Annotated in this window: 53 protein-coding genes and 1 pseudogene (1 of these 54 cut by a window edge); 29 read left to right on the forward strand and 25 right to left on the reverse strand. The window is 65.8% G+C overall.

The features are described from left to right. From O5M90_RS22290 to htpG, 5 genes are all read left to right on the forward strand, one after another. Positions 1-837, forward strand: the 3' portion of a protein-coding gene (locus O5M90_RS22290) for a TAXI family TRAP transporter solute-binding subunit (protein WP_269838372.1). Its footprint begins 531 nt before the window's first position; only the last 837 of its 1,368 coding nucleotides appear in the window; its start codon lies off the left edge, out of view; it ends in the stop codon at positions 835-837. Between the two features lie 40 nt (positions 838-877). Further along, a complete protein-coding gene (gene tldD, locus O5M90_RS22295) occupies positions 878-2,341 on the forward strand; it encodes a metalloprotease TldD (protein ID WP_269838018.1) in 1,464 nt (487 codons plus the stop codon). A gap of 194 nt (positions 2,342-2,535) precedes the next feature. Beyond that, on the forward strand, positions 2,536-3,660 hold the full coding sequence (locus O5M90_RS22300) for a 3-deoxy-7-phosphoheptulonate synthase (protein ID WP_262971332.1): 1,125 nt from the start codon (positions 2,536-2,538) through the stop codon (positions 3,658-3,660). Between the two features lie 45 nt (positions 3,661-3,705). After that, positions 3,706-4,017: a hypothetical protein gene (locus tag O5M90_RS22305; protein WP_137941458.1), complete on the forward strand. Its 312-nt coding sequence runs from the start codon at positions 3,706-3,708 to the stop codon at positions 4,015-4,017. Between the two features lie 89 nt (positions 4,018-4,106). After that, on the forward strand, positions 4,107-5,987 hold the full coding sequence (htpG, locus tag O5M90_RS22310) for a molecular chaperone HtpG (protein ID WP_269838371.1): 1,881 nt from the start codon (positions 4,107-4,109) through the stop codon (positions 5,985-5,987). A 7-nt stretch (positions 5,988-5,994) separates the two neighbouring features. Here the strand turns inward: htpG and O5M90_RS22315 are convergent, their stop codons facing one another. The 3 genes from O5M90_RS22315 to O5M90_RS22325 all read right to left on the reverse strand — a co-directional run bounded on the left by O5M90_RS22315 (position 5,995) and on the right by O5M90_RS22325 (position 8,754). Continuing rightward, complete coding sequence (locus tag O5M90_RS22315) at positions 5,995-7,035, reverse strand: serine/threonine protein kinase (RefSeq protein WP_269838017.1); 1,041 nt, start codon at positions 7,033-7,035, stop codon at positions 5,995-5,997. A gap of 62 nt (positions 7,036-7,097) precedes the next feature. Further along, positions 7,098-7,895 carry a DUF2726 domain-containing protein gene (locus O5M90_RS22320; protein WP_171018134.1) on the reverse strand — a complete coding sequence of 266 codons (798 nt, stop codon included), beginning with the start codon at positions 7,893-7,895 and terminating at the stop codon, positions 7,098-7,100. A gap of 142 nt (positions 7,896-8,037) precedes the next feature. Then, the gene (locus O5M90_RS22325) at positions 8,038-8,754 is read right to left on the reverse strand and encodes a GNAT family N-acetyltransferase (RefSeq protein WP_262971329.1); all 717 of its coding nucleotides are present in this window, start codon (positions 8,752-8,754) and stop codon (positions 8,038-8,040) included. Positions 8,755-9,030: 276 nt separating this feature from the next. Between O5M90_RS22325 and rplM the strand changes: the two genes are divergently transcribed. The 3 genes from rplM (at position 9,031) to erpA (ending at position 10,396) form a co-directional block, all read left to right on the forward strand. Further along, complete coding sequence (rplM, locus tag O5M90_RS22330) at positions 9,031-9,459, forward strand: 50S ribosomal protein L13 (RefSeq protein ID WP_137941462.1); 429 nt, start codon at positions 9,031-9,033, stop codon at positions 9,457-9,459. Positions 9,460-9,469: 10 nt separating this feature from the next. Beyond that, positions 9,470-9,862 (forward strand): 30S ribosomal protein S9, encoded by a 393-nt coding sequence (gene rpsI, locus O5M90_RS22335; RefSeq protein ID WP_137941463.1) that lies wholly within the window; start codon positions 9,470-9,472, stop codon positions 9,860-9,862. Between the two features lie 159 nt (positions 9,863-10,021). Then, a complete protein-coding gene (gene erpA, locus O5M90_RS22340) occupies positions 10,022-10,396 on the forward strand; it encodes an iron-sulfur cluster insertion protein ErpA (RefSeq protein WP_137941464.1) in 375 nt (124 codons plus the stop codon). A gap of 64 nt (positions 10,397-10,460) precedes the next feature. Here the strand turns inward: erpA and O5M90_RS22345 are convergent, their stop codons facing one another. Together O5M90_RS22345 and O5M90_RS22350 are read right to left on the reverse strand one after the other, a co-directional pair. Continuing rightward, entirely contained in the window at positions 10,461-11,570 is a 1,110-nt protein-coding gene (locus O5M90_RS22345; RefSeq protein WP_269838016.1) for an anhydro-N-acetylmuramic acid kinase, read from the reverse strand. A gap of 16 nt (positions 11,571-11,586) precedes the next feature. Continuing rightward, the gene (locus O5M90_RS22350) at positions 11,587-12,969 is read right to left on the reverse strand and encodes a M23 family metallopeptidase (RefSeq protein WP_269838370.1); all 1,383 of its coding nucleotides are present in this window, start codon (positions 12,967-12,969) and stop codon (positions 11,587-11,589) included. Between the two features lie 220 nt (positions 12,970-13,189). Between O5M90_RS22350 and tyrS the strand changes: the two genes are divergently transcribed. Beyond that, positions 13,190-14,464, forward strand: a complete 1,275-nt coding sequence (tyrS, locus tag O5M90_RS22355; protein ID WP_440402345.1) for a tyrosine--tRNA ligase — start codon at positions 13,190-13,192, stop codon at positions 14,462-14,464. Here tyrS and gnd read toward each other — a convergent pair whose 3' ends face one another. From gnd to O5M90_RS22375, 4 genes are all read right to left on the reverse strand, one after another. Further along, positions 14,465-15,940 (reverse strand): decarboxylating NADP(+)-dependent phosphogluconate dehydrogenase, encoded by a 1,476-nt coding sequence (gnd, locus tag O5M90_RS22360; RefSeq protein WP_262971324.1) that lies wholly within the window; start codon positions 15,938-15,940, stop codon positions 14,465-14,467. A 73-nt stretch (positions 15,941-16,013) separates the two neighbouring features. Continuing rightward, entirely contained in the window at positions 16,014-16,910 is an 897-nt protein-coding gene (locus tag O5M90_RS22365) for a 5'-nucleotidase (protein ID WP_269838015.1), read from the reverse strand. 38 nt (positions 16,911-16,948) lie between these two features. Next, the gene (locus O5M90_RS22370) at positions 16,949-17,938 is read right to left on the reverse strand and encodes an AAA family ATPase (RefSeq protein ID WP_262971322.1); all 990 of its coding nucleotides are present in this window, start codon (positions 17,936-17,938) and stop codon (positions 16,949-16,951) included. Between the two features lie 235 nt (positions 17,939-18,173). After that, positions 18,174-18,914: a hypothetical protein gene (locus tag O5M90_RS22375; protein ID WP_269838014.1), complete on the reverse strand. Its 741-nt coding sequence runs from the start codon at positions 18,912-18,914 to the stop codon at positions 18,174-18,176. A 138-nt stretch (positions 18,915-19,052) separates the two neighbouring features. On the opposite strand from O5M90_RS22375, the pseudogene O5M90_RS22380 reads away from it, so the two are divergent. Then, positions 19,053-19,234 (forward strand): annotated as a pseudogene (locus tag O5M90_RS22380) (transposase); the annotation flags it as partial. A 309-nt stretch (positions 19,235-19,543) separates the two neighbouring features. Here O5M90_RS22380 and gspF read toward each other — a convergent pair. From gspF to gspG, 11 genes are all read right to left on the reverse strand, one after another. Beyond that, positions 19,544-20,758: a type II secretion system inner membrane protein GspF gene (gene gspF, locus O5M90_RS22385; protein WP_269838013.1), complete on the reverse strand. Its 1,215-nt coding sequence runs from the start codon at positions 20,756-20,758 to the stop codon at positions 19,544-19,546. Positions 20,759-20,768: 10 nt separating this feature from the next. Beyond that, on the reverse strand, positions 20,769-22,184 hold the full coding sequence (gene gspE / locus O5M90_RS22390) for a type II secretion system ATPase GspE (RefSeq protein ID WP_137941648.1): 1,416 nt from the start codon (positions 22,182-22,184) through the stop codon (positions 20,769-20,771). Between the two features lie 10 nt (positions 22,185-22,194). Continuing rightward, on the reverse strand, positions 22,195-24,360 hold the full coding sequence (gene gspD / locus O5M90_RS22395; protein WP_269838012.1) for a type II secretion system secretin GspD: 2,166 nt from the start codon (positions 24,358-24,360) through the stop codon (positions 22,195-22,197). 5 nt (positions 24,361-24,365) lie between these two features. Continuing rightward, a complete protein-coding gene (gene gspN / locus O5M90_RS22400; RefSeq protein WP_269838011.1) occupies positions 24,366-25,166 on the reverse strand; it encodes a type II secretion system protein N in 801 nt (266 codons plus the stop codon). Then, complete coding sequence (gspM, locus tag O5M90_RS22405) at positions 25,163-25,690, reverse strand: type II secretion system protein GspM (RefSeq protein ID WP_269838010.1); 528 nt, start codon at positions 25,688-25,690, stop codon at positions 25,163-25,165. Before gspM ends, gspN begins: the two co-directional genes overlap by 4 nt. Then, on the reverse strand, positions 25,687-26,946 hold the full coding sequence (gene gspL, locus O5M90_RS22410; protein ID WP_269838009.1) for a type II secretion system protein GspL: 1,260 nt from the start codon (positions 26,944-26,946) through the stop codon (positions 25,687-25,689). The genes gspM and gspL overlap by 4 nt, the downstream gene beginning before the upstream one ends. Before the next feature lie 47 nt (positions 26,947-26,993). Next, positions 26,994-28,037 carry a type II secretion system minor pseudopilin GspK gene (gspK, locus tag O5M90_RS22415; RefSeq protein WP_137941478.1) on the reverse strand — a complete coding sequence of 348 codons (1,044 nt, stop codon included), beginning with the start codon at positions 28,035-28,037 and terminating at the stop codon, positions 26,994-26,996. Beyond that, positions 28,034-28,669, reverse strand: a complete 636-nt coding sequence (locus O5M90_RS22420) for a prepilin-type N-terminal cleavage/methylation domain-containing protein (protein WP_269838008.1) — start codon at positions 28,667-28,669, stop codon at positions 28,034-28,036. The genes gspK and O5M90_RS22420 overlap by 4 nt, the downstream gene beginning before the upstream one ends. 2 nt (positions 28,670-28,671) lie before the next feature. Then, a complete protein-coding gene (gene gspI / locus O5M90_RS22425; protein WP_137941480.1) occupies positions 28,672-29,034 on the reverse strand; it encodes a type II secretion system minor pseudopilin GspI in 363 nt (120 codons plus the stop codon). Then, the gene (locus tag O5M90_RS22430) at positions 29,031-29,531 is read right to left on the reverse strand and encodes a pilus assembly FimT family protein (RefSeq protein WP_440402347.1); all 501 of its coding nucleotides are present in this window, start codon (positions 29,529-29,531) and stop codon (positions 29,031-29,033) included. Before O5M90_RS22430 ends, gspI begins: the two co-directional genes overlap by 4 nt. A gap of 64 nt (positions 29,532-29,595) precedes the next feature. Further along, the gene (gspG, locus tag O5M90_RS22435; protein WP_440402524.1) at positions 29,596-30,057 is read right to left on the reverse strand and encodes a type II secretion system major pseudopilin GspG; all 462 of its coding nucleotides are present in this window, start codon (positions 30,055-30,057) and stop codon (positions 29,596-29,598) included. Positions 30,058-30,079: 22 nt separating this feature from the next. Between gspG and O5M90_RS22440 the strand changes: the two genes are divergently transcribed. Continuing rightward, positions 30,080-30,676, forward strand: a complete 597-nt coding sequence (locus O5M90_RS22440) for a hypothetical protein (protein ID WP_269838005.1) — start codon at positions 30,080-30,082, stop codon at positions 30,674-30,676. 3 nt (positions 30,677-30,679) lie between these two features. Here the strand turns inward: O5M90_RS22440 and O5M90_RS22445 are convergent, their stop codons facing one another. Next, complete coding sequence (locus O5M90_RS22445) at positions 30,680-31,798, reverse strand: nicotinate-nucleotide--dimethylbenzimidazole phosphoribosyltransferase (protein WP_269838004.1); 1,119 nt, start codon at positions 31,796-31,798, stop codon at positions 30,680-30,682. A 59-nt stretch (positions 31,799-31,857) separates the two neighbouring features. Beyond that, positions 31,858-33,438: a threonine ammonia-lyase, biosynthetic gene (gene ilvA, locus O5M90_RS22450; RefSeq protein ID WP_440402348.1), complete on the reverse strand. Its 1,581-nt coding sequence runs from the start codon at positions 33,436-33,438 to the stop codon at positions 31,858-31,860. A 290-nt stretch (positions 33,439-33,728) separates the two neighbouring features. Here ilvA and O5M90_RS22455 point away from each other — a divergent pair, with 290 nt between their 5' ends. Beyond that, positions 33,729-34,151, forward strand: a complete 423-nt coding sequence (locus O5M90_RS22455) for an OsmC family protein (protein WP_269838003.1) — start codon at positions 33,729-33,731, stop codon at positions 34,149-34,151. Here the strand turns inward: O5M90_RS22455 and coq7 are convergent, their stop codons facing one another. After that, a complete protein-coding gene (gene coq7, locus O5M90_RS22460; RefSeq protein ID WP_269838002.1) occupies positions 34,152-34,796 on the reverse strand; it encodes a 2-polyprenyl-3-methyl-6-methoxy-1,4-benzoquinone monooxygenase in 645 nt (214 codons plus the stop codon). Between the two features lie 292 nt (positions 34,797-35,088). Here coq7 and O5M90_RS22465 point away from each other — a divergent pair, with 292 nt between their 5' ends. The 8 genes from O5M90_RS22465 (at position 35,089) to O5M90_RS22500 (ending at position 43,929) form a co-directional block, all read left to right on the forward strand. After that, entirely contained in the window at positions 35,089-36,087 is a 999-nt protein-coding gene (locus O5M90_RS22465; RefSeq protein WP_269838001.1) for a porin, read from the forward strand. A gap of 205 nt (positions 36,088-36,292) precedes the next feature. Next, positions 36,293-37,693, forward strand: a complete 1,401-nt coding sequence (locus O5M90_RS22470; protein WP_262971307.1) for a porin — start codon at positions 36,293-36,295, stop codon at positions 37,691-37,693. 181 nt (positions 37,694-37,874) lie between these two features. Beyond that, entirely contained in the window at positions 37,875-38,564 is a 690-nt protein-coding gene (locus O5M90_RS22475) for a DUF3047 domain-containing protein (RefSeq protein ID WP_269838000.1), read from the forward strand. A 241-nt stretch (positions 38,565-38,805) separates the two neighbouring features. After that, positions 38,806-39,789 (forward strand): ABC transporter permease, encoded by a 984-nt coding sequence (locus tag O5M90_RS22480; protein WP_137941488.1) that lies wholly within the window; start codon positions 38,806-38,808, stop codon positions 39,787-39,789. Then, the gene (locus O5M90_RS22485; protein ID WP_269837999.1) at positions 39,789-41,006 is read left to right on the forward strand and encodes a M20 aminoacylase family protein; all 1,218 of its coding nucleotides are present in this window, start codon (positions 39,789-39,791) and stop codon (positions 41,004-41,006) included. The genes O5M90_RS22480 and O5M90_RS22485 overlap by 1 nt, the downstream gene beginning before the upstream one ends. Next, on the forward strand, positions 41,003-41,944 hold the full coding sequence (locus O5M90_RS22490) for an ABC transporter permease (protein WP_269837998.1): 942 nt from the start codon (positions 41,003-41,005) through the stop codon (positions 41,942-41,944). The genes O5M90_RS22485 and O5M90_RS22490 overlap by 4 nt, the downstream gene beginning before the upstream one ends. A gap of 9 nt (positions 41,945-41,953) precedes the next feature. Further along, positions 41,954-42,937, forward strand: coding sequence for an ABC transporter ATP-binding protein (locus tag O5M90_RS22495; protein WP_269837997.1), 984 nt, complete (start codon positions 41,954-41,956; stop codon positions 42,935-42,937). Continuing rightward, positions 42,934-43,929 (forward strand): ABC transporter ATP-binding protein, encoded by a 996-nt coding sequence (locus O5M90_RS22500; RefSeq protein ID WP_137941492.1) that lies wholly within the window; start codon positions 42,934-42,936, stop codon positions 43,927-43,929. The genes O5M90_RS22495 and O5M90_RS22500 overlap by 4 nt, the downstream gene beginning before the upstream one ends. Positions 43,930-43,983: 54 nt before the next feature. On the opposite strand, the gene lptM is transcribed toward O5M90_RS22500, so the two are convergent. Next, complete coding sequence (lptM, locus tag O5M90_RS22505; RefSeq protein WP_137941493.1) at positions 43,984-44,109, reverse strand: LPS translocon maturation chaperone LptM; 126 nt, start codon at positions 44,107-44,109, stop codon at positions 43,984-43,986. Positions 44,110-44,127: 18 nt separating this feature from the next. Between lptM and cyaY the strand changes: the two genes are divergently transcribed. Continuing rightward, complete coding sequence (cyaY, locus tag O5M90_RS22510; protein WP_137941494.1) at positions 44,128-44,478, forward strand: iron donor protein CyaY; 351 nt, start codon at positions 44,128-44,130, stop codon at positions 44,476-44,478. On the opposite strand, the gene O5M90_RS22515 is transcribed toward cyaY, so the two are convergent. Continuing rightward, on the reverse strand, positions 44,468-46,870 hold the full coding sequence (locus O5M90_RS22515) for a penicillin-binding protein 1A (RefSeq protein WP_269837996.1): 2,403 nt from the start codon (positions 46,868-46,870) through the stop codon (positions 44,468-44,470). The genes cyaY and O5M90_RS22515 overlap by 11 nt on opposite strands. A gap of 274 nt (positions 46,871-47,144) precedes the next feature. On the opposite strand from O5M90_RS22515, the gene O5M90_RS22520 reads away from it, so the two are divergent. The 8 genes from O5M90_RS22520 to aroB all read left to right on the forward strand — a co-directional run bounded on the left by O5M90_RS22520 (position 47,145) and on the right by aroB (position 56,111). Next, positions 47,145-48,224: a pilus assembly protein PilM gene (locus tag O5M90_RS22520; RefSeq protein WP_137941496.1), complete on the forward strand. Its 1,080-nt coding sequence runs from the start codon at positions 47,145-47,147 to the stop codon at positions 48,222-48,224. Continuing rightward, complete coding sequence (locus O5M90_RS22525; protein ID WP_269837995.1) at positions 48,221-48,832, forward strand: PilN domain-containing protein; 612 nt, start codon at positions 48,221-48,223, stop codon at positions 48,830-48,832. The genes O5M90_RS22520 and O5M90_RS22525 overlap by 4 nt, the downstream gene beginning before the upstream one ends. An 8-nt stretch (positions 48,833-48,840) precedes the next feature. Continuing rightward, entirely contained in the window at positions 48,841-49,533 is a 693-nt protein-coding gene (locus tag O5M90_RS22530; protein ID WP_262971301.1) for a type 4a pilus biogenesis protein PilO, read from the forward strand. Further along, complete coding sequence (locus tag O5M90_RS22535) at positions 49,533-50,072, forward strand: pilus assembly protein PilP (protein ID WP_262971300.1); 540 nt, start codon at positions 49,533-49,535, stop codon at positions 50,070-50,072. The genes O5M90_RS22530 and O5M90_RS22535 overlap by 1 nt, the downstream gene beginning before the upstream one ends. Next, positions 50,069-52,264 carry a type IV pilus secretin PilQ gene (gene pilQ / locus O5M90_RS22540; protein ID WP_440402350.1) on the forward strand — a complete coding sequence of 732 codons (2,196 nt, stop codon included), beginning with the start codon at positions 50,069-50,071 and terminating at the stop codon, positions 52,262-52,264. Before O5M90_RS22535 ends, pilQ begins: the two co-directional genes overlap by 4 nt. Positions 52,265-52,337: 73 nt before the next feature. Beyond that, positions 52,338-54,389: an Ig-like domain-containing protein gene (locus O5M90_RS22545; RefSeq protein WP_269837994.1), complete on the forward strand. Its 2,052-nt coding sequence runs from the start codon at positions 52,338-52,340 to the stop codon at positions 54,387-54,389. 41 nt (positions 54,390-54,430) lie between these two features. Next, positions 54,431-54,970, forward strand: coding sequence for a shikimate kinase (locus tag O5M90_RS22550; RefSeq protein WP_171018145.1), 540 nt, complete (start codon positions 54,431-54,433; stop codon positions 54,968-54,970). 37 nt (positions 54,971-55,007) lie between these two features. Then, complete coding sequence (gene aroB / locus O5M90_RS22555) at positions 55,008-56,111, forward strand: 3-dehydroquinate synthase (protein WP_269837992.1); 1,104 nt, start codon at positions 55,008-55,010, stop codon at positions 56,109-56,111. Positions 56,112-56,124: the final 13 nt, after the last annotated feature.

Genomic DNA, 56,124 nt, shown 5'->3' on the forward strand with positions numbered 1-56,124 from the left:
GGCGTGCCCAGCCTGGTGAACAAGCTGCTGGCGCTCAACAAGCTGGAGCCGTCCACGGTGCGACTCTCCCATCTGGCGCAGACGCCGGCCACCGTGGCCTTTCTCAACGGCGAGCTCGATGCGCTGGTGTTCGCCTCGGCGCCCGAGTCGCTGATGGTGCAGATGCTGCTGCAGACGCCCGGCGTGCGGTTGATGGACTTTGCGCAGAGCGAGGCCTATGCGCGCCGCTTTCCCTTTCTGACGCCCGAGATCCTGCCGCGCGGCGTGGTCGATCTGGCCGCCGACATCCCGTCCGACGATGTGCGTCTGGTGGCCTCGACCACCTCGCTGCTGGCGCGCGAGGGCACGCACCCGGCGCTGCTGCAGCTGTTCGCGCAGAACGCCCAGACCATTCACGGCGGGGCTGGCTGGTTCAACCGGGCGCGCGAGTATCCGAACACGCGCCACAGCGAGCTGCCGATCGCGAAGGAGGGCGAGCGCGCGATCAACGAGCCGGCGCCGCTGCTGCAGCGCTATCTGCCCTTCTGGCTCGCCAATCTGGTGGAGCGCATGTGGCTGGTGATGGGTGTCCTGATCGCGCTGTTGCTGCCGCTGTCGCGCGTGGTGCCGCCGCTCTATGCCTTCCGCATCCGTTCGCGGGTGTTCCGCTGGTATGGCGAGCTGCGCGAGATCGAGGCGCGTGCGGAGGCCGACCCAGCCGCCGCGCCCACACTGCTGCAGGAGCTCGACAGCCTGGAGGAGAAGGTCGGCAAGATCGTCGTGCCGCTGTCCTACACCGACGAGCTCTACGCGCTGCGCAACCATATCCATCTGGTGCGCAAGGGTCTGCGCCGCTGAGGGCGGTGGCGCTCGGCCGCTCGCTCCTACAATGCCGCTCATGATCTCCCGCGAACCCACTCTTGCCCGCCTGGTGGCGGCCCGCAGCCAGTTGCTGGAGCCCTACGGCCTCAGCGAGCTGGATCTGGCCAAGGCCTTGCGTCTGATCACCGAGCATCGCGTCGATGACGCCGATCTCTATTTCCAGACCACCCGCGCCGAGGGCTGGAGCCTGGAGGAGGGCATCGTCAAGAGCGGCTCCTTCAGCATCGATCAGGGCGTGGGCGTGCGGGCGGTGGCCGGCGAGAAAACGGCGTTTGCCTACTCCGACGATATTTCCGAAGCGGCGCTGATGGACGCGGCCCGCACGGTGCGCACGATTGCTGCGGCCGGGCAGAGCAAGAAGGTCAAGGTGCCGTCCTCGCCGCTGGTGTCGGGCAGCCGCTCGCTCTACGGCGATGCCGACCCGATCGCCAGCCTGGACAGCATCGAAAAGGTGGCCTTGCTGGAGCGCGCCGAGAAGATGGCGCGCGCCAAGGATCCGCGCGTGGCCCAGGTGATGGCCGGCCTGGCGGCCGAGCATGAGGTGGTGCTGATCGCGCGGGCCGATGGCACGCTGGCGGCCGATGTGCGGCCGCTGGTGCGGCTGTCCATCACGGTGATCGCCGAGAGCAATGGCCGGCGCGAGGTGGGCAGCGGCGGTGGCGGCGGGCGCTTCGGCCTGGCGTACTTCACCGACGCGATGATCGCCAGCTATGTCGAACAGGCCGTCACGGCGGCGCTGACCAATCTGGAGTCGCGCCCGGCACCGGCCGGCGAGATGACCGTGGTGCTGGGCTCGGGCTGGCCCGGCGTGCTCTTGCACGAGGCCGTCGGCCATGGGCTGGAAGGCGACTTCAACCGCAAGGGCTCCAGCGTCTTTGCCGGCCGCATCGGCCAGCGCGTCGCCGCCAAGGGCGTGACGGTGCTGGACGACGGCACCATCCCGGATCGCCGCGGCTCGCTGAATGTCGACGACGAGGGCTGCGCCTCGCAGCGCAATGTGCTGATCGAGGACGGCATCCTGAAGGGCTATATCCAGGACGCGATGAATGCCCGCCTGATGAAGGTCGCGCCGACAGGCAACGGCCGGCGCGAGAGCTATGCCCATGTGCCGATGCCGCGCATGACCAACACTTATATGCTGGGCGGCGACAAGGACCCGCAGGAGATCATCGCCAGCATCAAGAAGGGCTTGTACGCGACCAACTTCGGTGGTGGCCAGGTGGATATCACATCCGGCAAGTTTGTCTTCTCGGCTAGCGAAGCCTTCTGGGTCGAGAACGGCAAGATCCAGTACCCGGTCAAGGGCGCGACCATCATCGGCAACGGCCCCGATGCCCTGACCCGGGTGACGATGATAGGCAATGACATGAAGCTGGACACCGGCGTCGGCGTCTGCGGCAAGGAAGGCCAGAGCGTGCCGGTGGGCGTGGGCCAGCCGACGCTGCGCATCGACGGGCTGACCGTCGGCGGCACGGCCTAAGCCGTGCTACATTCGGTCCCCATGTATTCGCCGAAGTCCTATTTCTTTGCTTTCTTTTGGTTCTCGCACCGCACCGGCGGAGGAGAGGCAAGCGCATAAGCAAGTCAGGCGCAGCGAATCTCTAAAAACCGCCGGGCTCAGCCCAGGCGGTTTTTTTTCGTCCCATGGATCAGCAACGGAAAGAGCCAAGCCCAATGAACGCCAAGACGACCTCCCAGCATCAGGCCGAGCGCTGGTACTCGCCCCAGGACAAGACCAGCGAGACCGATGACCAGCGCATCCGCGATGTCACGCCGCTGCCGCCGCCCGAGCATCTGATCCGTTTCTTCCCGATCTCGGGCACGCCGATGGAGCAGCTGATCAGCGGCACCCGCGCCAATATCCGCAAGATCATGCAGCGCAAGGATGACCGCCTGCTGGTCATCATCGGCCCCTGCTCTATCCATGACCCGGCCGCTGCGGTCGAGTACGCGCGCCGGCTGCTGGCGCAGCGCGAGAAGTACGCCGACACGCTGGAGATCGTGATGCGGGTCTACTTCGAGAAGCCGCGCACCACGGTGGGCTGGAAGGGCCTGATCAACGACCCCTATCTGGACGAGAGCTACCGCATCGACGAGGGCCTGCGCATCGCCCGCCAGCTGCTGCTGGAGATCAACCGCCTGGGCATGCCGGCCGGCAGCGAGTTCCTCGACGTGATCTCGCCGCAGTACATCGGCGACCTGATTTCCTGGGGCGCGATCGGCGCACGCACCACCGAGAGCCAGGTGCACCGCGAGCTGGCCTCGGGCCTGTCCGCGCCGATCGGCTTCAAGAACGGCACCGACGGCAATATCAAGATCGCCACCGATGCGATCCAGGCGGCGGCCCGGCCGCACCATTTCCTGTCGGTGCACAAGAACGGCCAGGTGGCCATCGTCGAGACCAAGGGCAACAAGGACTGCCATGTGATCCTGCGTGGCGGCAAGACGCCCAACTACGACGCCGAGCATGTGGCCGCCGCCGCCAAGGACCTGCTGGCCGCCAAGCTGGACGACACCTTGATGATCGATTGCTCGCATGCCAACAGCAGCAAGCAGCACAAGCGCCAGCTCGATGTGGCGCGCGATATCGCGGCGCAGATGGGTGCGGGCAGCCAGCAGATCTTCGGGGTGATGGTCGAGAGCCATCTGCACGACGGTGCCCAGAAGTTCAGCCCCGGCAAGGACGATCCGTCCAAGCTGGAGTACGGCAAGAGCATCACCGATGCCTGCCTGGGCTGGGACGATTCGCTGGAGGTGCTGGAGGTCCTGAGCGCTGCGGTCAAGGCGAGTCGCAAGTAGTTCATGCGGCTGAGCGAAAATCGGCTCAGTCACAAGGAGCAAGCGATGCGCAGCGAAGTCAAGATCGTGTTCGGCCCGGACCAGGAAATCAATCTGGTGGTCGACGCCAGCGAGGTCCTGTCCTTCGAGGCCGCCCGCCTCTGGCTGGACGAGCAGTTCGTCAAGAACGGCTGCGAGCCGATGCGGGGCGCCGGCAAGGTCTTGATTGCCGACAAGATCCTCGGCGTGGCCGCCGCCGTCGGCCCGGAGGCCTTCGAGGATGCCGCGTTTGCGCTGGACTATGCCCGCGCGGCCAGCGGCGCGCTGAGCAAGGCGCTGCTGCGGGTCGACATCCCGAAGCTGAGCTTGTCTTACTGAAGCCTCTTGAAAGAGCGCCACGGCGTCCCCAGATGCGGGGCGCTGTCGGCGCTCTTGCCGTTTTCTCTTACCGATATCGACAAGCCATGATGGAAAAGCAAACCCATTCCTTCCAGGCCGAGGTCAAGCAGATCCTGCACCTCGTCACCCATTCGCTGTACTCCAACAAGGAAATCTTCCTGCGCGAGCTGGTGTCCAACGCCTCGGATGCCTGCGACAAGCTGCGCTTCGAGGCCCTGGACAAGGCCGAGCTGTTCGAGGACACGCCCAATCTGGAAGTGCGCGTCAGCTTCGACGAGGCGGCCAAGACCGTCACCATCAGCGATAACGGCATCGGCATGAGTGCCGACGAAGCGATTGCGCACCTGGGCACCATCGCGAAGAGCGGCACGCGCGAGTTCATGGCCAAGCTGGAAGGCGACCAAAGGAAGGACGCCAACCTGATCGGCCAGTTCGGTGTCGGCTTCTACTCCGGCTTCATCGTCGCCGACCGCATCACGGTCGAGACTCGCCGCGCCGGCCTGAAGCCGGAAGAGGGCGTGCGCTGGAGCTCGGAAGGCACCGGTGACTATGAGGTCGAGACCATCAGCAAGACCGGTCGCGGCACCGATGTGATCCTGCATCTGCGTGAGGGCGAGGAAGAGTTCCTGAAGACCTGGCGCCTCAAGTCCATCATCAGCAAGTACAGCGACCATATCTCGCTGCCCATCCTGATGCGCAAGGAGGAGTGGGACGCCGAGAAGAGCGAGCAGGTCCTGACCGAGGCCTGGGAGCCGGTCAACAAGGCTTCGGCGCTGTGGGCGCGCAGCAAGAGCGAGGTCACCCAAGAGCAGTACGAGGAGTTCTACAAGCAGATCAGCTACGACCAGGAAGCACCGCTGGCCTACACGCACAACCGCGTCGAGGGCCGCAGCGAGTACACCCAGCTGCTCTACATCCCGAAGAAGGCACCCTTCGATCTGTGGAACCGCGACAAGCGCGGCGGCGTCAAGCTCTATGTCAAGCGCGTCTTCATCATGGACGATGCCGAGGCGCTGATGCCGGTCTATCTGCGCTTCGTCAAGGGCGTGATCGACTCGGCCGATCTGCCGCTGAACGTCTCGCGCGAGCTGCTGCAGGAGAGCCGTGACGTGAAGGCGATCCGCGAAGGCTCGACCAAGCGCGTGCTCTCGATGCTGGAGGCGCTGGCCGACAGCGAGGACGCGGCCGAGAAGGCCAAGTACGCGGACTTCTGGAAGGACTTCGGCTCGGTGCTGAAGGAAGGCGTCGGCGAGGACCATCAGAATCAGGAGCGCCTGGCCAAGCTGCTGCGCTTTGCGTCCACCCATGCCGACGAGGGCGTGTCGCTGGCTGACTACCTGAGCCGCGCCAAGGAAGGCCAGGACGCGATCTACTACATCACCGCCGATTCACTGCAGGCCGCCAAGAACAGCCCTCAGCTGGAGATCTTCCGCAAGAAGGGCATCGAGGTGCTGCTGCTGGTCGACCGCGTCGACGAGTGGATGCTCTCGCATCTGTATGAGTTCGAGGGCAAGCCGCTGCAGTCGGTGGCCAAGGGCGCGATCGATCTGGGCAAGCTGCAGGACGAAGACGAGAAGAAGAAGGCCGAGGAAGCCGCCGAGGCCAACAAGCCGTTGCTGGACCGCCTGAAGGCCTCGCTGAAGGACCGTGCCAAGGATGTGCGCATCAGCACCCGCCTGGTCGATTCGCCGGCCTGCATCGTCGTCGAGGAAGGCGATATGAGCGGCCATCTGGCGCGCCTGCTGAAGCAGGCCGGCCAGGCCGCGCCGAGCTCGCTGCCGACCCTGGAGATCAACGCCGATCACGCGTTGGTCAGGAAGCTGGACAGCAGCGTGCATTTCGACGACCTGGCCCACGTCATCTTCGATCAGGCGGTGCTGGCCGAGGGCGGCCATCTGGAAGATCCGGCCGCCTATGTGAAGCGGGTCAACGCGATGCTGCTCGGCTGATCAGCCTTCATGCATCCCAGAAGACGTAGTCGTCTTCTGGGGGCACGTTGGGTACAGGCGGGGCTGTGTCCATCGCCTCCAGTTGCTCACGCAGTTTGGCGACCTGGTCGTTCCAATAGTTCGGTGTGCCGAACCAGGGGAAGGCCTGCGGGAAGGCCGGGTCGCCCCAGCGCCGGGCCAGCCAGGCGCTGTGGTGGATCATCCGCAGGGTGCGCAGCGGCTCGATCAGGGCCAGCTCGCGGCGGTCGAATTCGGCCACCGTCTCATAGCCCTCAAGCACGCAGGCCAGCTGCTGGCGCATGCTCAGGGCATCGCCGGACAGCAGCATCCACAGGTCCTGAACGGCCGGGCCGGTCACCGCATCGTCCAGATCAACGAAGTGCGGCCCCTTGTCGGGTGTCCACAGGATGTTGCCGGGATGGCAATCGCCATGCAGGCGCAGCGTCTTCAGACCAGGAATCGCGTCAAAGGCCTGCTGGATCGCGTCCAGGCATTGCTGCACGACGGCGCTCCAGGCCGGCTGGATTTCCACCGGCACGCTGTCATGCGCCAACAGCCAGTCGCGCGCGATCAGGCCGGGTTGAGCACTGTCCCAGCGCAGCCGGTGTGCGAACGGCTGCCGCCGCCCGACCCCATGGATGCGCCCGAGCAGCCGGCCTATCCAGGTCAGCACCTCGGGGTCCTCCAGCTCCGGGCAGCGCCCGCCCTGGCGTGCGGTGACCGCGAAGCGCTGGCCACGGTAATGGCTCAGCGTGCTGGCCGCGTCGTCCTGGCCCAGCATCCAGGGCGCGGCCACCGGTACTTCGGCGTCGACCAGCTCCTGCGCGAAGCCATGCTCCTCCAGGATCTGTTCGTCGCTCCAGCGTCCGGGTCGGTAGAACTTGGCAACCGCAACACGGCCGTCCTCTAGATGCAGCTGCAGCACCCGGTTCTCGTAGGAGTTCAGCTGCAGCATGCGGCCATCGCCATGGAGGCCGACGGCGTCGAGGGCATCCAGCATGAACTCGGGCGTCAGGTCGCCAAAGCTGAAATCGTGATCAGTGCTCATTAAAAACGGCTGCGGCGCCGAGCCGGAGGCAGGCGCCGCAGCGAAGTGGCCGGTGCCGGAGCTTAACGGTGACCGTAGCGGGGCGTGTCGACCACCACGCCGACGATGTCATTCGGGGCCTCGTCCGGATACTGGGAGTCGGCGCTCAGCGGCTCGCCGAAGGGGCGGCTGTTGCGAAAGCCGGGCCGGGTTTCGCTGCGGGTCACGGCGACGCTGTCGTAGCGGCTGTCGGGCGCAAAGAAGGAGTCGTGGAACACGGCCGAGTCCTGCCAGAGGTTCTCTCGGCTGCTGCGGCGCGGCGTCTTGCTGCTGATACTGGGGCGTGCCGGCGCCAGGTTCGGTGTCGGTGCGGGCTGCGGACCCCGCGAGGCGCTGCTGCTGAAGGGCACCAGCAGCTGCAACTCGGCCGCGCTGGGCAGGTTGTCGATCGGGCAGCGCAGATAGCGCACCCGGCAGGCGCCCAGCACCGACTGCTTGATCTGCAGGCTGCGGCTGGAGGCATGGCGCTCGGCATCCAGGTCCACAGCCGCGAGCACGCGGCCATTGGGGCTGCAGATCGCAAACGTCACATGGGTGGCACCCAGCAGATCAAACCAGTAGCGCACCTGCTTGGCCTCGGTCGGCTGACAAAAGCGCACCAGCGGCAGCTTGGACAGGATGACGTGGTGAGGCAGGGCTTCCTTGAGCAGGCGGTAGACGCGCCGCTCATCGGTGCTGAAGACCGGGCGGGCGCTCAGGGCCCATTCGCTGGGCAGCGGCTTGGCGCCCTGGCTGGGTCGGCGCCAGACCCACAGCAGGGCCAGCGCGACAAAGCCGCAGGCAAAGACCAGCGCGATGATCCACGGAACGGTGGTTTGCATGTCCCTCGTGATCTCGATGAGTGGGTATGCGCCTCTAAACAAGCGCTTATTCAGCTGAATGTAACTGAATATTGTGACAAGCAACCCCGGGCCTACCCCCGGAAACGGGGTAGGCGCGGGTGTTGTCCCGTGATTGAGGGGGTTACTGTTTGGCGGCCTTGCCGGCGTCGTCGAACTGCGACTTGATCTCGGCCACGCCGTCGATGAAGTTGCCGAAGACCCGGGCATGGCGCTTGAACTGGAAGTCCAGTTCCGCCATATGGCGCTCGATGGCTTCGCCGACATGGGAGGCCACGGTATCCGGCGGCAGGCGCAGCCAGGCTTCGGACTCCGAGCCGTCCCGCTCCACCTTGGCGCCGGCATTGCGGGCGATGCGCAGCATGGGCACGTTCTCGCTCAGCGCATGGATGAACAAGGTGTCGATGCCGCGATTGCGGGCGTGCAGGGCCGCATGCTCGAACAGCCGGGCGCCGAAGCCGCGACCCCGCGCCTTGCCCAGCACCGAGACGCCGAACTCTGCCATGGCCGGCTTGCCCGGCAGTTGCGGCGATGGCTCGTAAGCCAGATGCGCCATCGCCACAAGCTCCAGCCGGCGGTTGAAGATGCCCAGCACCTCATCGCGGTCGAAGTTCAGGCCCATCGCGTACTTGGCAATTTGCTCGTCCGAGGCGGGGTAGCCGAAGCGCAGATAGCGGTCGCGCGCGTCCAGCGACAACAGATGCTCCTTGATGCGGCGCCGATGCCGGCGGGCCAGCGAGCGGATCGGCACCCAGGACGCCCAGCGCTGCAGGGCCGCCGCCGGTCCCCAGGCTGGGGATGGCTCGGCGGCTGTCGGGCTGGGTGTCTCTGGCGCGGTCATGGCATTGGTCTGGTGAGGAGATTGGTGAAAACCCTGATTTTACATGGCCGACGTCGGCGTCTGTGCGTGATTGCTGTGTTGCTTGTTTGATTGCGGGGTCAGATCTGATACACTCGCGGGCTTTCCCGACATTGGCTGCGGGAAAGAAGTCCGAGCGCAGTGCATGAGAGGTCGCCTTTGATAAGCGGCACCGAATGGCTGGCAAGGATAGGAATCAGCCATCCGACCGCCTGCTGGCCTCTTTATACAGGTTTGCAGGCACTCGAAAGTAATCTCATGAAGACCTTCAGCGCCAAGCCGGCCGAAGTGACGCACGAGTGGTTTGTGATTGACGCCACCGACAAGGTGCTCGGACGTGTTGCCAGCGAAGTGGCACTCCGTTTGCGCGGCAAGCACAAGGCCATTTACACGCCTCACGTGGACACCGGCGATTTCATCGTCATCATCAACGCGGACAAGCTGCGCGTTACGGGCAACAAGGCCAATGACAAGGTGTACTACCGTCATTCGGGCTTCCCGGGCGGCATCTACGCCACCAAGTTCAAGGACATGCAAGCCAAGCACCCGGGCCGCGCCCTGGAAAAGGCTGTCAAGGGCATGCTGCCCAAGGGTCCGTTGGGTTACGCCATGGTGAAGAAGCTGAAGGTCTATGCAGGTGGTTCGCACCCGCACGCCGCTCAGCAGCCCAAGGCTCTGGAAATCTAAGGAGCGGTTGATGATCGGAAACTGGAACTATGGTACCGGCCGCCGCAAGTCGTCGGTCGCTCGCGTCTTCATGAAGAAGGGCACTGGCCAAATCATCGTCAACGGCAAGACCGTTGATGAGTATTTCGGCCGTCAGACCTCGATCATGGTCGTCAAGCAGCCGCTGATGTTGACCAACAACGGCGAAGCCTTCGACATCAAGATCAACGTCCACGGTGGCGGTGAGTCGGGTCAAGCCGGTGCTGCGCGCCACGGCATCACCCGTGCGCTGATCGACTATGACGCAGCCCTGAAGCCCGAACTGAGCCGCGCCGGCTTCGTCACGCGCGATGCGCGTGAAGTCGAGCGTAAGAAGGTCGGTCTGCACGGCGCGCGTCGTCGGAAGCAGTTCAGCAAGCGCTGATTCTCTGGTTTGCCACTTCGGTGGCATGCTGGCAACAAGGCCGCTGTGTTTTCGCAGCGGCCTTGTTTCATTTCTGATCGCCCACAAATACCCTTGACGGCCATGGCTGCGCTGTTTGCGTAGACAATACAGGCTAGAACTAAACATTCAGGAAATCCTATGAGCGCTGTTCTCGAAACTCCCCTGGCCGGTGCCGACGAGATGCCGGTGCCGCTGATCTTCACCGACAGCGCGGCCGACAAGGTGCGCGATCTGGTTGCCGAGGAAGGCAATCCGGAACTGAAGCTGCGTGTCTTCGTGCAGGGCGGTGGCTGCTCGGGCTTCCAGTACGGGTTCACCTTCGATGAGGCCGTCAACGAGGACGATACCCAGATGAACAAGAACGGCGTCACCCTGCTGATCGACGCAATGAGCTTGCAGTATCTGGCCGGTGCCGAGATCGACTACAAGGAAGACCTGCAGGGCGCGCAGTTCGTGATCAAGAATCCGAACGCGACCACCACCTGCGGTTGCGGTTCCAGCTTCTCGGTCTGAGGCCTGGGCCTCAAAAAAGCAAAGCCGCCTTCGGGCGGCTTTTTCATTGCTGCATGGGGCCCGCTCAGGCGGGATGAAGCGCACCCAGCAGGCGCGGGCCCGCAGCGCCGGTCACGCTTGGCAGATTGCCCGGCAGGCCCTGAACAAAACGCTGGGCCAGCCAGGCGAATGCGGCTGCTTCGACCTGCATGGCCGGAAGGCCCCGGGCGTCGGTCCTCAGCACGGCCACGCTCGGCAGCAAGGCCTGCAGGCGCTGCATCAGCTGGCCGTTCAGCGCGCCGCCGCCGCAGACCAGCAGCTCGCTCGATGCCGGCCCGTGCCGGCGCAGGTCGCCGGCGATACTGGCGGCGGTCAGTTCCAGCAGGGTGGCTTGCACATCCTGGGTGGCCGCCTGCGGCGCGTGACGCATCAAGAGGCGATCCAGCCAGTCGGGGTTGAACAGATCGCGCCCGGTGCTGCGCGGCGGCGCGAGCTGGAAGTAGGGCTCGGCCCGCATGGCCTGCAAGAGTTCGGGCTGCACCCGGCCAGTTGCCGCCCAGGCGCCATCGGCGTCATAGGGCTGGCCCAGATGGTGATCGGCCCAGTGATCCATCAGGCAGTTGCCCGGTCCGCAGTCGAAGCCTCGCGTGCTGCCGTCACCGGCCAACAGGCTGATATTGCTGATGCCGCCGATGTTCAGCACCGCGATATCGCGTCCGTCCTGGGCAAACAGCGCCCGGTGGAAGGCCGGCACCAGCGGCGCGCCCTGGCCGCCTGCGGCCAGATCACGGCTGCGCAGATCGCTGATCACGGCTATGCCGCTCAGCTCGGCCAGCAGGGCGCCGTTGAGGAGCTGCAAGGTATAGCCGCAGCCATCGAACTCGCCGGGCCGGTGCCGGATGGTCTGGCCATGGGCGCCGAGGGCGCGGATCTCGCTGGGCTGGTGGCCGCTCTGGCTCAGCAAAGCGTCGACCAGCTGTGCATAGGCACGGGCCACGCCATTGGCCGCCAGTGCGCAGCGGTGGGCCTCGTTGTCTCCCGGCGTGTTGAGTGCCAGCAGCTCGGCTCGCAAGGCCGCATCGAAGTGGTGGTGGCCGTGGGCCAGCACGGTGATGCCGGCATCCAGGCGTGCCAGCACCGCATCGACACCGTCCAGCGAGGTGCCGGACATCAGCCCGATGAACAGATCGCTCATCGTCCGGTCGGGGGCTTCAATCGGCGCCGCTGACGCCCACGCCCATCGATTCGGCCGCCGAGAGCTGGCTCTTGACGCTGGCCACGGTCTGCTGGAACTGCGCCTTGGCGCTGGCCGGCAAGGTGATGGCCTCCGAAGCGCGAGCGATCACGCGCGGATCCTGATGCTGACCCTTGACCCGGAACTCGAAGTGCAGATGCGGGCCGGTGGCCCAGCCGGTGGCGCCGACCGCACCGATGCGCTGGCCCTGCTCGACGCGCTGGCCCTTCTTGACATCCATGCGGCTCAGATGCGCGTACACCGTCTGGCGCTCGCCGGCATGACGCACATAGATGACATTGCCGAAACCGTTTTGCCAGCCTGCGAATTCGACCAGGCCATCGCCGACGGTGCGCACCGGCGTGCCGGTCGGCGCACCGAAGTCCGTGCCCAGGTGGGCGCGCCACTTCTGCAGAATCGGATGGAAGCGCATCGCAAAACCCGAGGTCACGCGCGAGAACTCCATCGGGCTGGCCAGGAAGGCGCGGCGCTTGCTCTGGCCGTCAAAGCCGTAGAAATTGCCCTTGCCGCTGGCCGAATCCTTGTACCAGACGGCCGAATAGCTCTTGCCATTGTTGACGAACTCGCCCGCGATCACGCGGCCGGCGGCCTGGCCCCAGTTGATCGGCTCGCCATCGGCGGTCATGCTTTCGAACACCACCGAGAAGCGATCGCCCTTGCGCAGCTCGCGGTGGAAGTCGATATCGCCGGAGAACATATCGGCCATCTGCGAGGCGATCGCATCGGGAATGCCGGCCTCGTCGGTGGCGACAAACAGTGAGGAACGCACCACACCACTGCCCAGGCGGACCTGGCTTTGCAGCGGGGCGGCCTCCAGCTTGGCGCTGAAGCCGGTAGCATGGCGCTGGATGCTCAGTCGGCTGAAATGGGTGGTCTGCTGCTCGGCCAGCTCGGCCGGGAAGCGCACGATCATCGACTGCACGGTGCCGGCGTCATCGGCGCTCAGCTGCACCATCTTGCCGACACGGCCCTGCAGCACGCGGCGGGCCAGCGGATCATTGCGCAGGAACTCGGCGGCGGCCGGGTCGAATGCCCCCATGCGGCGCAGCAACGAATCGGCGGTGTCGCTGGCGCGGGTCACATCATTGCGCACCAGCGAAAGCTGGTGGCTGGCCAGGGCGCTCAGCTGCTCTTCCAGATCCAGGGTCTGGACCGGCTCGCTGATCAGCTGTCGGGGCAGGTCGGCGGCATTCGGCGCCAGCGGCGCGATACCGAAAGCGGTGATGGCGAAGCCGCCCAGCAGGCCGACCACGGTGCCGGTCAGTGCCCGTGGGTGCCGGGCCGCGAAAGCTTCGGCGCCTGTCAGCGCCCGCTTCAGTTCCGTTTTCCAGTCAGTCACGCTCAAGATGCCCAAGCCCTGTTGTTGTACCGGGCCGCATGCGGGCCACCCGGCGTGGTCACCGGGGGTGTCCACTAGAATCTGGGGATTGCCGGACCACCCCATTTGGGGGGGATTTGGCAAAACAGCGGCGAGTATAACGAGGCGAAAGCCGCGTCAACGCCAAGAAAACCCGATAAATCAAGGCTTTACCCTGGCCTGCGCACACAACTTTCCAAACATGTCCGAATCGCGAACACCCGAGACCGCCGCCCCGACCCCCGCAGCAGCAGCCGGTGCGACGCGTTATCCGGTCACCGACGAGGTGCGCGAGGCGATGGCGGTCTCGCTGCGTGGGGTCGAGGAACTGCTGCCCGAGGCCGACTGGCTGCAGAAGCTGGCCCGCTCGGAGGCCACCGGCCAGCCGCTGCGCATCAAGCTGGGCCTGGACCCGACTGCGCCCGACATCCATCTGGGCCACACCGTGGTGCTCAACAAGATGCGCCAGCTGCAGGACCTCGGGCACACGGTGATCTTCCTGATCGGCGACTTCACCTCGATGATCGGCGACCCTTCGGGCCGCAACGCGACTCGGCCGCCGCTGACGGCTGAGCAGATCAAGCACAACGCCGATACCTATTACAAGCAGGCCAGCCTGGTGCTGGACCCGGCCAGGACCGAGATCCGCTACAACAGCGAATGGAGCGATCCGCTGGGCGCGCGCGGCATGATCCAGCTGGCCGCCAAATACACGATGGCGCGGATGATGGAGCGCGACGACTTCGCCAAGCGCTATGCCGCGCAGACGCCGATCTCGGTGCACGAGTTCCTCTACCCGCTGATGCAGGGCTATGACTCGGTGGCGCTGAAGAGCGATCTGGAGCTGGGCGGCACCGACCAGAAGTTCAATCTGCTGATGGGCCGCCATCTGCAGCAGGAGTATGGCCAGGAGCCGCAATGCATCCTGACGATGCCGCTGTTGGAGGGGCTGGACGGCGTCGAGAAGATGTCCAAGTCCAAGAACAACTATGTGGGCCTGACCGAGCCGGCCACGCAGATGTTCGCCAAGATTCTGTCGATCAGCGATGTGCAGATGTGGAAGTGGTTCCAGCTGCTGAGCTTCAAGAGCCTGGATCAGATCGCCGCGCTGCGCGCCGAGACCGAGGCGGGGCGCAACCCCAAGGAAGCCAAGGTGCTGTTGGCCAAGGAGATCACCGCGCGCTTCCACGGCGCGGCGGCGGCCGACGAGGCCGAGGCCGATTTCAACAAGCGGGCCCAGGGCGGCATCCCCGACGACATCCCCGAGCTGAGCCTCGGCGGCGCGCCGCTGGGCATCGGCGGCCTGCTGAAGGCCGCCGGCCTGGTCAGCTCCGGCAGCGAGGGCTTGCGCATGGTGGAGCAGGGTGGCGTGCGCATCGATGGCGCCACCGTCAGCGACAAAGGCCTGAAGGTGGCGGCCGGTACCTTTGTGCTGCAGGTGGGCAAGCGCAAGTTTGCCCGCGTTACCCTGACCTGATCACACCGAGTAGGTGCTGGAGGCGGTGCGGCCGCCGCTGCCGGTCCAGTTGGTGTGGAAGAACTGGCCGCGCGGTCGGTCCACCCGCTCATAGGTGTGGGCGCCGAAGTAGTCGCGCTGGGCCTGCAGTAGATTGGCCGGCAGGCGCGCGCTGCGCAAGCTGTCGAAGAAGGCCAGCGCGCTGCTGAAGGCCGGCACCGGAATGCCCTTGGCCACGGCCGTGGCCACCACCTGGCGCCAGCCGGCCTCGCTCTTCTTGATCGCCTGCTCGAAGAAGGGTGCCATCAGCAGGTTCTGCAACTGCGGGTCCTGCTCGAAGGCGGCCTTGATATCGCCCAGGAAGGCGCTGCGGATGATGCAGCCGCCGCGCCACATCAGCGCGATGCCGCCGTAGTTCAGCCGCCAGCCGTTCTGCTCGGCGGCCGCCGCCATCAACATATAGCCCTGGGCATAGCTGATGATCTTGGAGGCGTAGAGCGCCTGGCGGATCGCCTCTATGAAGGCAGCGCCTTCGCTGTTGGCATCGGTGATCCGGCGCTTGTCGCCACCGAAGACCCGGGCCGCCTCGATGCGCAGGCTCTTCATCGCAGAGACGCAGCGGCCATAGACCGCCTCGGCCATCAAGGTGATCGGGATGCCCAGATCGGCCGAGGAGATCACGGTCCATTTGCCGGTACCTTTCTGGCCGGCGGTGTCGAGGATCTTGTCGACCAGGGGCGCGCCGTCTTCGTCGGTCTTGGCCAGGATGTCGCGGGTGATTTCGATCAGATAGGAGTCGAGCTCGCCCCGGTTCCACTCGGCGAACACCGCACTCATCTCGGCCGGCGTCATGCCCAGGCCCTCGTGCATCAGCTGGTAGGCCTCGCAGATCAGCTGCATATCGCCGTACTCGATGCCGTTGTGCACCATCTTGACATAGTGGCCGGCACCGCCTTCGCCGACCCAGTCGCAGCAGGGCATCTCTTGGCCATCGGGGCCAGCCACCTTGGCCGCGATGGCCTGGAAGATGGGTTTCACATGCGGCCAGGCCGCAGCCGAACCGCCGGGCATGATGCTGGGGCCGAAGCGCGCCCCTTCCTCGCCACCGGAAACGCCGCTGCCGATATAGAGCAGGCCCTTGGATTCGACGTACTTGACGCGCCGAGCGGTGTCGTCGAACAGCGAATTGCCGCCGTCGATGATGATGTCGCCCGGCTCCAGATGGGGCAGCAACTGCTCGATGAACTCGTCCACCGGGCTGCCGGCCTTGACCATCAGCATCACGCGGCGCGGGCGCTTGAGCAGCGACACCATCTCCTCGATCGAATGCGCGCCGATCACCTGCGTGCCCTTGGCCTCGTGGGCCAGGAATTCGTCGACCTTGGTGGTGCTGCGGTTGTGGGCGACCACGGTGAAGCCGTGGTCGTTCATGTTCAGGATCAGGTTCTGGCCCATCACGGCCAGGCCGATCACTGCGATATCGGCTGGGGCTTGCATATTGTTTTCAGGTCGAAGAAAAAACCTGAATCCTAGGGGAAACCCGGTTTTGTGTCGTGAGTCGGGCGAAAAGTCAGTGGTTCTTGATGCCCGTCGCCACATGGCCGGAGGGCACATGGGCGGTGGCGTTCTGGACATGGCCGATCTGGTCGTCGAAGAAGAAATCGGGCTCGAACTCGCGCAGGAACTCGCCCTTGGGCAGGCCGCCGAGAAACATCGCCTCGTCGACCTCGATGCGCCAGTCCATCAGGGTGCGCAGCGCACGCTCATGAGCCGGGGCGCTGCGCGCGGTGACCAGGGCGGTGCGCACCGCCATTGCATCGGTCTTGTCCTGCTGCAGGCCGTGCAAGGCGGCCAGCACCGGCTTGAAGGGGCCGGCGGCCAGCGGCGTCAGCACGCGCTCGCGCTCATGGGCCTGGAAGGCGTCCAGACCGCCGGCCTGGAAGACCCGCTCGGCCTCGTCGGAGAACAGCACGGCGTCGCCGTCGAAGGCGATGCGCAGCTCATGGGGATGGGCGTCCGAGGCATGGGCCGACAACGGCAGCACCCGCGCGGCGGCGACGCCGGCCGCCAGCGCCGAGCGCACATCGGCCTCGTTGGCGGACAGGAAGAGCTGGGCCTTCAGCGGGCGCAGATAGCGCCAGGGCGACTCTCCGCGGGTGAACACGCCGCGCTCGATCTTCAGGCCGTAATGCTGGGCCGAGCGGAACACCCGCATGCCCGAGATCGGGTCGTTGCGCGACAGCACGACGACCTCGACCCGCGGGCCCGCTGCGGTGTTGAAGCCGAGCAGCTTGCGCACCAGCGAGAAGGCCACGCCCGGTTTGGCCGGGATGTCCAGGCGCTGCTGCTGCAGCTGCATATAGGCGCGGTCATCGCCGTCTTCGAAGAGCTGGTTCTCTTCCTCGAAATCAAACAGCGCGCGCGATGAGATGGCGACGACCAACTGGCCGTCCAGATTTGCAGGCATGGCCCATCATAGAGGGGCCATGCGAGCTGATTTCAGGATCAGTGCGTGAAGCCGATAGGCGCGCGCTTGAGTCCGGGCTCCGGCAGGTCCTCGCACAGCACGGTGGCGCGCTTGGCCAGCTTGGCGTTGCCGAAGGCCGTCATCCAGGCGCGCCGCATCTCGCGCGGCGCCAGTTCGGCCATGCGGTCCAGCAGCGCGGCGCTGGGCGTCTCGTCGAAGCGCCGGCCCCAGTCGTGCTGTTCACGGATAGCGCTGTAGAGCCGGGCCGCGATGGCGCGGGCCGCCGCGAAATCGGGCGCCTGCACCTCGTAGACATTGACGCGGTTCAGGATGGGGTCAGGTATTGCGCGGGCGTCGTTGGCGGTGGCGACCCAGATCACCTGGCTGGCGTCGACCGCGATCTCGGCGAACTCGTCGGTGAAACTGCCGGCGGTGTCGTGCTCGAGCAGGCTGTAGAGCGAGCCCAGCGGGTCGTAGCTGACTTCGCCGCCGGCCTTGTCGATCTCGTCGACCACCATCACCGGATTCGCATAGTCGCCGTCGATCAGGGCTTCGAAGACTTTGCCGGGTCGCGCGCCCTTCCACTGGCTGGAGGCGCCCGACAAGACCCAGCCGGCGGTCAGCGAGCTCATCGAGATGAAGCCCATGCCGGTGCCCAGCAACTGGGCGATCTGGCGCGCGAAATGGGTCTTGCCTATGCCCGGCGGGCCCAAGAGCAGCAGCGGGGTGATCTCCAGCGGGTCGCCGCTGTCCTCGCACAGCGCGATCTGGCGTCGCACATCGTCGAGCACCTCGTGGAAGTTGGGCAGCTCCTCGTAGAGCGAGGCCATCGCCGGCAGGCCCGAGGGCTTGACCTGGAAGCGCTGCGGGCCCTTGTCCAGCATGCGCTGGTAGGTGTTGCGCAAGGGCTCGTGGTCGCGCTCGGGCAGCTTGGCGAGCTTTTGCTCGACCTCGTGGACGCTGAACACACTGCGCATCTGCGCAATCGGGATGCGGGGGGCCAAGGCGATGGCGTGAGAGCTGCTCATGAACCGACTCCAGGCCCTGAACCACAGGGCTTGTGTCTATTCAAGCAAACAGTGGGCCACCGTGCGCATCGAGAAAAGCCCCGATTGCCCAATAGTTCCGTTCGTTGGCGCTGCTGGCCAGAAAGAAAGGGCGGGCTGCCGATTGCGGATCACGCCATCGCCGATTTCGAGTCGGGGCTCTCGCTGGAGACGGCAGTTCGGGGCGCTGCGTCTACAGATGCCCTCGCCCCTCCCTTCACGGCGGGCTTGGTTTCGCTATTTCGTTTCTTTTCACCCTGTTGGCAGCCGCATCCAGTTGCATGCGATCGCCTTCGTGCCACATCCGCTGCAACATCACGGCTGTGTCCGTAGCGACCTTCTGAGGGACTGTTGCGCAGGGGAGCATGGGACCGTCCATAACGACGCGTACCGGGTCTGGCTCCCCCTGCGGGAGCAACTTGCTGAACTCCACCGGCCTGCCGTTCACACACGCCCTGTAAATGTCGACGCCGACGCTGTCCAGTGCCGGGCGGTACTGCCAAGTCATCACAAGGCCTGAGTCGACGATGGCACGGCCATCTTTCGACCCCACCTGACGGCGCAACCATTCAAGTGCAAAAGCTTCGCTGGGCAGATGTACCTGCGCTTCGCGAAACCGAGGCGTCCGCAGTTGCTGGCAACCATCAAGTAACAAACGCTTCTTAAAGTCGCGCCCGCCTTCATAGAAGCCATGGTAAATCCCATGACTACCTTGGTTTCGTTCACTCTGTGTTGCTGCAGAGATCCGGAACTCGCACTCATTGAACTTGAACACGCGCACGGTATCGGTCTCCGCTTGCACCGAAATACGCTGGTTGGCCATCGACACGCTGATCGATGAATTTGGAGCAAGCACCGTCTCCTTGGCAAGGCCGGCTTGCGCGCAGACACTGACTGCCGACCCGCCGAGAAAGATACCAATATGAGCCAATCTCGCGAAAACCAGCAGTTTTCTCATCTCTACCCCAAGAGTTGCAGCACACAGGCCTTGTTGCACAAACAGCCCCGCCCGCGCTGCTACGCTGACGGCATAAAGCAGGAGAAGAAGGGGCGCAGCCGATGCCGCACGATGAACTCGGCGTAGTACAACGCGGCGCTGAAGGCACGCGGCGCACTGTCGGTGTGGCTTGACAAGGAGACGGCTTGGCATACCAAGCCCAACGGCAAACGCTGGGCTCGGTGCAGAGCCTGCTCAAACTCGCGGGGCTTGATTGGTCGGTGCCGGACTTCAGCACGGTGAGACGTCGTCAGGCCAGATTGCAACTGCAACTGAGCTTCACCGAGGTCCAGTTCATGCCGCAAGGCCGAGGAGTCGGCGGCCACATGGTGCGGGCGGGCGATGATGGCCAGGGCGGCCAGGGTCGAGTCCGGCTGTGGCCGTACTGCGGTTGCGGCGCCGGCATCAAACGGTGCGCTTGACCCGCCCTCCAGCATGGCGTTGGATGCATCTGCCGTGATATTCATGGGACTCCCTGGGCCGCTATCAGCGGCTATTTCACGCAACTTGAAGACTACGGGCGATAGTCGCCGAGCATCCCAATCTCAGGAAATCCCTCTTGGGGGGCTCATGGCCCCACCGACGCGCGTCTACTTCACCCAGGTATTGAGCTGGATGATGGGCAGCAGCACGGCCAGCACGATCAGCATCACGATGGCGCCCATCGCGACGATCAAGAGCGGCTCCAGAATCGTCGCGGCGGCCATCGCGCGGCGCTGCACCTCGGTGCCGAGTTGGCGGGCGGCGCGTTCCAGCATCTGCGGCAGCGAGCCGGTCTGCTCGCCCAGGCGGGCGAACATCGCGAGGATGCCCGGGAAGCGCTTCTTGCCGGCCAGGGCCGAGCCCAGCGGCGCGCCCTCGCGCACCTGCACCAGCGCGTCCAGCGCGTCGGCCCGCATCGCGCGGTTGCCCAGGGTCTCGGCCGCCGCCTGCAGGGCTTTCAGAATCGGCACGCCGGCGCCGGCCAGCATCGCCAGCGTGCTGGCGAAGCGCGCCGCGTTGTAGCCGCGCGCCAGCCGGCCGATCAGCGGCACGCCCAGCATCGCGGCATCGAAGCGCTCGCGAAACGCTTGGTTGCGCAGCATCCACGACAGCCCGCTGAAACCGGCCACCAGGGCCGCCAGCACGGCCCAGCCCCATTGGCGCGCGAAGTCGCTGATCGCCAGCATCGCGACGGTCAGAAAGGGCAGGGCGCGCTTGGAGCCGGTGAAGACGGTGGCGATCTGCGGCACCACATAGGTGACCAGAAAAATCACGATGACAACAGCGATCAGCGAGACGATGGCCGGGTAGGCCATCGCGCCAATCAGCTTGGCACGCAGGTTCTGGCGTTCCTCCAGATCGTCGGCCAGGCGCTCCAGCACCAGGCCCAGCGCGCCGCTCTGCTCGCCGGCCGCGACCACTGCGCGGTAGACCTCGTCGAACTCGCGCGGCGCGGTGGCCAGCGCGCGCGCAAAGGTGGCACCGCCGTTGACCTCGGCCTTCAGCTGGGCCAGCAGTTCGGCGATGCGCTGGTCCTCGCTTTCGTCGGCCAGCGCGGTCAGTGCCCGCTCGATCGGCAGGCCGGAGCCGACCAGGCCGGCCAACTGGCGGGTCCAGACCGACAGCGCGGTGGCGCTCAGCACGCGCCGGCTCCAGCGTCTGCCATGGCCCTCCTGACCCTGTTGTTCAACCGGCTGCACGCTCAGCGGCACCAGCGCCTGAGCGCGCAGCTGGGCCCGCGCGGCGCGCGCGCTGTCGGCCTCCAGCAGACCGGTGCTGCTGCGACCGGCGGCGTTCAGGGCTTCGTATTTGAAGGCGGGCATGGCGGCTGTATTAGTCGCGGGTGACTCGAAGCACTTCTTCGGCCGAGGTGATGCCGGCCGTGATCAAACGCTCGCCATCCTCGCGCATCGAACGCAGGCCCTTGGTTCGCGCCGCCGCCTGCAGCTCGCCCTCGGACGTGCGCTGATGGATCAGCGCGCGCAGCTCGTCATCCACCACCATCAGCTCGTAGACCCCGGTGCGGCCCTTGTAGCCGGTCTGCCCGCAGGCCGGGCAGCCGACCGGATGCCAGCGCCCGTCGGGGCCCTGGCGCTTGCAGCTGCCGCAGAGCTTGCGCACCAGACGCTGGGCCTGCACGCCCAGCAGGCTGGAGCTCAGCAAGAAGGGCTCGACCCCCATGTCCATCAGCCGGGTCACCGCGCTGGGTGCGTCATTGGTGTGCAGCGTGGCAAGCACCAGGTGGCCGGTCAGCGAGGCCTGGATCGCGATCTGGGCGGTCTCGTAGTCGCGGATCTCGCCGATCATGATGACGTCCGGATCCTGGCGCAGGATGGCGCGCAGGGCCTTCGCGAAGGTCAGGTCGATCTTGGTGTTGACCTGGGTCTGGCCGATGCCGCCGAGCTCGTACTCGATCGGGTCCTCGACCGTCAACACATTGGTCGTGCTGGTGTCCACCGTCTGCAGCGAGGCATAGAGGCTAGTGGTCTTGCCCGAGCCGGTCGGGCCGGTCACCAGCACGATGCCGTGCGGCTGCTGCACCAGATGCTGGAAGGCGCTCAGCACATCGCCGCTCATGCCCAGGCCTTCGAGCGTGAACTTCGATTCGCTCTTGTCCAGCAGGCGCAGCACCGCGCGCTCGCCATGGGCCGAGGGCAGGGTGGAGACGCGCACATCGATGGCGCGGCCGCCGATGCGCAGCGAGATGCGTCCATCCTGCGGCAGGCGCTTCTCGGCGATGTCGAGCTCGGCCATGATCTTCAGCCGCGAGATCAGCGCGGCATGCAGGCCGCGGTTGGGTTGCACCACCTCGCGCAGGGTGCCGTCGACCCGGAAGCGCACCGAGCTGGCGCGTTCGTAGGGCTCGATATGGATGTCGCTGGCGCCGTCCTTGGCGGCCTGGGTCAGCAGCGCATTGAGCATGCGGATGATGGGCGCGTCGTTGGCCGCTTCCAGCAGGTCCTCGACGGCCGGCAGATCCTGCATCATGCGGCTCAGGTCGACCGCGCTCTCGACCTCACCGACCACGACGGCCGCGCTCGATTCGCTGCCTGCATAGGCGCGGTTGATGCGCTCGGCCAGGCTGGCCTGGGCCTCATGCTCCATGCGGTCGATGCTGTAGAGGCGCTGCACCTCGGACAGCGCGGCCAGTGTCACCTGCGGCGGCGCCCACAGCACCAGCTGGGCGCCATCGTCCTCCAGCAGCACCGTGTGGGTGCGCGCGAAGGCGTAGGGGAGGGGGTGGCGGATCGCCATGGCTTTAGTTTGTCTTGCCTTGCTGGGGCACCGCCGGCTGCGCACCCGGCAGGACTGGCAGGATCGGCGCGCCGGTATCGGGCAATACCGGGTTCGGGGCGGGCTGGGCGTTCTGCTGCAGCGCACGTATTGACTCGTAGCGGTCCAGGGTCACCTGGTCGGCGCCGAGCTGGTTGCGCAGCACCACCGGGCGCAGGAAGACCAGTAGATTGGTCTTGATGCGCTTGCGGTTTTCGCCCTTGAACAGATTGCCCAGCAGCGGAATATTGCCCAGACCCGGCACCTTGTCCTCACCGTCGCTGTACTCGTCCTTCATCAGCCCGCCCAGCACGATGATCTGGCCGTCATCGGCCAGCACCGTGGTCTCGATCGAGCTTTTGTCGGTGGTCGGGCCGGCGCTGTTGGTGACCCCTTGCACCACCGAGGAGTTCTCCTGATAGATCACCATGCGCACCGTGCCGCCCTCGCCGACCTGGCTCTTGATGCGCAGGGTCAGGCCGACGTCCTTGCGCTCGATGGTCTGGAAGGGGTTGACCGTGCCACCGGTGCCGGCGCCGGTGTTGGTGAAGGAGCCGGTGATGAAGGGCACGTTCTGGCCGATCACGATCTTGGCTTCCTCGTTGTCCAGCGCCACCAGATTGGGCGTGGAGAGGATGTTGGCGCCGGTCTGGGTTTCCAGGAAGTTGGCGATCGCGCCCAGCGTGTAGAAGTCGCTGACCTTCTTCAGTACGCCGATATTCAGGCCCTGGTTGACGCCGCTGGCGACCGCCGTGCCTATCGTCGTGCGCCCGCCGGCCGTCGCGGCCGACAAGTTGACGATATTGGAGTTGCCGCTGCCGAAGTTGGTGCCCAGGCCTGAGATCGTGCGGTCGCCGTCCTTGCCGAACAGGCTTTGCCACTGCACACCGAACTGCCCGGTCTTGTTGGCATCGACCTTGACGATCATCGACTCCACATAGATCTGGGCGCGCCGGCCGTCGAGCTGGTCGATCACCGCGCGCACCTGGCGATACAGCGGCTCGGCGGCGGTGATGATCAGCGAGTTGGTCGAGGGGTCGGCCTGAATGAAGCCGCCGGTCGACGGACCCGCCGAGGCGCTGACCGGCGAGGTCGAGGCCGATGAGTTGCCGCTGCCGCTACTGCTGTTGCTGCCGCCGCTGCCGGTGGCGCTGATCGTGCCCTGGGCGGCCGGTGTCAGCTGCGCGTTGTTGCTGGTACTGCCGGTGCTGCCGCTGCCGCCGCCCGCGCCACCGAAAGCGGCGCGCAGCACCACGGCCAGCTTGGCGGCTTCGGCGTTCTTCAGGTGCACGACGCGGATGCCCGGGGCGTCGCCATCGGGCAGCGGCTGGTCGAGCTTGGCAACGGTGGCGCGGGCGCTGGCCAGCCGAGCCGGATTGGGCGCGCGCAGTATCAGCGCATTGCTGCGCGGGTCGACCAGCACGCTCAGCGATCCGCTGGCCTGGCCGGGCGCACCGGCGACGGCGCCGCTGCCGGCCTCGCCGAGTTTTTGCACCAGGGCCGCGATGTCGGCAGCCAAGGCATGCTTGAGCGGCACGACCTCGATATCGGTGCTGGACGGCGTGTCCATCGCCGCGATGATGCGCGTGAGCCGCTGCAGGTTTTCGGCGTAGTCGGTGATCACCAGGCTGTTGTTGCCCGGGTTGGCATTGATGGTGTTGTTGGGGCTGATCAGCGGGCGCAGCACGGCCACCAGATTGTTGGCGTTCTCGTGGTTGAGCTTGTAGATCTGGGTCATCACCTGGTCGCCGCGCTGGCTGCTGGCGCCCACCGCGACCGCGCCGGTCTGCAGCTTCGCGTCGGCCTCGGGCACGACCTTGTACAGGCCGCCGGCCTCGACCACCGTGAAGCCCAGGCCGCGCAGCCCGGCCAGATAGCTCAGATAGGCCTCGCGCACGCTCAGCGGCTGCTCGCTATAGAGCGTGATCACGCCCTTGACCCGCGGGTCGATGACGAACTGGCGGTCCATCATCACGCCAATGGCGCGGGTCACGGCCTCGATGTCGGCGTTGACGAAGTTCAGCGTCACCGGGGTCTGGGCCTTCAGCGCCGGGCCGCGCGCGGCCGCAGTGGGCGCCTGGGCCTGCGCCGGCGCGGCAGCGGCCAGGGCCAGCAGGGCCAGCAGCGGGAGGAGCCGGTGTGTCTTGATCATCTCGTTCATCCAATCGAGATCACCGAGCGGGCGCCTTGGCGCCGGCCGATGATGTTCAGAAGATTGTTCAGCGCGGCTTCGCGCTCGGGCGCGGCCTGAGCCTCGCCCTGGAAACGGGCCTTGCCGCCGCTCAGTACGCCCTGGCCGCTCAGCAGCAGCGCGCCTTCCAGCGTACTCAGTCGCAGCGTCGAGACGCCGGCCGCCGCCGGATCGGCCGCAATGCTGAAGCGGTAGCTGCCCAGCGGCGCCAGGGTCGAGACACGCGAGGACAGGTTGACGAAGTCCAGGTCCAGCTGGCCCAGTTGGCGCCAGCGCCCCTGCGCCCATTCGAGCCGGAACTCGCGCGCGCTCAAGCGCATGCCACCGCCCAGCTGCAAGGTGTTCCAGGGCGTGCCCAGCCCGCCCAGCCAGGCGGCCGGGAAGCGCGTCAGCCAGTCGGCGCCCTGCTGCTGCGGCAGGCTAAAGCCCAGGCTGCCCAGGCCCGGTTGCAGCAGGATCTGCAGCTCGCCGTTGATGCAACAGGCCTGGCGTGCGCTCATCAGCAGGCCCAGGCCCTTGGGCGCCAGCGTCCATTCGATGCGGCCGGGCAGCAGGCTGGCGTCGCGGCTGCCGGTGCCACCGGTCAGCACCAGCACGCCGCTGCCGCTCCAGAGGCTGCCGCGGGTTTCGGCCAGCAGCAGATGGCCGCTGCTGGCCTGGGCCAGGCCGCGTGCCAGCCAGCTGGCCGGGGCAAACAGGATCAGGCCCAGCAAGGCGCCGACCAGGGCGCCGCCGAGACTCCAGCGCAGACTCGGTGGCTTGATCATGCCGGTGCTCCCAGCGCCAGCACGATGCTGCCGCTGAAGCCCTGCGGGCCGCGCTGCAAGGTGGCCTCGACCGGCCGGGCGCGGGCGGCACTGCGCACCTCGCCAAGCCAGGCCTGCAAGGCCTCGCTGCCGACGCCGTTGAGGCTCAGCACCGCACGCTCGCCGCTGATCGACAGGCGCGCGGCCGGCCCCAGATGCTCGCTGGCAGCCTTCAGCGCCTGCAGCGACTGCGCCGCCGGCACGGCCGGCTGCTCACGCAGCTCGCGCGCTTCCTGCGCCAGGCGCTGCATCTGCTGCAGCTGGGCATCGAGCTGGCTCAGCTGGCCCGGCGCGGCGCGCACGGTGCGCAGCGCCGGTTGCACCGCGACGCTCCATAGCAGCAGCAGGCCCAGCGCGGCCGCGCCCAGCTGCGCGACGGTCCGCTCGCGCTCACCCAGCGCCTGCCAGCGCGACTTCAGCTGCTGCCATTGGGCCGCTTGCTCGGGGCTGAGGGCTAATCCGAGGGTCTTTCGTCTGCTGCTCATAGGGCGCGTGCGCGGCTCAGGGCCATGCGGCCATCATTGATCTCGAGCTGCCAGCCTTCGCTGTGCAGCTGGCGACGGAACTGCTGGATCTGGGCCTCGCTCCAGCCGGCGGCGGGGATCAGCAGCCGGCCGGTCTCGAAGGACAGGGCATCGGCCGGGCCGCGTTCGGCCGGCCAGGCGGTGGCGGCGGCGGCCAGCAGGGTTTCCAGGTCCTGCTCGCCGGCCCGGCCGGCGCTGGCGCGCAGCAGCTCGGTCTCGCGCTGCATCTGCAGCGGCGCATCAAGGATGGCGCGCACCTGCGGGTGGGTGTTGCTGAGCGTCTGGTTCAGCGCGGCGCGTCGTTCGCCGAGCTCGCTCCTGAGCTGCCAGGCCCACAGATTCAGGCCCAGCAGCTGCACCGCCACCAGGCCGGCCAGGCCCCAGCGCACCGGGCGCCAGCGGCTGCTCATCAGGCTGCGCCAGACCTCGCGCAGCGCGCGGATGCCGCGGGTGCGCGGCGCCAGCTCGAACTGGCGCAGATTCCAGGGGCTGTTGATGACATGCAGAGCGCGCTCGGCGTCGGACAGTGGCGCCACTGCCGTGCCCAGCCAGTGCTCGGCGGCACCGATCACGCCGGGCGAGCCGGTCCAGCGTGCGGCCTGCACCACTGCAGCCGGGAACAGGTCGCGGGCCAGGCTGCCCTGCAGGCACAGCGTGCTGACGCCGTCGGCATGGCTCCAGCGCAGCCCGCATGGATCGGGCTGGGCGGGCTGGGCGGACTCGAGCCCGCTGGCGAAGAAATGGCCGCGCGCCTGGGCCTCGGGCCAGGACAGCGGCGCCAGCCGGTCGACAAAGACCTGGGCCTGTTCCAGATGCGCCAGCTGCTCGACCAGCCAGGCCTTGTGCGTCACGACGACCCAGGCCTGCTCGCCGGCCTGCACCCCGGGCTCGATCGCGAAATGCAGGCTTTCGGTGTCGTCGAGCAAGGCTTCTTCCATCGTGCCGGCCAGCGCGGCGCGCAGGTGGGCACGCGCGGCACGCGGCAGCGCCAGCCGGTGCCAGCTCAGGTCGGCCTCGGCGGGCACCGCGATCACGGTGTCGGCGCGCGGCAGCAGCGCGGCGACGCTGCGACCCTGGGCCGTCGCCTGGACGCCGTCGTGGCTCAGCACATAGTCGTACTCACGGCCATGCTCGCCTCGGCTCAGGCCGTCGGGCGTGGCTTGGCCTTGGGCGCGCAGTCGGCCACGCTGGGGCAGGAGCAGGATCAGGGTGGTCATGGCTTATGGGTGGGGCATTCTAGGAGCAGCTTGTGTCGGCCCGACGCTCATCGTCCGGCTTCGAGCACCAAGTTGACGCGCTGGCGGTTCAGCACCAGCATGTCCAGGTCGCGGCGTTGTACCAGCGAGCGCTCCTCCAGCACCCGTGCCTCGAGCCGCAGCCGGCCGTTGACGATGAAGTAGGAGGAGACGAAGGCGGCGCGCTCGCCGCTGAGCACAACACCCTCGGGCAGCAGGGCCTTGGCGTCTTCCAGATTGCGCATCGGTGCGTTCTGGCGCTGCTGCACGACGCGCTCGGCCGACGCCAGGTCCATGCCGTCGAACAGCGCCGCGATCACCTCGCGCGGCGCGGTGTTCAGATTGACCGGTGTGCGCGCCGGCAGCAGGGTCAGCAGCGGCCGCAGCCGGACCACGATCTCGGCCGGGATGCCCAGCCATTGCAGCTGCTCGAGGGTCTGCGGGCGCAGCGGCGCCTGGGCCTCGGGCTTGTCAGCAAAGGCGGCGCGCAGCTGGCCGGCGATCTTGGCGGCGGTATCGGCCGGCACACCGGCGCTCTCGCACAGGCGGGTCAGGGTGCGCAACTCCAGGGCCTGGGCGGCCTCGTCGCCGCCGACCAGATTGCGCAGGTTGTACTGGGCCTGGGCATCCAGCAGCGTGCCGGACAGAAAGGCCTCGGGCCCCTCGTCCTTGCCGGTGTCTTCACTGGCGTTCGTGCGGTCGGCGGCCAGAAAGGTCGAGAGCCTGGCTTCGGCCAGCGGCACGGCCCAGACCTCGCCGAGATGGTCGACGGGATCGTTGCGGTTGGCGCGCGCGTCCTCACGCAGAATCAGCCGGGCCCAGTCCAGCGCGCCCTGCAGAATCCAGGCGGACTGCGCGCGAGCACGGTCTGCGGCCTCGATCTGCACCGCCCGGTACTGACGCCACACCATGGCCGAGGCCAGGCTGGCGACCAGCGCGACGATCAGCAGCGCCGTCAGCAGCGCGGCGCCTGATTGAGCCCCTCGGCCGCCGGGTACAGCGTCCGATCCCCCGAGGGGATGGCGGCCGGCTCGGGGCGGCCCGTCGCTCGGCCGCGTGATGCCGGCCCTCATGATTGCGGCCCCAGCACGATCTGCCGGGTCAGCGGCCCGCCATGGCCGCTGCCGGGCGCGAACTGCAGAATCATCCGCACGCCACCGGGCAGCACCCGGCCGGGGCCGGCCGGGCCCGAGGCCGCGGGTGGCGCTTGCTTGACGTCGTCGCTGGACATGGCATTGCTCCAGGCATTGCCGCGATAGAAGAACATCTGCCAGCCGCTGACGCCGCCCAGCGCCATCAACTGCCGATCCTGGTCGCCCAGGCCTTGCTGGCTGCGCAGCGAGGCGTCGTTCAGCGCGGCGATGTTGTTGAGCGTCGCGCTCTCCCAGCGGTAGAGCCGGCCCTCGCGCACGGTCCAGGCCACCAGCTGCAGGCCGCCGGGCTGCTGGCGGGTGATGCGCAGGCTGGCGCCGTCGAAGCTCAATGGGCTGACGTCGCCGCCGCCGTCCTGCAGCGAGCGCAGATCCTGTTCCCATTGCGCCAGCACGGTCTGCAGCCGCTCGGTCTGCGCCAGGCTGCCCTGGCTGATGTCGCGGCTGCGCAGCATGCCGTCGATGCCGCGCCAGGACATCACCGCGATGGCTGCCATGATGAGCAGAGCCACCAGCACCTCGACCAGGGTAAAGCCGCGCTCGCGTCCGTGCACCTTCAGTACCTTCCGACGATGGTGGACAGGCTCAAAAGCGGCACGCCCTGATCATTGGCGATCAGCGCGTCGACGCGGCGGAAATTCGGGTTCGGCGTCGGCCGCACGACCAGGCGCCCGGCATAGTCGCGGCCCAACTGGCTGCAGGCGAACTCGATATCACCGACACCGGGGAACTGCCGCGCCAGGCGCAGCTCGGTCAGCTGATTCTCTGCGCACCACTGGGCGGCGCTGACCTGGGCCAGTCGCTCGGCATTGCCGGTCAGCGCGCCGGCCGCCTTCAGGCCGGCCGCCAGCGTGATCGCGACGATGGCCAGCGCCACCAGCACCTCGATCAAGGTAAAGCCTTGCAAAGCTCTCTTCACGGGGCGGTCTCGGGTTCGTGCTGCGGCTCGAACGGCCCCAGGCCGTCGGTCACCAGCGCGATGCGCTGTGCGCCCAGGCTCAGGCGCAGGCGCTGCGCGCCGACCATGGGCTCGGGCCCGAGCTGAACCGAGCGTGCGCCGACGATCTCCACCGCCACCGCCTCGCCCAGCCAGCGGCGCGGCAGCTGCATGCGCTCAGGCAGGCCGCGAAAGCGGAACTGGTCACCGGAGTCGTCGTTGACCGGCGCCCATTGCACCGTCAGCCCGGCCGCACGCGCTTCGGCACGCGCCGTCTCGAACAGTGCCGCCAGCCGCTCGGCCTCGCGCTCCAATTGCGCACCCGCCGGGTCGCGCAACGCCAGGCTCAGGGTCGCCGTCGCGATCGCAATCAAGGCCACGACGACCAGCAGTTCGATCAATGTAAATCCACGGACGTAACGCTTTGGCCGTCCGCCGGGCCGCCCCAAGGACGGCCTCTGCCGAACCCGGATGGGCAAACCCGGCCAGGTTCGGCGTCCCCTCGGGGGACCGACTGTGTACCCACAGGCGAGGGGCGCCACCCTACTGCCAGGAGCCGATGTCGGCGTCCTTGCCCTCGCCGCCAGCCTGGCCATCGGCGCCAAAGCTGTAGACATCGATCTCGCCCTTCACGCCCGGGTTGGCGAACTGGTAGGGGCGGCCCCAGGGGTCGTTGGGCAGCTTCTCGACATAGGGCTTCCAGTTGGCCGGGGCCGGGCCGCTGCTGGGCTTGCGTACCAGGGCCTCCAGGCCCTGCTCGCCGGTGGGGAATCTCTGGTTGTCGAGCTTGTAGAGCTTCAGCGCCTGCATCAGGTTGTTGACGTCGGTACGCGCGGCAGTGACGCGGGCATCATCGGCCCGGTTCAGCACATTGGGCACGATCAGGGCGGCCAGCACGCCGATGATGACCAGCACCACCAGCAATTCGATCAAGGTGAAGCCGCGTGGGCGGCGTGACGTATTTTTAACGCTGAGGCTTGGCATGGAGGCGCCCGGTTGTCGCATTGGCATGAATCATAATCGGCGCATGCTCGCACGATTGTTGACCTTTGCCGTCTGGGCCCTGCTGGCCCTGTGCAGCGCCTTCTGGTTGCTGAAGCTCTTGCCGGCGCCGCTGCCTGTGCCGCCGCAGGCGCTGCCGGCCGCCGACGGCACGGGGCCGCGCGCCGACCTGAGCCGCTTGTTCGGCGCGCCGCAGGCCGCGCCGGTGGTCGAGGTCGCGGCACCGGTCGATGGACGCTACAAGCTGGTCGGCCTGGTGGCCCCCAAGCAGGGCGGTGGCCGCCATGCCGGCGAAGGCGTCGCGGTGATCACGGTGGACAACGCGCCGGCACGCACGGTGCGGGTCGGTGCGGCTGTCGACGGCGAATTGCAGCTGCTGGCGCTGGACGGCAATTCGGCGGCACTGGGCCGCCAGGGTGTGGTCAGCCTGCGCCTGAGCTTGGCGCCGCCGGTGCCGGCCGCGACCGGCAGCCTGCCGGCCGCCGTCGCGCTGCCGCCGCCGCAGATCAACAGCAACCCGCCGCCGCAGGCCTTGCCCGTGATGCCGCCCGCACAGCCACTGCCGCCGGAGCTCCCGCCCACCCAGACCGGGCAGGACGGCAACACCGGCAATACCCGCTGATCCTCAGCGTTTGCTGAGCGGGCCGCCGGCAGTGCTGAGTGGACCGCCGGCGGTGCTGAGCGGCTGGGTCAGCATGGGCAGCGGCGCCGAGTCGGTTGCGCCGGGCCGGTCGGCCAGCTCATGCAGATCGGTCAGCAGCGCGCCGGCACTGCGTATCAGCGGCCAGGCGAGCGCGGCGCCGGTGCCGTCCGCGCTCTGCATGCCCAGTTCCAGCAGGGCCGAGGCATGGAACAGGGCCAGCGCTTCGTCCAGGCCACGGTGGGCGTGGCTGCGGCAGAATACCGCATAGTCGGTCACCGGTGCGGCGATCAGCGCGGCGATCTTCAGCGCCGCGCAGGCGGACATGCCGTCGACGATGATCAGCTGGCGTTTGCTGGCGGCCACCAGCATGGCGCCGACCATCACCGCGATCTCGTAGCCGCCCAGCCCAGCCAGCACTTCCATCGGCTCCTGCAACTCGCGGTGCCGCGCCTGGGCGCCTTGCAAGATATGCAGCAGCCGGGCCAGATCGTCCTGGCGCATATCGGGGCCGGACACGATGAAGTCGCGCAGCGGGCTGTCGGCCAGGCGGGACAGCAGCAGCGCCGCGCTTTCTTCCGAGCCCTGGCCGAGGCCGGCGCAGGCCAGCACATTGCCGCTCAGGCTGTCGGCGATCTCCATGCCGACGCGTACACCGGCATGGGCTTGTTCCATGCTCATCGCCGGGCCGCCCCGCGAGTTGCGTGTGCCATGGGCGATCTTGCGCGACAGCAGCCGGGCATGGGGCAGCAGCGGCTCGGCGATGCCGCAGTCGACCACGGTCAGCTGTAGTCCTTGCTGACGCGCGAACACCGCCACCGGCAGCCGGTGCTGCAGGGCCAGCAGGGCCTGCTCGCGGGTGGTGCGGCCGTGCAGCAGGGCGATGCCCTCCACCGCGATGCCGTGGTCGGCGGCGAACAGCAGCAAGGCGGGGTCGCGAAAGCGCGGGGTCAGGGTGTTCTGCACCAGGCCCAGGCGCACCGCCAGCGGCTCCAGCTCGCCCAGGCCGCCGGCGATCGCGGCGCGCCGATCGACGCGCTCGCGCAAGGCGCGCTCGAGCTCGGGATTGGCGGTCGGCGAGATCAGCGATTGGTGGATGGGCATGGCTGGCTGGATTCTGGGCTATGCGCCGGCCGCCGTCATCCGCACTTGCCCGGCAGCGCTCAGCGCAGGAAGAGCTTGTAGACCGGGTTGCTGCTCTCGTCCTCGTAGGGGTAGTTGAGCGAGTCGAGGAAGTCGCGCAGCGCCGCGCTGTCACCCCGCGGCACCTGGATGCCGACCAGGATGCGGCCGTAGTCGGCGCCCTGATTGCGGTAATGGAACAGGCTGATGTTCCATTCCGGGTGCATGCTGGACAGGAAGCGCATCAGCGCGCCGGGCCGCTCCGGGAAGATGAAGCGGTACAGCCGCTCATTCTTGGCCAGCTCGCTGCGACCGCCCACCATATGGCGCACATGCTGCTTGGCCAGCTCGTTGTCGCTCAGATCGACCGCCGGGAAGCCATGCTTGGCAAACTGGCGCGCCAGCTTGTCGGCCTCTTCGCGCTTGGTGATGGCGACGCCGACAAAGACATGGGCCTCGTTCTGGTCCGAAATGCGGTAATTGAACTCGGTCACGCTGCGCGGCCCGAGCAGCTCACAAAAGCGCTTGAAGCTGCCGCGCTCCTCGGGAATGGTGACCGCGAACAGGGCCTCGCGCTGCTCACCGACCTCGGCCCGTTCGGCGACGAAGCGCAGGCGGTCGAAGTTCATATTGGCGCCGCAGGTGATGGCGATCAAGGTCTGACCCTTGGCACCGTTCTTGGCCACATACTGCTTGAGTGCGGCCACGCCCATCGCGCCGGAGGGCTCCAGGATGCTGCGAGTGTCTTCGAACACGTCCTTGATCGCGGCGCAGACCGCGTCGGTGTCGACGACGATGTAGTCATCGACCAGGGCTTGGGTGATGCGGAAGGTTTCCTCGCCAACCAGCTTGACGGCCGTGCCGTCGGCGAACAGGCCTACGTCCTGCAGTTGCACCCGCTTGCCGGCCTTGATCGAGCGCAGCATCGCGTCCGAGTCCTTGGTCTGCACGCCGATCACCCGGATCTCAGGGCGCACCGCCTTGATGTAGGCAGCGATGCCGGAGATCATGCCGCCGCCGCCGATGGCGACGAAGATCGCATCGATGGGGCCTGGATGCTGCCGCAGGATTTCCATCGCGATCGTGCCCTGGCCGGCGATCACATCGGGATCGTCGAAGGGATGGACGAAGGTCAGCTTTTGCTCGCGTTCCAACTCCAACGCGCGGCCATAGGCATCGGTGAAGCTGTCGCCGTGCAGCACGACCTCGCCGCCCATTGCCTGCACCGCGTCGATCTTGACCTTGGGTGTGGTGACGGGCATCACGATGACGGCGCGGCAGCCCAGCTTCTTGGCCGACAGCGCCACGCCCTGGGCATGGTTGCCGGCCGAGGCGCAGATCACGCCCTGGGCACGGGCCTCGGGGCTCAGATGCGCCATCTTGTTGTAGGCGCCGCGCAGCTTGAAGCTGAACACCGGCTGGGTGTCCTCGCGCTTGAGCAGCACCTTGTTGGCCAAGCGTTTGGAGAGGTTCTTGGCGGCATCCAGGGCGGTCTCGTCGGCGACCTCGTAGACCTTGGCATTCAGAATTCGCTGCAGATAGCTGTCACCGCTGGGCATCAGGGCGGGCTTGCCGATGCTGGTGGATCGGGTGGTGCGGGGCTTCCGTGCAGGGCCGGCCATGAATGCTCTCCAATGCTGGGTGTTGCGGCGCAGCATCATAAGCCAGGGCCTGCCGGCGCTTCGCCGCCTGCGTGGGCACGAAAAAAAGCCCGAGTCCTTGCGGGCTCGGGCTGAATCCACCATGGAGGCGGTGGAGGAGACAATCGGTGCAATGAAGAAAACGTACAGGCGCCAAGGCGCGAACTTGTTCGTTTGTTTTCGTTTGCTTGCTTAGAATTCTAATCGCAGCTTATGTTGCGCCGCAATATTTTTTCACCAAGCGGCGGTGGAAAGTCACAGGGCAAAGCAAGATGGAATGCACGATCAACTGGATGGGGGCCGATGGCATGGCTTTTGTCGCCGAAACCGGCAGCGGCCATCTGCTGAATATGGATGGGGCCCCTGCGGGCGGCGGTCGCAATCTGGCGCCGCGGCCGATGGAGACGGTGCTGGCCGGCACCGGCGGCTGCACGGCCTATGACGTGGTGTTGATACTCAAGCGCGGCCGCCAGGACGTGCGGGGCTGCCAGGTCAAGGTCAAGGCCGAGCGGGCCGAGACCGATCCCAAGGTCTTCACGCAGATCCATATGCATTTCATCGTCAGCGGCCGTGGATTGAATGCGGGCGCGGTCGAGCGGGCGGTGGCGCTGTCGCATGAGAAGTACTGCTCGGCCAGCATCATGCTGGCCAAGACGGCCGAGATCACCACATCGATCGAGCTGGTCGAGGTCTGATCAGAGGCGGTGAGCCGTCACCGTCATCACCTTGGCGGCCAGGCGCATCAAGTCCTTGACCGGGGCCGGCAGCTCGGCGGCGCCAGCGGCCTGGGCTTCATCGGCATGACGTGCCTCGTCGAGCTTCATCTGCTCGACGATGGCGCGTGAGCCGGCATCGTTGGCCGGCAGCCGGTCCAGATGGCCGGCCAGATGCTGCTCGACCTGGCGCTCGGTCTCGACGACGAAGCCCAGGCTGATACGGTCGCCGGCAAGACCTGCAAGCGTGCCCAGTGCGAACGCGCCGCCATACCAGAGCGGGTTCAGATAGCTGGTGTGGCTGTTCAGGTCCTTCAGGCGATCACGCGTCCAGGCCAGGTGATCGATCTCCTCGGCAGCAGCCTGGTGGAAGTGGCTGCGCAGCTGCTCATTGCGACACACCAGGGCCTGCGATTGATAAAGCGCCTGGGCGCACACCTCGCCGACATGGTTGACACGCATCAGCGCGGCCGACAGCCGCCGCTCGGCCTCGCTCATCGCGATCGGCTCAGCCGCAGCCTCGGGCGTGCTGCGCCCGGCGGTATAGGCGCCGAACAGCGCGCGCAGGCCGTTGTCCAGGCTGGCCAGCAGTCGGTCTTTGGCGTCAAGTCTTTGTTGGGTGTGCATACGCTGATAGTTTAGGGGTGGCCCTGCTGTTTACCCCCGGACTGGGTGAGTTTCGCGGGGTCAAACGACGCTTTGTCAACCGCTGGCGCGGTATTGCTGTTCTGTGACGATTTTCAAGCCTTTGTGTCTCGTTGCGTGATGACAACGAAGCCTTGGTTTTTCCTCTCGGTCGGCTGGTCATTCAGGGTTTGCTCTGGTGCAATACGGCAACTTCCGCTGAGGAGGTTGGCCTGATCAGCCCCGCAAGAGGGCTTCCCGGATCGGGGCCTCTTATTCAACCTAGGAGAAACGAATGAAGAAATCCCTGATTGCGTTGGCCGTGCTCGGCTCTATGGTCGGTGCTGCGTCGGCACAGTCGTCCGTCACGCTGTTCGGCGGCGTTGACCTGAATGCGCGCTACAACAAGGGCGGCGGCAAGACCTTCAAGACCCTGGGCACCGACGGCATCTACAGCAGCCGTTGGGGCGTGCGTGGCGTCGAAGATCTGGGCGGTGGCCTGAAGGCCGGTTTCTGGCTGGAAGCCGCGATCAATCCCGATGACGGCACGACCAATGCGTCGCGTTTCTGGCATCGCCGCACCTCGGTCAGCCTGATGGGTGACTTCGGTGAACTGCGTCTGGGCCGCTTCCTGACCAACCAGTTCACGGCCTACGCCGACTTCGATCCGTTCGGCACCAATGGTGTGGGCGATTCGAGCAAGTTCTACCTGCCCCTGGGCAGCGGCATGACAAGCAGCACTCGTGCTGACAACATCGTCGCTTATTACCTGCCTTCGAACCTGGGCGGTTTCTACGGCTCGGCTGAAGTGGCTGCCGGCGAAGGTGCGACCGGTGCCGGCGCCAACAACAAGTACCTGGGCCTGCGCCTGGGCTACGCCGCCGGCCCGCTGAACGTCAGCGCCGCGTTCTCGAACGCCGATCCGGACACTTCGAACGCCGATTACAAGCGCACGACCTTCTCCGGCTCGTACGATCTGGGCATGGTCAAGCTGATGGGTTTCTACACTCAGAACAAGTTCGGCGCGACAAAGCAGAAGATCGGCCTGATCGGCGCCAGCGCCCCGCTGGGTAGCGGTACGGTTCGTGCGTCTTACATCAAGGCCACCAACGTTTCGCAGCTCGCAGTGGGTTATATCCACGACCTGTCCAAGCGCACTGCGCTGTATGGCACGGTGTCCCGCGTGGATAACAAGCCTGGTTCCAGCATCAGGGTTGCTGGTCCCTCTGCTTGGACCATCGGTTCTGGCTCCGACAACGGCGGCGTTGAAGTCGGCGTGCGTCACACCTTCTGATTCCGCGCTCGCGCAAGCGAGCTTGTGGTCTCAGCGAAACCGCCCCTCGGGGCGGTTTTTTCATGCCTGCTTCACTCTCGTTAAATACGCCTGTCGCACAAGCGACAGGGTTATCGCCTGTGGGTAGGTCGCCACAAAACGATGTCTGTCTGAACGCCTGCGGCTCAGAATACGAGCACAAGAATTTTTCAAGCAGGAGACATTGATGAGCAAGAAAAAGACCTTCCTGGTTCTGGGCTTGTTGGCCGGTAGCGTCAGCGCCGCCTGGGCACAGTCCTCGGTGACGGTGTACGGCATTCTGGATGGCGGTGTCAGCTACACCTCTGGGATCGCCGGAGGTGCCCGCAAGCAGGTGGTGAGCGGCATCATGGACGGTTCGCGCCTGGGCTTCCGTGGCAACGAGGATATCGGTGGCGGCTATCGTGCGCTGTTCGTGCTGGAGAATCGCCTGGAGCTGGACACCGGCACCAATAGCAACACGCCTGTCTCGGGCACCACCTTCCTGCCGGACCGCTGGGGCAAACAGTCGGCGATCTTTACCCCGACGACCTTCACTCTGCCTGGCACCATCCCGCCGGCCTTGGCTGCGCAGTTGATCGGCGGCGCGACTGCCGGTTTGAATTCGGCTCTGCAAACCGTGACCAGCACCTTGGGTGGGAGTCTTGCGGCGGCCTCGTTTGGCGTCAATATCGGCAACGCGCGATTCTGGGATCGCCAGGCCTATGTCGGCCTGGTCACCCCCGTTGGCGCGGTGCTGGCCGGGCGTCAGTACACCCCGGCTTATGAGTTGAATGCGGCCTTCGACACGATGGCCACGCAGTCCAGCCTGGCGGCCGGTCAGGTGGCTGCCGTCCCTGCCGTGATCGATATCCGGCAGTCGAATGCGCTGCAGTACCGCATTCAGCAGGGCGGCTTGTCGGCCAGCGTGATGGTGGCGGCCGGCGAGGGTTCGACCTCTCAAGGGCGCTTTTATGGCGCGATGGTTCAGTACAAGACCGATGCCTACGGTGTCGGCGTTGGCATGAACTCCAAAGAAAACGAGCTGGGCCAGCGCTCGCTGCGCTCCATCACGCTGGGTGCGTCGGCCAAGGTCGGTCCCGGCACCGTGAGCTTCTTGTACAACGACATTTCCGACCCCAATCCTTCTGGCCTGTCCGCGCTGCTGAATGGCTTGCGCACTGCGCTGGTGGGTCAGGTCCGGCCGGGCCTGGCGGCCCAGCTCAATGCCGCAGCACCCGGTGTGGGTACCCTGTTGGCCAGTCAGATCAATGTCGATGGGCTGGTGAATAACTACAAGTCGGCCTTTGTGCAGGATGCTGCAGCTTTCAGCATTGGCTATCGCATGACCATGGGGCAGCACACCTTCTACACCGCGTTCAACCGCCTGGATGACAAGACGCGTATCAATGCCGACACGGACTCTTACGGTGTGGCCTACAGCTACGCGCTGTCCAAGCGCACCGATCTGAATTTCGTGCTGACGCATTTCGACAACAAGGGCATGGGCCAGGCCGCACCCGGCCAGGCCGGTTTCCTGGGTGGCTTCACCAGCGCGCCGGGCGTGGACTCCAACAATGTGGCGATGGGCATCCGGCACCGCTTCTGAGTGGATGTTCAAGGCGTGATGGCACCGTGGTGCCGTCAACACAAGGCCGCTGCGAAGCGGCCTTTTTTATGCACGCTCATCTGCCGTGACTTTTCACCGAGCGATGATGACGGCCTTGCTCTAGTTTCTTGCCATGCCGTACCGATTCAGACCCTGCCTGCTGCTTGTCCCCGTTCTGCTGATGTTGGGCTGTGCCCAGACGCCCGAGCGGCAGCCGCAGGAGCCGGTGCTGGAGGGCTGGTCGGCGCGCGAGCTGCCGGGCAAGCGGGCCACCCGCTACAGCCTGGCCCGGCGTGAGGGCAGGGCCTGTGTTCACGCGCAGGCCGATCAGTCCGCCAGCCTGTGGCGGCGCCGCTTGCAGCTGGACCCTCAGCAGCTGGGTCCGCTGGAGTTCGACTGGTGGATTGCCGGCCAGCCGGGTGGTGCCACGGTGACCGACCCCGAGACCGACGACGCGTCGGCGCGCCTGGTGCTGGCTTTCGATGGCGACGCGAGTCGCTTGTCGGCGCGCAACCGCATGATGTTCGAGCTGGCCCACACCCTCAGCGGCGAGGCGCCGCCCTTCGCGACGCTGATGTATGTCTGGGATGCCCAGGCTACGCCCGAGACCGTGGTGATCAGCCGGCGTAGCGACCGGGTGCGCAAGATCGTCGTCGGCTCCGGTCCCAGTGCCAAGCCGCGCTGGCAGCGCTTCAAGCGCGATATCGCCGCCGACTACCGCCTTGCTTTTGGCGAGTTGCCCGGCCCCTTGATCGGCGCGGCCTTCATGACCGATGCTGACAACACCCGCGGCCGGGCCGAAGCCTGCTACGGGCCGCTGGTGTTCCGCGATGGCGAGCAGCGCAGCCTGCCGGGCAGCCTGCTGTTCTGACACTTACTTTCGTCGCTGGCCCATCAGGGCTTTCCCGTTTGTAGCGCCGGGCAGACTTCTCCATGATGGCGCCCAGATGACGTCGCCCCGACTTGGTGCCTCGCTCATCGCTTGCCGTGACAGGCGGGTGCATTGCTTCGAAGAAGCAATGCCAAGGCTTGGCCTGATTCATGCGTACCATGCGCTCAGCAATGGCCCCGATGCACCCCTCACTCTCTGCTGACAAAGCGCCGAACAAGACATGCTAGTTTTTATTCTGAGACGCCTTGCCCAGGCCATCGCCGTGATGCTGACGGTGGCCTTCATTGCCTTCATGCTGTTCCAGTACGTCGGCGATCCGGTGACCAATCTGCTGGGCCAGGACGCGACCCCTGAGCAGCGCGAGCAACTGCGCAAGGACCTGGGCCTGGATGACCCCTTTCCGGTCCAGTTCGCCAAATTCATCGGCAACGCGGTGCAGGGCGAGTTCGGCCTGAGCCTGCGCCAGGGCCGCAAGGTCTCGACTCTGATTGCCGAGCGCTTCCCGGCCACGCTGGAGCTGTCGATGGCGGCCGGTGTGATCGCGCTGGGCGTGGGGATTCCGTTGGGGGTCTATGCCGCGCTGCGGCGCGGCCGCTTTCTCTCGCAGATGCTGATGACGCTGTCGCTGCTGGGCGTGTCGCTGCCGACCTTTCTGATCGGCATCCTGCTGATCCTGATCTTTGCCGTGACGCTCAAATGGCTGCCCAGCTTCGGCCGTGGTGATGTGGTCGCACTGGGCAGCTGGACCACTGGGCTGCTGACTGTCGACGGGCTCAAGCATCTGCTGTTGCCGGCGATCACGCTGTCGGTGTTCCAGCTGACCCTGATCATGCGCCTGGTGCGTTCTGAGATGCTGGAGGTGCTGCGCACCGACTACATCAAGTTTGCCCGTGCCCGTGGCCTCAGCAATAACGCGGTCTACTTCGGCCATGCGCTGAAGAACACCCTGGTGCCGGTGATCACGATCACCGGCCTGCAGCTCGGCTCGCTGATCGCTTTCGCCATCATCACCGAGACGGTGTTCCAGTGGCCCGGCATGGGCCTGCTCTTCATCCAGGCGGTGCAGTTCGCCGACATCCCGGTGATGGCCGCCTATCTGTGCCTGATCTCCTTCATCTTCGTCACCATCAATCTGCTGGTCGACATGCTTTATTTCGCGGTCGATCCGCGCCTACGCATCGAAGGCAAGGCCGGAGGCCATTGATGAGCGGTGCCTATCAGCGACTCAGCGCGCTGCATGGCGAGTTGACCGCGCTGCGGCGCGAGTTGCATGCCATGCCTGAGCTGGGTTTCCAGGAGACCCGCACGGCGGCCCGCGTGGTCGAGGCCTTGCGTGTGTGCGGGGTCGACGAGATCCATACCGGCATCGGGCGCACTGGCGTGGTCGCGCTGATCCATGGGCAGGGCGGGGCGGGTGGCCGCTTGCTGGGGCTGCGCGCCGATATGGATGCGCTGCCGCTGCAGGAAGACAACGACTTTGCCTGGCGCTCGGCCAGCCCGGGCTTGATGCATGCCTGCGGCCATGATGGCCACACGACCATGCTGATCGGGGCGGCCCGCTACCTCGCACAGACACGGGCTTTTGCCGGCACGGCGGTGCTGATCTTCCAGCCCGGCGAGGAGGGCTACGCCGGCGCGCGCGAGATGATCAATGACGGCCTGTTCGAGCGCTTCCCGGTCGAGTCGGTCTATGCGATGCACAACTGGCCGCAGATGCCGGCCGGCCATATTGGCATCAATCGCGGCGCGATGATGGCGGCGGCCGATCAGGTCGAGATCGTGCTGACCGGGCGCGGTGGTCATGGGGCGCATCCGCATCTGGCGGTCGATCCGGTGCTGATGGCCGGCCATGTGATCACGGCCGTGCAAAGCCTGGTGTCGCGCAATGTGGCGCCGCTGGACCAGGCCGTGGTCAGTCTGTGCTCGCTGCGTGCCGGCGAGCCGGGCGCCTTCAGCGTGATCCCGCGCGAGGCCCGGCTGACCGGCACGGTGCGCAGCTTCCGGCCCGAGGTGCAGCTGCTGATCGAGCAGCGTCTGGCCGAGCTGGTGCAGTCGCTGGCCCAGGGCTTCGGTGGCAGTGCCAGCGTCAGCTATCAACGCCTGTACCCGGCCACCATCAACTCGGCCGCTGAGGCCGATTTCGCGGCCGATGTCGCCGAGCGGCTGGTCGGCGCGGCCCGCCTGAACCGCGAGCTGCCTCCCAGCATGGGCTCGGAGGACTTCTCCTTCATGCTGCAGGTCAAGCCGGGCGCCTATCTGCGCCTGGGCCAGGCGCGCACCGAGGGCGAGAACTGCGGCCTGCACAACCCCCGTTACGACTTCAATGACGAGGTTCTGCCTCTGGGTGCGGCGCTTTTCGCCGGCCTTGTCGAGCAGGGCCTGCCCCTATCACCGAGCGAGTCCGGAGTATCCACGCCATGAGTTCCCCTAGTTCCCCTGTTGCTGCGGCACCGAATGCCTTGCAGCGCTTTTTTGATGGCGATGTCTGGCATTCCTTCCGTGCTTCGCCGACGGCCATCGTCGCGGCCATCATCGCCTTCATCTGCGTGTTCTGCGCGCTGTTCGCCGAGTTCGTCGCGCCGCACAACCCTTTCGATCTGGCTTCGCTGGAGCTGATGGATGCGCGCCTGCCGCCGGCCTGGATGGAGGGTGGCAGCACCAAATACCTGCTGGGTACCGACGACCAGGGCCGTGACCTGCTGTCGGCCCTGATGTACGGCGCGCGCATCTCGCTGTTCGTCGGCCTCGCCTCGGTCGTGCTGTCGATGATCATCGGCGTCGGCCTGGGTCTGCTGGCCGGCTTTGTCGGCGGCAAGGTCGATGCCTTCATCATGCGGGTCTGCGATGTGATGCTGTCCTTCCCGTCCATCCTGGTGGCGCTGCTGATCGACGGCGTCGGCCGGGCCATGTTCCCGAATGCGCACGATGCGTTGGCTTTTGGTGTGCTGATCTTCGCGATCGCGCTGACCGGCTGGGTGCAGTACGCCCGCACGGTGCGCGGCTCGACCATGGTGGAACGCAACAAGGAGTATGTGCAGGCGGCCCGCGTGATCGGCGTCAGCTCGCTGCGCATCATGCGCAAGCATGTGCTGCCGAATGTGCTGGGGCCGGTGCTGGTGCTGGCGACGATCCAGGTTGCCGCCGCCATCATCACCGAGGCGACCCTGTCCTTTCTGGGCGTCGGCGTGCCGCCGACCAGTCCGTCGCTGGGTACCTTGATCCGGGTCGGCAACGACTTCCTGTTCTCCGGTGAATGGTGGATCACGATCTGGCCCGGCGTGATGCTGGTGCTGATCGCCCTGTCCGTGAACCTGCTCGGCGATTGGCTGCGCGACGCCCTCAATCCCCGCCTGCGCTAAGAGTTTCCTATGACCGCACCTCTTCTTGAAGTCCGCCATCTGCGGGTCGAGTTCCCGACCCGGCGCGGCACCTTGCTGGCGCTGGACGACATCAATTTCGACATCGCGCCCGGCGAGATTCTCGGCGTGGTCGGCGAGTCCGGCGCCGGCAAATCGCTGACCGGCGCCTCCATCATCGGCCTGCTCGATCCTCCGGGGCGCATCGCCTCCGGCGAGATCCTGCTGGAGGGCCGGCGCATCGACAACCTGCCCTATGACGAGATGCGCAAGATCCGCGGCCGCCAGATCGGCGCGATCTTCCAGGATCCGCTGACCTCGCTGAACCCGCTTTACACGGTCGGCCAGCAGCTGACCGAGACCATCACCACCCATCTGAACCTCAGCGAAAGCCAGGCGCGCAAGCGGGCGATCGAGCTGCTGGAGCAGACCGGGATCCCGGCCGCCGCGCAGCGCATCGACCAGTACCCGCACCAGTTCTCCGGCGGCATGCGCCAGCGCGTCGTGATCGCGCTGGCCCTGGCGGCCGAGCCCAAGCTGATCGTGGCCGACGAGCCGACCACGGCGCTCGATGTCTCGATCCAGGCGCAGATCATTTCGCTGCTCAAGCGCATCTGCAAGGAGCAGGGCGCGGCCGTGATGCTGGTGACGCACGATATGGGCGTGATTGCCGAGACCTGCGACCGCGTCGCGGTGATGTATGCGGGTCGGGTCGCCGAGATCGGCCCGGTCCACGATGTGATCCACAAGCCGGCGCATCCCTACACGGCCGGCCTGATGGGCTCGATCCCGGCGATGGACGAGGACCGCGAGCGCCTGCTGCAGATCGACGGCTCGATGCCGCGCCTGAACTCCATCCCCAATGGCTGCGCCTACAACCCGCGCTGCCCCAAAGTCTTCGGCCGTTGCCGTACCGAGCGCCCCGAACTGCTGGCCACAGGCGCGACCCGCGCCTCGTGCTGGCTGCATGCTGCCGAGAAGGAAACCGTTGTATGAGCCGCCCGCTGGTTGAAGTCCAGGACCTCGCCAAGATCTTCGATGTCTCGCAGCCCTGGTTGAACCGCGTCGTTGAACGCAAGCCCAGGCAATTCGTGCATGCCGTTGACGGTGTCAGCTTCAGCATCCAGAAGGGCAAGACCCTGGCCCTGGTCGGTGAGTCCGGCTGCGGCAAGAGCACGGTGGCACGCTTGCTGGTGGGTCTCTACAAGCCGACCCGCGGCAAGGTCAGCGTGGACGGCATCGATACCGCCCAGACCCTGGCAGGCTCCGGTGCCCAGGCCCTGCGCCGGCGCATGCAGATGATTTTCCAGGATCCCTATGCCTCGCTGAATCCGCGCTGGAAGGTGCAGGACATCATCGGCGAGCCGCTGCGCGAGCACGGCCTGATCAGCGAGGCCGAGGAGTTGAAGGCGCGCGTCGGCGAGTTGCTGCAGTCGGTGGGCCTGACGCCCAGCGACCGCGAGAAGTTCCCGCACCAGTTCTCCGGCGGTCAGCGTCAGCGCATCTCGATCGCCCGCGCGCTGGCCACCCAGCCCGAGTTCCTGGTCTGCGATGAGCCGACCTCGGCGCTGGATGTCTCGGTGCAGGCCCAAGTGCTGAACATCATGAAGGACTTGCAGCGCGAGCGCGGCCTGACCTATCTGTTCATCTCGCACAACCTCGCGGTGGTGCGCCATGTCTCGGACCAGGTCGGCGTGATGTATCTGGGCCGCCTGGTCGAGGTGGCCGACAAGGCCGATCTGTTCGGCCGCCCGCGCCATCCCTACACCCGCATGCTGCTGGATGCGATTCCCGACATCCATATGAGCGGGCGCGCCCGCACGCCGGTGCAGGGCGAGGTGCCAAACCCGCTGAGCCCGCCCAGCGGCTGCAGCTTCCATCCGCGCTGCCCGCATGCGAACGAGCGCTGCAAGGCCGAGCGCCCGCCGTTACAGGACTTTCAGGGCATCAAGGTGGCCTGCCACGCGGTGGAGGAAGGCCGAATCTAATGGCCTTGCGGGACAGACCGCTCGAGCGAAGCGAGTAGCTCTGTCCCCAACAAGCTAAGGGCTTGCGGGGGCGGATGCCGCCTGTTTGGGGGCGGGCAGGGTTAGCGGGCCTTTTTGCCCACAGGCCGTCAGCAGCAGGGTGATCAGCAGCAGGCCTACACTTGCGTTTGTCTTTTTCATTCCGCGAGTTTATCGGTCATGACCGCCCCTGTTGCCACTCCGCTTGACGATGCCGACTACCACGCCAAGACTCGGGCCGTACTGGACGGCGTCGAGGCCACCGTCGATGCCTGGCTGGAGCAGGACGTGATCGATATCGACAGCCACCGCACCGGTGGTTTGCTGGAGCTGAGCTTCCCGAACGGCAGCAAGATCGTGCTGAACACCCAGCCGCCGCTGCAGGAGCTGTGGCTGGCGGCGCGCGCCGGCGGCTATCACTTCCGCTATGTCGACGGCCGCTGGCTGGAGCGCGAGGGCCAGGAGTTCCATGCCCTGCTGTCACGCCTGGCCAGCGCCCAGGCCGGCCAGGCGCTGAGCTTCAGCGCTTGAACAGATCGAGAATGCTTTTCTTCTCGTCCTCGCTGGCCGACTGAGGCAGGTGGCCCTCGTCGCTGCTGAGTTCACGTACCGCATTGCCGCCGGTGAACTCGTCGTAGTACCACTCGCCGTTCAGATTGACGACCCCTTCGGGGGCGCTGTACTCGGACACCGGGACATTGCGCAACGCGTACTGCATGTACTCGATCCAGACCGGCAGTGACAGGCCGCCGCCGGTTTCGCGGCTGCCCAGCTTGCGTGGCTGGTCGTAGCCTATCCAGACCACGGCTACGACCTCGCGCTGGTAGCCGGCGAACCAGGCGTCCATCGAGTCATTGGTGGTGCCGGTCTTGCCATAGAGATCAGGGCGCTTGAGCTGGGCCTGAGCCTTGGCGGCGGTGCCGCTGCGCGTCACCTCCTGCAGCAGACTGTTCATCAGGAAGGCATTGCGCGGCTCGATCACCTGCGGGCTATCCTCGGCCTTGGGCGTTGGCGCCTCATAAAGCACGCGCCCCTGGCTATCGGTCAGTTTCGCAATCAGACGCGGCGTCAGCAGATGGCCGCCATTGGCGAACACGCCATAGGCCTGCGCCATCTGCATCGGCGTCACCGAGCCGGCGCCCAGCGCCATCGTCAGATAGGCGGGATGCTTGTCGGCCTCGAAGCCGAAGCGGGTCAGCCAGGCCTGGGCCTCGTGCACGCCGACCGACTGCAGCACACGGATCGACACCATGTTCTTGGACCGCGCCAGCGCCCGGCGCAAGGGCATCGGACCTTCGAAGGTGCCGTCGTAATTCTTCGGCTCCCAGGGCTGGCTGCCGGTATTGGCGGCGCTGAAGAACAGCGGTGCGTCATTGACCACGGTGCTGGGCGTCAAACCTTTTTCGAGCGCGGCCGAATAGATGAAGGGCTTGAAGCTGGAGCCGGGCTGGCGCCAGGCCTGGGTCGCGTGGTTGAACTTGTTCTTGGCGTAGTCGAAGCCACCGACCATCGCGCGCACATTGCCGCTGCGTGGATCCATCGCGATGAAAGCCCCCTCGACCTCGGGCAGCTGGGTGATGGTCCATTCCTCCTTGGCCCCGTCCTTGCCGGTCTTGACGGTCTTCAGCACCCGGATGATGGCGCCGCGGCGGATGCGGGTCTTGGGATTGCCTTGCTCGGCCAGACCCGAGGTGGCAGGCTTCAGGCCTTCGCCGACGACGGTGATCGGGTCACCGCTTTGCAGGGCTGCGACGACTTTCTTCGGACCGGCTTCCAGCACCACGGCGGGCAGCAATTCGTCGTTGGCCGGGTGGTCGGCCAGCGCCTCGGCAATGCGGGTGTCCAGGTCCTTGGGGTCGGCTGGCAGGTCGACATAGTCCTCCGGGCCGCGATAGACCTGGCGGCGCTCGTAGTCCATGATGCCGCGGCGCAGGGCCCGATAGGCAGCGTTCTGCTCGTCGGCGCGAACGGTCAGGTGCACGTTCAGGCCGCGGCTGTAGGCCTCGTCGCCGTACTGGCTGAAGATCAGCTGGCGGGCCGCCTCGGCGACATACTCGGCGTGGGTGGTGCTCTCGCTCATCTGTGGCCGGTAGCGCAGGCGCTCGGCCTTGGCCGCGTGGTGCTGCTCCTCGTTGATGAAGCCGTTGTCCAGCATGCGGTCGATGATGTATTGCTGGCGCAAGGTGGCGCGGCGCGGATTGCTTATCGGGTTGTAGGCCGAGGGCGCCTTGGGCAGGCCGGCCAGCATGGCCGCCTCGGCGATCGTGATGTCCTTCAAGGGCTTGCCGAAGTAGACCTCGCTGGCGGCTGCGAAGCCGTAGGCGCGATGGCCGAGGAAGATCTGGTTCATATAGATCTCCAGGATCTTGTCCTTGGGCAGGGCGCTCTCGATCTTCAGCGCCAGCAGGATCTCGTAGATCTTGCGTGTCAGCGTCTTCTCGGTGGACAGATAGAAGTTGCGCGCCAGCTGCATCGTGATCGTCGAGGCGCCCTGGCTGCGCGACTCGCTGACATTGGCCAGACCGGCTCGCAGCACGCCCAGGTAGTCGACGCCGCCGTGCTGATAGAAGCGTGCGTCCTCGATCGCCAACACCGCGTCCTGCATCACCTTGGGGATCTGGCCCACCGGCAGATAGTTGCGCCGCTCCTCGCCGAACTCGCCCAGCAGCGCGCCCTCGGCCGACAGCACGCGCAGCGGCAGCTTGGGACGGTAGTCGGTCAGGCCGCTGATGTCGGGCAGATTGGGATAGGCCATGGCCAGTCCCAGGGCCAGCAGCAGCAGCACGCCGGCGCAGCCGGCCAGCAGCAGGCCAGCCAGCCAGGCGAGGCTGCGGCCGGCGAAGAGCAGGACTGGGTGACTGGGTGTTAGGGGTGCGGACTCGGGTGACTGACCCCGCGTGGTCTTGTTCTTGGCGTCGCTCATGGGCCTCCGGATGGCGTCGGCCGATTATAGGAAGAGGCTTGCCCGGCTAGCCGCGTCTGCCCTGTCGTCACATCCAGACACCACCGGCCGGAAACAGGGTCTTATTCGAGGCTTTTGGGGGTGCAAGAGGCGTGTATGTTTCGCAACGTGGTGTTACGGGCTGTGGCGGCAAAACCATGGGCTGTCATAGGCTTTGCTGCTAGCATTCAAGTAACTTATTAATAGTGCCGCGCTCCTAAAGCGTGTTGGGGCTCAAATTGGGGGAATAAGCGTCATGGGATTACTTGACGTACTGCTGGGTCGCAAGCATCCGCCCATGATTGGCCTGGATATCAGTTCATCCAGTGTCAAGCTGGTAGAGCTGGGTCAGAACGCCAGCGGCGAAATGGTGCTGGAGCGATTTGCCACCGAATCTTTCGAGAAGGGCTGGATCACCGACGGCCAGATCGAGAAATTCGACGAGGTGGCCGACGCCGTCCGCCGTGTCGTGGCTCGCAGCGGCACCCGCACCCGTGATGCCGTGCTGGCGATGCCGCAGTCGGCGGTCATCACCAAGAAAATCATGCTGCCCGCCGGCCTGCGCGACGAAGAGCTTGAAATCCAGGTCGAGGCCGAGGCCAATCAATACATTCCATTCTCGCTCGATGAAGTGAGTCTGGATTTCTGCGTGATCGGGCCCAGCCCGACCTCGGTCGGGGATGTCGAGGTCTTGATCGCGGCCTCGCGCAAGGACCGGGTGCAAGATAGACAGGGCCTGGCCGAGGCGGCGGGTTTGCGGCCGGTGATTCTGGATATCGAATCGCATGCCTCGCGCATGGCGATGGGGCGGCTGATTACCAATCTGCCCAATGCCGGCAAAGATGCGCTGGTGGCTTTGTTCGAGATCGGTGCCGACACGACCAGCCTGAAGGTGCTGCGCGATGACGAGATGCTGTATGACCGCGACCAGGCTTTTGGTGGCTCCCAGCTGACGCAGCTGATTTCTCGCCAGTATGGCTTTTCCTTCGAGGAGGCCGAGCAGAAGAAACTCTCCAACGAGTTGCCCGAGGATTTCGAGACGGTGGTGCTGAATCCTTTTGTCGACAGCCTGTCGCAGGAAATCGGCCGCGCGCTGCAGTATTTCTTCACCAGCACGCCGCACCACAAGGTCCACTATGTGATGCTGGCAGGCGGCACCGCGACGCTGGCCGGGCTCAAGGAACGCGTCACCGAGCTGACGGGTTTTGCCTGCATGGTGGTGAATCCGTTTGAGAACATGGGCTTGGGATCGGCGGTACGCGAGCCCAAGCTGCGCCGCGAGGCTCCCGCCTATCTGACGGCCTGCGGTTTGGCGATGCGGAGGTTCTTCCAGTGATTCTGATCAACCTGCTGCCTTACCGGGAAGAGAAGCGCAAGCGTCGCAAGAATGCCTTCTTTGTCGGCGTTGGTTTCTCGGCCTTGCTGGGTACCGGTCTGGTGGCCGCGACCTGGGCCTTGTTGCTGCATCTGACCGACGAGCAGCAATCACGCAACCAGTATCTGGGCTCGCAGATCAGTTTGCTGGAGGCGCAGATCAAGGACATCGCCAATCTGCGTGCCGAGATCGAGGCCTTGAAATCGCGCCAGCGCGCTGTCGAGGATTTGCAGACCGACCGCAATACGCCGGTGCATCTGCTCAATGAGCTCGCCCGCCATACGCCCGAGGGGATATACCTGACTAGCATCCGGCAGACCGACAAGGTGGTGACCGTGAACGGCATTGCCCAGACCAATGAGCGAGTGTCGGAGTTTCTGCGCAATGCGTCGCGGGGCTCGGAATGGCTGGACAAGCCGGAACTCGTTGAGATCAAGTTGGCGAATCTGAGTGCCAATACCCGTGATCAGAAGCGCCTGTTCGAGTTTTCGCTGCGCGTGAGCATCAAGACGCCGTCGGCCGAGGCGGCGGCAGGAGCGGCCAGCGCGGTGGCGCCCAACAGGAGCTGAGCAGAGTCATGGTGACCAAGCGACCTTCCGTCGATATCAATGCCTGGTTCGAGGGCGTGGCCGAGCAGTTCCGTGGCCTCAATCCAAACGAGCCCGGTCAATGGCCTTTGCTGCCTAAGCTGGCGGCTTTCTTCGTCGTGGTTCTGGCTGTGATTGCGCTAGGTTGGTTTCTGGTGCTGGCCGATGTGCAGGCCGCACTCGATGCCGAGCGCGAAAAAGAACCCAATCTGAAGCAGGAGTACAGCAGCAAGCTGGCCCAGGCCGTCAATCTGCCGGAGTTGCGTAAGCAGAAAAGCCAGGTCGAGGAGTATGTGACCCAGCTCGAGAAGCAGTTGCCCGGCAAGGCCGAGATGGATGCCTTGCTGTCCGATATCAACCAGGCCGGCCTGGGACGTGGGCTGCAGTTCGAGCTGTTCCGCCCCGGTCAGATCCTGGTCAAGGACTATTACGCCGAGTTGCCGATTGCCTTGCGCGTGTCTGGCCGCTACCACGACGTGGGTTCGTTTGCCGCTGACGTGTCCAATCTGTCGCGCATCGTCACCCTGCACAACCTCAGCGTGGTCGCCCCGACTGGCAAGGATCTGGGTGGGGCGCTGAGCATGGAGGCCACCGCGCGCACCTACCGGTATCTGGATGCCGGCGAAGTGGCCGAACAGAAGAAAGCAGCGGCCAGCAAGAAGGCTGCGGGAGCCCAAAAGTGATGCACTGCGGCAAGCGCCAGTGGCGCGCTCTGGCAATGCTGAGCCTGGCCCTGTTGGGCGGCTGCGCGGCCGATCTGGACGAGTTGCAACAATGGATGGAGCAGGAGCGCAAGTCCGCCCGCGCCACCATCACGCCGCTGGTGCCGCCGAAGAAATTCCTGCCGCAACCCTATGAGGCGCAGGCCGGCGTCGATCCCTTCAGCACGCAAAAACTCAGTGTGGCCCTCAAGCAGGAGGCGGCCCAGCCCAGCTCCCTGCTGGCCGCCGAGATGAACCGCCGGCGCGAACCGTTGGAGGCTTATCCGCTGGACAGCATGTCCATGGTCGGCAGCCTGACCCGGCAGAGCCGTCGCTATGCCTTGCTGCGGGTCGACAACCTGCTGCACCAGGTCAAGGGCGGCGACTATCTGGGGCAGAACTTCGGCCGGGTGATGCAGATCAGCGAAACCGAGATTACCTTGCGAGAAGTCGTCCAAGACGCTGCGGGCGAATGGATTGAACGCACCAGTACCCTCCAGCTGCAGGAGACGGGACGATGAAGAATTTTCAGGAGACCATCAGGATGAGCCTCTGGCGCCATATAGCGGGACCTCTGGCTTTGGCCTTCGGCGCATGTGTTCTTGTGCCGGCGCAGGCCTGGGCCCAGAACGCGATACGCTCGATCAACAGCGTGCAGCAAGCGGGCGTGGAGGTGGTGCGTATCGAACTCACCCAGCCGCTGACCGAAGTGCCCAAGGGCTTCACGGTGCAGACGCCACCGCGCATCGCGATCGATCTGCCGGGCATCAGCAATGCGATGGGGCGCAATCTGGTCGAGATCAATCAGGGCAATCTGCGTTCGGCCAATGTGGCCCAGGCCGGTGACCGGACCCGGTTGGTGCTGAATCTGCGCCAGCCCTCCGGCTACCGCGCCGAGATCCAGGACAGCGCGCTGGTAATCGTGCTGGACAGCGCACCCGGGATCGTGGCCGCGCCGAGCGGCAGCGCCGAGCCGGTGCATTTTGCGCAAAGCCTCAACAGCTCGCCGCAGACCCTGCAGGACATCGACTTCCGCCGCAGCGCCGATGGCACCGGCCGTGTGATCGTCAACCTTCCGAGCAATCAGGTCGGTGTGGACATCCAGCAGCAGGGTCAGAATCTGGTGGTCGAGTTCCTGCGCGCGAATCTGCCTGACCGGCTGCGTCGCAAGCTCGATGTTGCCGATTTCGGCAGCCCGGTGCAAACCATCTCGACGACCCAGAATGGCGACCGGGTGCGCATGCTGGTCGAGCCCAAGGGCAACTGGGAACACAGTGCCTACCAGAGCGACAACCAGTTCGTGCTGGAGGTGCGGCCGGTCAAGGTCGACCCCAACAAGCTGACGACCGGCCCTGGCTATGCGGGCGACAAGTTGTCGCTGAACTTCCAGAACATCGAAGTGCGGGCCCTGCTGCAGGTGATCGCCGACTTCACCAACTTCAATGTGGTGACCAGCGACACCGTGACCGGCAATGTGACCCTGCGCCTGAAGGATGTGCCCTGGGATCAGGCGCTGGACATCATCATGCAGGCCAAGGGCCTGGGGCTGCGCAAGTCCGGCAATGTCTTGTGGATTGCGCCCAAGGATGAGTTGGCGGCCAAAGAGAAGCTGGATCTGGAAACCAAGGCCCAGATCGCGCAGCTGGAGCCGACCCGCACGCAGGCCATCCAACTGAACTACACCAAGGCCGAGGAAGTGGCCAAGGGGCTGAGCGGCCAGACGGCCGGTCAGGGCGGCGGTGGCGGCGGCGGTGGCAGCAACAACACCCGCATCCTGTCGCCGCGCGGCAGCGTGATCTACGAGACCCGCACCAACCAGCTCTTCGTCTCAGACATTCCGTCCAAGCTGGAGGAGATCCTGGCGATGATCGCCAAGATCGACGTCCCGGTGCGTCAGGTCTTGATCGAGGCTCGCATCGTCGAGGCCGACGACAAGTTCGGTCGCTCGCTGGGCGTCAAGCTGGGCTCGCAGGACTTGCGTGGCCTGCAGGGCGGCATCCCGGGCTATAACGTCGGCGGCAGCAACTATGTGACCATAGGCGGCAACTCGCTGGCCGTCGGCGCGCAGACCAACCAGGGCGTGGCGCAGAACTACGCCAACAGCAACTTCGTCAACCTGCCGGCCAATGTCTCGTCGGACAGCTTCGGCGGCGCCACTGCGGCGACCTTTGCACTGTCACTGTTCAGCGCCTCGGCCAACCGCTTCCTGAATCTGGAGTTGTCAGCGCTGGAAGCCGATGGCAAGGGCAAGATCGTCTCGAGCCCTCGTGTCGTGACGGCTGACCAAGTGCGGGCGCTGATCGAGCAAGGTGAAGAACTGCCTTACCAGGTGGCCACCGCCAGTGGCGCCACCTCGATCCAGTTCCGCAAGGCCAATCTGAAGCTGGAAGTGACACCGCAGATCACGCCCGAGGGCAATGTGATCCTCAATGTGGACGTTAACAAGGACAGCCGCGGCACCTTGACGCCACAGGGCTATGCGATCAACACCAAGCATGTGCAGACGCAGGTGCTGGTCGAGAACGGCGGCACCGTGGTGATCGGCGGCATCTTTACGTTGGATGAGCGCGAGGACATTTCTCAAGTGCCGCTGCTGGGTGATGTGCCGGTGCTGGGGCATCTGTTCCGCAACAAGTCGCGGACATCGAGCAAGACGGAACTGCTGATTTTCTTGACGCCCAAGGTTGTGAATGATCGGGTGACCGTGCGTTGAGCCATCCGCACAGACATACATAGGGAGAAGACCGTGCTCTCGGAGCAGAGCGCGGTGCATAAGGAGTGATCGAATGATGAGTTTCAAATTACCGAAGACGAGCGTGTGGCGCTATGCCGTGGTGCTCGGTCTGACGGCGCTGCTGGGCGCATGTGGTGGTGGTGGTGGTGCTTCCGGAGACCCAGTAGTGGGCGGTGGTGATGGGACTGCTCCTCCCGCAGCGTCGAAGGTCGCAGATCTCGCTTTGCAACTGACTCCTGACACGGTCGCCAACGATGGTAGTCAGCAGGCGACACTGACGGTGACCTCGCTGGATGCCTCTCGCAACGCAACGGGCGGCGTACCCGTGAGCCTGCAGGTGGTCGATCCTTCAAACACGGCCTTCATGAAAGGCGCCCCAGCCACAACCGACGCGACGACCGGACAGCTTACGGCCCAGGTTGATCTTGGAGGCGGTAAAGGCAATCGCAGCATCACGTTGAAAGCAGTTAGCGGTACGATTGAAAAGAGCGTGACTTTGAATGTCGTCGACGCGGTCGTGGTCGTTCCCGAAGCCAATGACATGTCGATAGTGCTGAGCCGTACCAATGTCACGAATACTGGGACAGACCCGGTGGAGGTGACTGTGACGGCCGTCGACTCTGCACGAAACGCAGTGTCAGGTCTGCCCGTAAGGTTTGTGGCTGACGACAAGGGCGCGGTTATCGTTGTGGGTAATGCAACGACCGATGTCAACGGCCAGGCCAAAGCCTCGGTGCGGATTGGCGCCGACCGTACCAACCGCACGATCAAGGTCACGGCCAATATTGGTGCCCTGTCCCGCGAAGCCAGCTTTATCGTTACCGGTTCCCGGCTGACGGCGACCCTGCTGCCGGCAACCCTGACGACCGGTTCTCCAGGTCAGGTGGAATACACCTTGACGGATTCGGGATCGAACCCGATGGCGGGTGTCGACATCACTGTGTCGGGCCCTGGCGCCTCGAGTGGCGCAGGCAAAACCGATGCGCTCGGCAAGTATCTCTACTCCTATACCGCTGCCGGAACTGGGCCGACGGTGATCAGGGCAGAAGCGCCCGGTGGTGTTCGCCTGGAGAGCACGGTGCAGATTGATGCCAGCGTCTCCGATGTGCCGGCGGGAACAGCGATTGCCTCGGCCACGTTCACAGCCTCACCGGTGGTGGTCAATGTCAACCAGGTCGGCAGCACTGCCAACCGTTCGGAGTTGCGCCTGCTGTTCCGTAGTGACAAGAACGAGCCTGTGCCGAATGTTCGTGTGCGGCTTGGCTTTGGTGCCAATGTCTCGGGCACCGATGGGGACATCAGTTCGGGCAAGGACAAGGTGATCGTGGCCGATGCCAATGGCGTGGCAGTTTCCAGTTTTATTGCTGGTCGCCGCTCCAGCCCGACCGAGCAACTGAAGATCTACGCATGCTTCGGCAAGACGGATTCGGTCGAGCAGATAGCCGCTTGCCCGGTGGAGAGATTGCGTACGGTATCGCTGACTGTGGTCGAGGAGGCGGTATCGGTCTCCATCGGTTCCAACAATCTGGTGATCGTCAACCAGAACACGTACGCGCATGACTTCACCGTGCTGGTTGTTGATTCGGCCGGTAACCCGCGGCCCGATGCCCAGCTGGCGGCTGTGCTGGATCTGCCGACCTATCGAAAGGGTTTCTGGAGCCGCGTCGGCTCCAACTGGATCAAGACCGAGCTTGCCACCTGTATCAACGAAGACAATGCGGTCGGTGTCGGCTATCGGAATGGCACGATAGAGACTGGCGAAGACGTCAACGGCAGCGGTCAGCTTGATCCGCGCAAGTCGGATGTGTCGATCAGCTTTGTCGGCTCGACGAGGACCAATGCCGCTGGCATGGCGACTTTGCGAATCGAGTATGCGCAGAGCTTTGGCTCTTGGGTTGAGTTCTCGATCCGGGTCAGTGCCTCCGGTGTCGTGAGCCCGCCCGCCTGGACCGGCCGGTTGGCCGCGGAAGGCGACACGGTGGGGACGCTCAAGGGCACGGCGCGGCTGCTGATCGTGCCCGCCGACATCCTGACGCAAGACGGTGCCCCGCCTTTCGTGGTCAGTCCTTATGGCACGACCGGCAACTGCGCCAGCCCGAACTGAATGGGCGAACTGTCTTGCCTTTTGTAGTCGCTCTTGTCGGCATGCCCGGCGGTGGCAAGTCCACCGTCGGCCGCCAACTGGCGCGGCAATTGGGCGTGGCTTGTGTGGACTCCGATGCAGAGATCGAGACTCGCCTGGGTCAGAGCATCCGCAGTTTCTTCGACCAGCAAGGCGAAGAGAAGTTCAGGGATGTCGAGTCCGAGGTGATTGCGGACTTGCTGTGCAGCCCGCAAGACATGGTGCTGGCCACCGGCGGGGGGGCGGTGCTGCGCGAGGCCAATCGAGAGGTCTTGCATCGACGGGCAACGGTGGTTTACCTCCGCTCCTCCCCCGAAGAACTCTTTCGCCGCCTGCGCCACGACACGCAGCGCCCGCTGCTGCAGGTCAAGGACCCGTTGAAAAAGCTGCGCGAGCTCTATGCCCAGCGTGATCCGCTGTACCGACGCACGGCGCATTTCGTGCTGGAGACGGGGCGGCCGTCGGTGCATGCCTTGGTCAATATGATACTGATGCAGCTGGAACTGGCCGGGCTGGTGGATCCGGCTCGGGTGGCGGCGACGGTGGGCGCGGAGCGTTGCTGAACAACGGCGCTGCGATGCACCCGTACACTCACTGCCCATGAGTAGTGATCGCTGTTCCCCCTCAACGGTTTCCATCGCGCTGGCCGAGCGCAGCTACGACATCCTGATCGGCCCGCAGCTGCTGGATGATCCCGCTACCTGGCAAGGCCTGCCGCGCGCGGCGGCGGCCCTGATCGTCAGCAACGAGACGGTGGCGCCGCTCTATCTGGAGCGCCTGCGCAGCCGGCTGCAGGCCCACTACGCAAGGGTCGATGAGGTGGTCCTGCCGGACGGCGAGCAGTACAAGGACTGGGCGACGATGAATCAGATCGTCGACCACCTGTTGAGTAGCGCCTCGGATCGCAAGACCGTGTTGTTCGCGCTGGGCGGCGGCGTGGTCGGCGATATGACCGGCTTTGCGGCCGCCATCTATATGCGCGGTGTGCCTTTTGTGCAGGTGCCCACCACCTTGCTGGCCCAGGTCGATTCCTCGGTCGGCGGCAAAACCGCGATCAACCATCCACTGGGCAAGAACATGCTCGGCGCCTTCTACCAGCCCGCCCGGGTGATTGCGGACTTGGACACGCTGGACACGCTGCCGCCGCGGGAGCTGGCTGCGGGGCTGGCGGAAGTCATCAAATACGGGCCTATTGCCGACGCCGACTTCCTCGACTGGATCGAGGCCAATCTGGGCGCGCTGCTGGCGCGCGACAAGGCGGCGCTGGCTTATGCGGTCAAGCGCAGCTGCGAGATCAAGGCCTGGGTCGTCGGCCAGGACGAACGCGAGCAGGGCCTGCGCGCCATCCTGAACTTCGGCCACACCTTTGGTCATGCGATCGAGACCGGCCTGGGCTACGGCGAATGGCTGCATGGCGAGGGCGTCGGCTGCGGCATGGTGCTGGCCAGCGATCTGTCGGTGCGATTGGGCCTGATGCCGCCGGAGTTTCTGACCCGCATGTGCCGCCTCATCGCGGCGGCCGGCCTGCCGGTGCGGGCGCCGCGCCTGGGTGTCGATCGCTATCTCGAACTGATGCGGGTGGACAAAAAAAGCGAGGGTGGCGAGATCCGCTTTGTGCTGATCGAGGGGCTGGGCAAGGCCGGCATGCGCGGGGCACCGGATGCGCTGGTGGCCGAGGTGCTTGAAGCCAACGCCGCCGACTGAACAATCAATCCCG

It is taken from the genome of Paucibacter sp. M5-1 (genome assembly GCF_027498415.2).
In the GTDB taxonomy this organism is placed as follows: Bacteria; Pseudomonadota; Gammaproteobacteria; order Burkholderiales; family Burkholderiaceae_C; genus Roseateles_E.

Bases quoted from the DNA above. Each gene is read 5' to 3' on its own strand.
- O5M90_RS22485 (WP_269837999.1), top strand. From the start codon at position 39,789: ATGAGCGGTGCCTATCAGCGACTCAGCGCGCTGCATGGCGAGTTGACC.
- O5M90_RS22495 (WP_269837997.1), top strand. From the start codon at position 41,954: ATGACCGCACCTCTTCTTGAAGTCCGCCATCTGCGGGTCGAGTTCCCG.
- O5M90_RS22475 (WP_269838000.1), top strand. From the start codon at position 37,875: ATGTTGGGCTGTGCCCAGACGCCCGAGCGGCAGCCGCAGGAGCCGGTG.
- tldD (WP_269838018.1), top strand. From the start codon at position 878: ATGATCTCCCGCGAACCCACTCTTGCCCGCCTGGTGGCGGCCCGCAGC.
- O5M90_RS22370 (WP_262971322.1), bottom strand. From the start codon at position 17,938: ATGAGCAGCTCTCACGCCATCGCCTTGGCCCCCCGCATCCCGATTGCG.
- gspK (WP_137941478.1), bottom strand. From the start codon at position 28,037: ATGAGGGCCGGCATCACGCGGCCGAGCGACGGGCCGCCCCGAGCCGGC.
- gspF (WP_269838013.1), bottom strand. From the start codon at position 20,758: ATGCCCGCCTTCAAATACGAAGCCCTGAACGCCGCCGGTCGCAGCAGC.
- coq7 (WP_269838002.1), bottom strand. From the start codon at position 34,796: ATGCACACCCAACAAAGACTTGACGCCAAAGACCGACTGCTGGCCAGC.
- O5M90_RS22445 (WP_269838004.1), bottom strand. From the start codon at position 31,798: ATGCCCATCCACCAATCGCTGATCTCGCCGACCGCCAATCCCGAGCTC.
- O5M90_RS22300 (WP_262971332.1), top strand. From the start codon at position 2,536: ATGAACGCCAAGACGACCTCCCAGCATCAGGCCGAGCGCTGGTACTCG.
- O5M90_RS22325 (WP_262971329.1), bottom strand. From the start codon at position 8,754: ATGACCGCGCCAGAGACACCCAGCCCGACAGCCGCCGAGCCATCCCCA.
- O5M90_RS22490 (WP_269837998.1), top strand. From the start codon at position 41,003: ATGAGTTCCCCTAGTTCCCCTGTTGCTGCGGCACCGAATGCCTTGCAG.
- cyaY (WP_137941494.1), top strand. From the start codon at position 44,128: ATGACCGCCCCTGTTGCCACTCCGCTTGACGATGCCGACTACCACGCC.
- O5M90_RS22470 (WP_262971307.1), top strand. From the start codon at position 36,293: ATGAGCAAGAAAAAGACCTTCCTGGTTCTGGGCTTGTTGGCCGGTAGC.
- O5M90_RS22520 (WP_137941496.1), top strand. From the start codon at position 47,145: ATGGGATTACTTGACGTACTGCTGGGTCGCAAGCATCCGCCCATGATT.
- aroB (WP_269837992.1), top strand. From the start codon at position 55,008: ATGAGTAGTGATCGCTGTTCCCCCTCAACGGTTTCCATCGCGCTGGCC.
- tyrS (WP_440402345.1), top strand. From the start codon at position 13,190: ATGTCCGAATCGCGAACACCCGAGACCGCCGCCCCGACCCCCGCAGCA.
- O5M90_RS22320 (WP_171018134.1), bottom strand. From the start codon at position 7,895: ATGCAAACCACCGTTCCGTGGATCATCGCGCTGGTCTTTGCCTGCGGC.
- O5M90_RS22535 (WP_262971300.1), top strand. From the start codon at position 49,533: ATGCACTGCGGCAAGCGCCAGTGGCGCGCTCTGGCAATGCTGAGCCTG.
- rpsI (WP_137941463.1), top strand. From the start codon at position 9,470: ATGATCGGAAACTGGAACTATGGTACCGGCCGCCGCAAGTCGTCGGTC.
- lptM (WP_137941493.1), bottom strand. From the start codon at position 44,109: ATGAAAAAGACAAACGCAAGTGTAGGCCTGCTGCTGATCACCCTGCTG.
- gnd (WP_262971324.1), bottom strand. From the start codon at position 15,940: ATGCAAGCCCCAGCCGATATCGCAGTGATCGGCCTGGCCGTGATGGGC.
- gspN (WP_269838011.1), bottom strand. From the start codon at position 25,166: ATGATCAAGCCACCGAGTCTGCGCTGGAGTCTCGGCGGCGCCCTGGTC.
- htpG (WP_269838371.1), top strand. From the start codon at position 4,107: ATGGAAAAGCAAACCCATTCCTTCCAGGCCGAGGTCAAGCAGATCCTG.
- O5M90_RS22465 (WP_269838001.1), top strand. From the start codon at position 35,089: ATGAAGAAATCCCTGATTGCGTTGGCCGTGCTCGGCTCTATGGTCGGT.
- gspG (WP_440402524.1), bottom strand. From the start codon at position 30,057: ATGCGACAACCGGGCGCCTCCATGCCAAGCCTCAGCGTTAAAAATACG.
- erpA (WP_137941464.1), top strand. From the start codon at position 10,022: ATGAGCGCTGTTCTCGAAACTCCCCTGGCCGGTGCCGACGAGATGCCG.
- gspL (WP_269838009.1), bottom strand. From the start codon at position 26,946: ATGACCACCCTGATCCTGCTCCTGCCCCAGCGTGGCCGACTGCGCGCC.
- gspD (WP_269838012.1), bottom strand. From the start codon at position 24,360: ATGATCAAGACACACCGGCTCCTCCCGCTGCTGGCCCTGCTGGCCCTG.
- O5M90_RS22375 (WP_269838014.1), bottom strand. From the start codon at position 18,914: ATGAGAAAACTGCTGGTTTTCGCGAGATTGGCTCATATTGGTATCTTT.
- rplM (WP_137941462.1), top strand. From the start codon at position 9,031: ATGAAGACCTTCAGCGCCAAGCCGGCCGAAGTGACGCACGAGTGGTTT.
- O5M90_RS22480 (WP_137941488.1), top strand. From the start codon at position 38,806: ATGCTAGTTTTTATTCTGAGACGCCTTGCCCAGGCCATCGCCGTGATG.
- O5M90_RS22315 (WP_269838017.1), bottom strand. From the start codon at position 7,035: ATGAGCACTGATCACGATTTCAGCTTTGGCGACCTGACGCCCGAGTTC.
- O5M90_RS22530 (WP_262971301.1), top strand. From the start codon at position 48,841: ATGGTGACCAAGCGACCTTCCGTCGATATCAATGCCTGGTTCGAGGGC.
- O5M90_RS22365 (WP_269838015.1), bottom strand. From the start codon at position 16,910: ATGCCTGCAAATCTGGACGGCCAGTTGGTCGTCGCCATCTCATCGCGC.
- O5M90_RS22550 (WP_171018145.1), top strand. From the start codon at position 54,431: ATGCCCGGCGGTGGCAAGTCCACCGTCGGCCGCCAACTGGCGCGGCAA.
- pilQ (WP_440402350.1), top strand. From the start codon at position 50,069: ATGAAGAATTTTCAGGAGACCATCAGGATGAGCCTCTGGCGCCATATA.
- gspM (WP_269838010.1), bottom strand. From the start codon at position 25,690: ATGAGCAGCAGACGAAAGACCCTCGGATTAGCCCTCAGCCCCGAGCAA.
- O5M90_RS22345 (WP_269838016.1), bottom strand. From the start codon at position 11,570: ATGAGCGATCTGTTCATCGGGCTGATGTCCGGCACCTCGCTGGACGGT.
- O5M90_RS22305 (WP_137941458.1), top strand. From the start codon at position 3,706: ATGCGCAGCGAAGTCAAGATCGTGTTCGGCCCGGACCAGGAAATCAAT.
- O5M90_RS22515 (WP_269837996.1), bottom strand. From the start codon at position 46,870: ATGAGCGACGCCAAGAACAAGACCACGCGGGGTCAGTCACCCGAGTCC.
- O5M90_RS22545 (WP_269837994.1), top strand. From the start codon at position 52,338: ATGATGAGTTTCAAATTACCGAAGACGAGCGTGTGGCGCTATGCCGTG.
- O5M90_RS22455 (WP_269838003.1), top strand. From the start codon at position 33,729: ATGGAATGCACGATCAACTGGATGGGGGCCGATGGCATGGCTTTTGTC.
- ilvA (WP_440402348.1), bottom strand. From the start codon at position 33,438: ATGGCCGGCCCTGCACGGAAGCCCCGCACCACCCGATCCACCAGCATC.
- O5M90_RS22500 (WP_137941492.1), top strand. From the start codon at position 42,934: ATGAGCCGCCCGCTGGTTGAAGTCCAGGACCTCGCCAAGATCTTCGAT.
- O5M90_RS22440 (WP_269838005.1), top strand. From the start codon at position 30,080: ATGCTCGCACGATTGTTGACCTTTGCCGTCTGGGCCCTGCTGGCCCTG.